The sequence below is a fragment of the Cupriavidus sp. 05N39 genome, from assembly GCF_056397325.1.
In genome coordinates, this window is sequence record NZ_JBFTNE010000072.1 from 1 (window position 1) to 51209 (window position 51209).

General features: G+C 65.7%; 47 protein-coding genes, 1 tRNA gene and 3 pseudogenes. 22 read left to right on the forward strand and 29 right to left on the reverse strand.

What is annotated here, in order from left to right; translation table 11 throughout:
• Window positions 1-725, forward strand: a 725-nt coding sequence (locus tag AC1DN0_RS28300) for a porin (protein WP_477146176.1), incomplete at its 5' end; no start/stop codon positions are given.
• A gap of 92 nt (window positions 726-817) precedes the next feature.
• Window positions 818-1462: an FMN-dependent NADH-azoreductase gene (locus AC1DN0_RS28305; RefSeq protein WP_441630348.1), complete on the forward strand. Its 645-nt coding sequence runs from the start codon at window positions 818-820 to the stop codon at window positions 1460-1462.
• Between the two features lie 394 nt (window positions 1463-1856).
• Here the strand turns inward: AC1DN0_RS28305 and AC1DN0_RS28310 are convergent, their stop codons facing one another.
• Window positions 1857-3143: a hypothetical protein gene (locus AC1DN0_RS28310; protein ID WP_441630350.1), complete on the reverse strand. Its 1287-nt coding sequence runs from the start codon at window positions 3141-3143 to the stop codon at window positions 1857-1859.
• A 547-nt stretch (window positions 3144-3690) separates the two neighbouring features.
• Here AC1DN0_RS28310 and AC1DN0_RS28315 point away from each other — a divergent pair.
• Entirely contained in the window at window positions 3691-4452 is a 762-nt protein-coding gene (locus tag AC1DN0_RS28315) for an SDR family NAD(P)-dependent oxidoreductase (protein WP_441630352.1), read from the forward strand.
• Window positions 4453-4473: 21 nt separating this feature from the next.
• A complete protein-coding gene (locus AC1DN0_RS28320) occupies window positions 4474-5547 on the forward strand; it encodes a phosphotransferase family protein (RefSeq protein WP_477111642.1) in 1074 nt (357 codons plus the stop codon).
• Window positions 5548-5567: 20 nt separating this feature from the next.
• Here AC1DN0_RS28320 and AC1DN0_RS28325 read toward each other — a convergent pair whose 3' ends face one another.
• Entirely contained in the window at window positions 5568-6041 is a 474-nt protein-coding gene (locus tag AC1DN0_RS28325) for a nuclear transport factor 2 family protein (protein ID WP_441630354.1), read from the reverse strand.
• On the opposite strand from AC1DN0_RS28325, the gene AC1DN0_RS28330 reads away from it, so the two are divergent.
• Window positions 6040-6234 carry a hypothetical protein gene (locus AC1DN0_RS28330; RefSeq protein ID WP_441630356.1) on the forward strand — a complete coding sequence of 65 codons (195 nt, stop codon included), beginning with the start codon at window positions 6040-6042 and terminating at the stop codon, window positions 6232-6234. The genes AC1DN0_RS28325 and AC1DN0_RS28330 overlap by 2 nt on opposite strands.
• A gap of 630 nt (window positions 6235-6864) precedes the next feature.
• On the opposite strand, the gene AC1DN0_RS28335 is transcribed toward AC1DN0_RS28330, so the two are convergent.
• The 6 genes from AC1DN0_RS28335 to AC1DN0_RS28360 all read right to left on the reverse strand — a co-directional run bounded on the left by AC1DN0_RS28335 (window position 6865) and on the right by AC1DN0_RS28360 (window position 12979).
• Window positions 6865-7635, reverse strand: a complete 771-nt coding sequence (locus AC1DN0_RS28335) for a ferredoxin--NADP reductase (RefSeq protein WP_035870249.1) — start codon at window positions 7633-7635, stop codon at window positions 6865-6867.
• A gap of 259 nt (window positions 7636-7894) precedes the next feature.
• On the reverse strand, window positions 7895-9772 hold the full coding sequence (locus AC1DN0_RS28340) for a family 2A encapsulin nanocompartment cargo protein cysteine desulfurase (protein ID WP_441630358.1): 1878 nt from the start codon (window positions 9770-9772) through the stop codon (window positions 7895-7897).
• Window positions 9747-10679 (reverse strand): family 2A encapsulin nanocompartment shell protein, encoded by a 933-nt coding sequence (locus tag AC1DN0_RS28345; RefSeq protein WP_035870245.1) that lies wholly within the window; start codon window positions 10677-10679, stop codon window positions 9747-9749. Before AC1DN0_RS28345 ends, AC1DN0_RS28340 begins: the two co-directional genes overlap by 26 nt.
• A 180-nt stretch (window positions 10680-10859) precedes the next feature.
• Window positions 10860-11120 (reverse strand): helix-turn-helix domain-containing protein, encoded by a 261-nt coding sequence (locus AC1DN0_RS28350; protein WP_441630361.1) that lies wholly within the window; start codon window positions 11118-11120, stop codon window positions 10860-10862.
• Window positions 11117-12070 carry a serine O-acetyltransferase EpsC gene (epsC, locus tag AC1DN0_RS28355; RefSeq protein ID WP_441630363.1) on the reverse strand — a complete coding sequence of 318 codons (954 nt, stop codon included), beginning with the start codon at window positions 12068-12070 and terminating at the stop codon, window positions 11117-11119. The genes AC1DN0_RS28350 and epsC overlap by 4 nt, the downstream gene beginning before the upstream one ends.
• A gap of 441 nt (window positions 12071-12511) precedes the next feature.
• On the reverse strand, window positions 12512-12979 hold the full coding sequence (locus AC1DN0_RS28360; protein WP_441630364.1) for a rhodanese-like domain-containing protein: 468 nt from the start codon (window positions 12977-12979) through the stop codon (window positions 12512-12514).
• Between the two features lie 392 nt (window positions 12980-13371).
• On the opposite strand from AC1DN0_RS28360, the gene AC1DN0_RS28365 reads away from it, so the two are divergent.
• The gene (locus tag AC1DN0_RS28365) at window positions 13372-14634 is read left to right on the forward strand and encodes a serine hydrolase domain-containing protein (RefSeq protein ID WP_477103930.1); all 1263 of its coding nucleotides are present in this window, start codon (window positions 13372-13374) and stop codon (window positions 14632-14634) included.
• 20 nt (window positions 14635-14654) lie between these two features.
• On the opposite strand, the gene AC1DN0_RS28370 is transcribed toward AC1DN0_RS28365, so the two are convergent.
• A complete protein-coding gene (locus AC1DN0_RS28370) occupies window positions 14655-15641 on the reverse strand; it encodes a LysR substrate-binding domain-containing protein (RefSeq protein ID WP_441630366.1) in 987 nt (328 codons plus the stop codon).
• A 157-nt stretch (window positions 15642-15798) separates the two neighbouring features.
• Between AC1DN0_RS28370 and AC1DN0_RS28375 the strand changes: the two genes are divergently transcribed.
• From AC1DN0_RS28375 to AC1DN0_RS28400, 6 genes are all read left to right on the forward strand, one after another.
• Entirely contained in the window at window positions 15799-16812 is a 1014-nt protein-coding gene (locus tag AC1DN0_RS28375; protein ID WP_441630368.1) for a tripartite tricarboxylate transporter substrate binding protein, read from the forward strand.
• A 7-nt stretch (window positions 16813-16819) separates the two neighbouring features.
• A complete protein-coding gene (locus tag AC1DN0_RS28380; protein WP_477146177.1) occupies window positions 16820-18343 on the forward strand; it encodes a UxaA family hydrolase in 1524 nt (507 codons plus the stop codon).
• A 485-nt stretch (window positions 18344-18828) separates the two neighbouring features.
• The gene (locus AC1DN0_RS28385) at window positions 18829-20301 is read left to right on the forward strand and encodes an NAD-dependent succinate-semialdehyde dehydrogenase (protein WP_477111644.1); all 1473 of its coding nucleotides are present in this window, start codon (window positions 18829-18831) and stop codon (window positions 20299-20301) included.
• Between the two features lie 38 nt (window positions 20302-20339).
• Window positions 20340-21143: a 4-hydroxy-2-oxoheptanedioate aldolase gene (gene hpaI, locus AC1DN0_RS28390; protein WP_276288809.1), complete on the forward strand. Its 804-nt coding sequence runs from the start codon at window positions 20340-20342 to the stop codon at window positions 21141-21143.
• 82 nt (window positions 21144-21225) lie between these two features.
• Entirely contained in the window at window positions 21226-22626 is a 1401-nt protein-coding gene (locus AC1DN0_RS28395; protein WP_441634579.1) for an FAD-binding oxidoreductase, read from the forward strand.
• A gap of 482 nt (window positions 22627-23108) precedes the next feature.
• Entirely contained in the window at window positions 23109-25355 is a 2247-nt protein-coding gene (locus AC1DN0_RS28400; protein WP_477146178.1) for a phosphocholine-specific phospholipase C, read from the forward strand.
• Window positions 25356-25412: 57 nt separating this feature from the next.
• Here the strand turns inward: AC1DN0_RS28400 and AC1DN0_RS28405 are convergent, their stop codons facing one another.
• Window positions 25413-25643, reverse strand: a complete 231-nt coding sequence (locus tag AC1DN0_RS28405) for a zinc-binding dehydrogenase (RefSeq protein ID WP_441634534.1) — start codon at window positions 25641-25643, stop codon at window positions 25413-25415.
• Window positions 25644-25959: 316 nt separating this feature from the next.
• Window positions 25960-26814, reverse strand: a complete 855-nt coding sequence (locus AC1DN0_RS28410; RefSeq protein ID WP_441634536.1) for an alpha/beta fold hydrolase — start codon at window positions 26812-26814, stop codon at window positions 25960-25962.
• A 369-nt stretch (window positions 26815-27183) separates the two neighbouring features.
• Between AC1DN0_RS28410 and AC1DN0_RS28415 the strand changes: the two genes are divergently transcribed.
• Window positions 27184-27819 (forward strand): CGNR zinc finger domain-containing protein, encoded by a 636-nt coding sequence (locus AC1DN0_RS28415; protein ID WP_441634538.1) that lies wholly within the window; start codon window positions 27184-27186, stop codon window positions 27817-27819.
• 200 nt (window positions 27820-28019) lie between these two features.
• Window positions 28020-28127, forward strand: a pseudogene (locus tag AC1DN0_RS28420) (hypothetical protein); the annotation flags it as partial.
• Window positions 28128-28258: 131 nt separating this feature from the next.
• On the opposite strand, the gene AC1DN0_RS28425 reads toward AC1DN0_RS28420, so the two are convergent.
• A complete protein-coding gene (locus AC1DN0_RS28425) occupies window positions 28259-28696 on the reverse strand; it encodes a helix-turn-helix domain-containing protein (protein ID WP_441634540.1) in 438 nt (145 codons plus the stop codon).
• Between the two features lie 76 nt (window positions 28697-28772).
• Here AC1DN0_RS28425 and AC1DN0_RS28430 point away from each other — a divergent pair, with 76 nt between their 5' ends.
• Both AC1DN0_RS28430 and AC1DN0_RS28435 read left to right on the forward strand, forming a co-directional pair.
• Window positions 28773-29654: a class I SAM-dependent methyltransferase gene (locus AC1DN0_RS28430; RefSeq protein WP_441634542.1), complete on the forward strand. Its 882-nt coding sequence runs from the start codon at window positions 28773-28775 to the stop codon at window positions 29652-29654.
• Window positions 29647-30153 (forward strand): DUF2938 domain-containing protein, encoded by a 507-nt coding sequence (locus AC1DN0_RS28435; RefSeq protein ID WP_441634544.1) that lies wholly within the window; start codon window positions 29647-29649, stop codon window positions 30151-30153. Before AC1DN0_RS28430 ends, AC1DN0_RS28435 begins: the two co-directional genes overlap by 8 nt.
• A gap of 82 nt (window positions 30154-30235) precedes the next feature.
• Here AC1DN0_RS28435 and AC1DN0_RS28440 read toward each other — a convergent pair whose 3' ends face one another.
• Both AC1DN0_RS28440 and AC1DN0_RS28445 read right to left on the reverse strand, forming a co-directional pair.
• Window positions 30236-30553 (reverse strand): hypothetical protein, encoded by a 318-nt coding sequence (locus tag AC1DN0_RS28440; RefSeq protein WP_441634546.1) that lies wholly within the window; start codon window positions 30551-30553, stop codon window positions 30236-30238.
• Between the two features lie 54 nt (window positions 30554-30607).
• Window positions 30608-31510, reverse strand: coding sequence for a LysR family transcriptional regulator (locus AC1DN0_RS28445; protein ID WP_477111645.1), 903 nt, complete (start codon window positions 31508-31510; stop codon window positions 30608-30610).
• A gap of 149 nt (window positions 31511-31659) precedes the next feature.
• Between AC1DN0_RS28445 and AC1DN0_RS28450 the strand changes: the two genes are divergently transcribed.
• Together AC1DN0_RS28450 and AC1DN0_RS28455 are read left to right on the forward strand one after the other, a co-directional pair.
• A complete protein-coding gene (locus AC1DN0_RS28450) occupies window positions 31660-32856 on the forward strand; it encodes a serine hydrolase domain-containing protein (protein ID WP_441634548.1) in 1197 nt (398 codons plus the stop codon).
• Window positions 32853-34073, forward strand: a complete 1221-nt coding sequence (locus AC1DN0_RS28455; RefSeq protein WP_441634550.1) for an MFS transporter — start codon at window positions 32853-32855, stop codon at window positions 34071-34073. Before AC1DN0_RS28450 ends, AC1DN0_RS28455 begins: the two co-directional genes overlap by 4 nt.
• Here AC1DN0_RS28455 and gltS read toward each other — a convergent pair.
• Together gltS and AC1DN0_RS28465 are read right to left on the reverse strand one after the other, a co-directional pair.
• The gene (gltS, locus tag AC1DN0_RS28460) at window positions 34039-35238 is read right to left on the reverse strand and encodes a sodium/glutamate symporter (RefSeq protein WP_441634552.1); all 1200 of its coding nucleotides are present in this window, start codon (window positions 35236-35238) and stop codon (window positions 34039-34041) included. The two genes, AC1DN0_RS28455 and gltS, sit on opposite strands and share 35 nt — an antisense overlap.
• A 110-nt stretch (window positions 35239-35348) precedes the next feature.
• Window positions 35349-36164 carry a 5'-3' exonuclease gene (locus AC1DN0_RS28465; RefSeq protein ID WP_035872037.1) on the reverse strand — a complete coding sequence of 272 codons (816 nt, stop codon included), beginning with the start codon at window positions 36162-36164 and terminating at the stop codon, window positions 35349-35351.
• A 147-nt stretch (window positions 36165-36311) separates the two neighbouring features.
• Between AC1DN0_RS28465 and AC1DN0_RS28470 the strand changes: the two genes are divergently transcribed.
• Both AC1DN0_RS28470 and AC1DN0_RS28475 read left to right on the forward strand, forming a co-directional pair.
• Window positions 36312-36551, forward strand: a complete 240-nt coding sequence (locus AC1DN0_RS28470; RefSeq protein ID WP_035872040.1) for a helix-turn-helix domain-containing protein — start codon at window positions 36312-36314, stop codon at window positions 36549-36551.
• Between the two features lie 272 nt (window positions 36552-36823).
• A tRNA-Met gene (locus tag AC1DN0_RS28475) sits at window positions 36824-36899 on the forward strand.
• A 193-nt stretch (window positions 36900-37092) separates the two neighbouring features.
• Here the strand turns inward: AC1DN0_RS28475 and AC1DN0_RS28480 are convergent.
• The 6 genes and pseudogenes from AC1DN0_RS28480 to AC1DN0_RS28505 form a co-directional block, all read right to left on the reverse strand.
• Window positions 37093-37203 (reverse strand): annotated as a pseudogene (locus AC1DN0_RS28480) (cyclase family protein); the annotation flags it as partial.
• A pseudogene (locus AC1DN0_RS28485) lies at window positions 37200-37911 on the reverse strand (SMP-30/gluconolactonase/LRE family protein). The pseudogenes AC1DN0_RS28480 and AC1DN0_RS28485, both read right to left, overlap by 4 nt.
• A 3-nt stretch (window positions 37912-37914) precedes the next feature.
• On the reverse strand, window positions 37915-38898 hold the full coding sequence (locus tag AC1DN0_RS28490; RefSeq protein ID WP_477146179.1) for a Bug family tripartite tricarboxylate transporter substrate binding protein: 984 nt from the start codon (window positions 38896-38898) through the stop codon (window positions 37915-37917).
• A 53-nt stretch (window positions 38899-38951) separates the two neighbouring features.
• Window positions 38952-39899 carry an NAD(P)-dependent oxidoreductase gene (locus AC1DN0_RS28495; protein WP_441634559.1) on the reverse strand — a complete coding sequence of 316 codons (948 nt, stop codon included), beginning with the start codon at window positions 39897-39899 and terminating at the stop codon, window positions 38952-38954.
• Window positions 39896-40579, reverse strand: a complete 684-nt coding sequence (locus tag AC1DN0_RS28500; protein WP_441634561.1) for an RraA family protein — start codon at window positions 40577-40579, stop codon at window positions 39896-39898. The genes AC1DN0_RS28495 and AC1DN0_RS28500 overlap by 4 nt, the downstream gene beginning before the upstream one ends.
• Window positions 40580-40649: 70 nt before the next feature.
• Window positions 40650-41624, reverse strand: a complete 975-nt coding sequence (locus AC1DN0_RS28505) for a Bug family tripartite tricarboxylate transporter substrate binding protein (RefSeq protein WP_441634563.1) — start codon at window positions 41622-41624, stop codon at window positions 40650-40652.
• 95 nt (window positions 41625-41719) lie between these two features.
• Here AC1DN0_RS28505 and AC1DN0_RS28510 point away from each other — a divergent pair, with 95 nt between their 5' ends.
• Both AC1DN0_RS28510 and AC1DN0_RS28515 read left to right on the forward strand, forming a co-directional pair.
• Window positions 41720-42496, forward strand: coding sequence for an IclR family transcriptional regulator (locus tag AC1DN0_RS28510; protein WP_477104489.1), 777 nt, complete (start codon window positions 41720-41722; stop codon window positions 42494-42496).
• 143 nt (window positions 42497-42639) lie between these two features.
• Complete coding sequence (locus AC1DN0_RS28515) at window positions 42640-43266, forward strand: LysE family translocator (RefSeq protein ID WP_477146180.1); 627 nt, start codon at window positions 42640-42642, stop codon at window positions 43264-43266.
• A 43-nt stretch (window positions 43267-43309) separates the two neighbouring features.
• On the opposite strand, the gene AC1DN0_RS28520 is transcribed toward AC1DN0_RS28515, so the two are convergent.
• From AC1DN0_RS28520 to AC1DN0_RS28550, 7 genes are all read right to left on the reverse strand, one after another.
• Window positions 43310-44473, reverse strand: coding sequence for a xanthine dehydrogenase family Fe-S subunit (locus AC1DN0_RS28520; protein WP_441634569.1), 1164 nt, complete (start codon window positions 44471-44473; stop codon window positions 43310-43312).
• Between the two features lie 8 nt (window positions 44474-44481).
• Entirely contained in the window at window positions 44482-45309 is an 828-nt protein-coding gene (locus AC1DN0_RS28525) for an FAD binding domain-containing protein (protein WP_441634571.1), read from the reverse strand.
• Window positions 45310-45315: 6 nt separating this feature from the next.
• Window positions 45316-47727, reverse strand: coding sequence for a xanthine dehydrogenase family protein molybdopterin-binding subunit (locus tag AC1DN0_RS28530; RefSeq protein WP_477146181.1), 2412 nt, complete (start codon window positions 47725-47727; stop codon window positions 45316-45318).
• A 179-nt stretch (window positions 47728-47906) separates the two neighbouring features.
• The gene (locus tag AC1DN0_RS28535; RefSeq protein ID WP_441634575.1) at window positions 47907-48536 is read right to left on the reverse strand and encodes an N-carbamoylsarcosine amidohydrolase; all 630 of its coding nucleotides are present in this window, start codon (window positions 48534-48536) and stop codon (window positions 47907-47909) included.
• Complete coding sequence (locus AC1DN0_RS28540) at window positions 48533-49579, reverse strand: 2,5-dihydroxypyridine 5,6-dioxygenase NicX family protein (RefSeq protein ID WP_045242965.1); 1047 nt, start codon at window positions 49577-49579, stop codon at window positions 48533-48535. The genes AC1DN0_RS28535 and AC1DN0_RS28540 overlap by 4 nt, the downstream gene beginning before the upstream one ends.
• Before the next feature lie 23 nt (window positions 49580-49602).
• The gene (locus tag AC1DN0_RS28545) at window positions 49603-50454 is read right to left on the reverse strand and encodes an alpha/beta fold hydrolase (protein WP_441634577.1); all 852 of its coding nucleotides are present in this window, start codon (window positions 50452-50454) and stop codon (window positions 49603-49605) included.
• Between the two features lie 24 nt (window positions 50455-50478).
• Window positions 50479-51209, reverse strand: a 731-nt coding sequence (locus tag AC1DN0_RS28550) for a maleate cis-trans isomerase family protein (RefSeq protein ID WP_477146182.1), incomplete at its 5' end; no start/stop codon positions are given.

Below are 51209 nucleotides of genomic sequence, written 5' to 3' on the forward strand. Positions count from 1 at the left end.
GCAGCCTATCGGCAGCCTATCGCGAAGACAACATGGTCAAATATACCGGAGATTTTGGCAACACCCATGTGTTGGCGCACTACTCCTTCGGAACGGGATTTGCGTTTCAGGGCGGCCAGATGTCGACCATCCCCAATGGCGAAGTGCCAGGCAATTCTCGTGCTCAGGCTGCCTTCGGTGCGGGGGTCTACTACCTCGGTGAATCGTTTGGCATCGCCACGGGCTATGACCAGATTAACAATGCGCTAACCGCGACGTCTCCGATCGGGGAGGACCGCAAGGCATTCATTGCCGCCAGCTATGAAACCGGCCCCATCCGGTTCATGGGCGGATATCGCTGGCGGGACTCCAGGTACGGCAATGGTGTCACGGCGATTCGCGACAACGTCTATTGGGCCGGCATGAGCTACAGTATGACGCCCGCCATGAAACTGATCGCGGGCTACTACTACGATCAAGTCCTGGRCGCGTCCCTCTCCCCGAACACGAAGGCTGCCAGCCTGCCGAATTTCAGCCAGTTCAGCCTGATGGGGGCCTACTCGCTTTCAAAGCGCACCACCGTCTACCTGGTCGGCGCCTACGCGCACAACGGCCCAGTGGACTATGACACCCTGCTGCAAACCGGTGCGTCATACGGCTACGGCAACCCCACCACCTTGAACGGCCTTGCCAACGGTCAGAAGAGCCAGGTCGCCGTGGCTGCGGGCCTACGCGTTATCTTTTGATCGGGCGCCGGCGATCGGCGCCAGACAGAACGCCTCTCGATCGGGGGCATGCTATCCGTTTCTGCACCCCGGATCGGAGGCGTATTCGAAGTATGTTCGCCCTCACCCATCACACTGAAAGCCAGATGCCAAAATTTCTATTCATCCAAAGCAGCATTCGTGGCGCAGCCTCGGCCTCGGGTCAACTGGCTGCTCGCCTCAAGGAACAGCTAGGTGTCATCCCGGGGAATGAAATCCTGGAGCGCGACCTGGGCGGGAATCCGCTGCCAGTCCTCGATGGTGCCTTGCTTGATGCGTTGTTCGCCCCCGCTGACGCGCTAGACTCAGTGCAGAAGGCACAGACAGCCCTGGTGACAACCCTGATCGACGAACTCAAAGCGGCAGACACCGTTGTCCTGTCCGCTGGAATGTATAACTTCGGTGTGCCGGTGCAATTGAAAACGTGGTTTGATTATGTGCTGCAAGCGGGCCGCACCTTCCGCTACACGGCTTCGGGCCCGGAGGGTCTGGTGAAGGGTAAGCGCGCCATCCTGCTGGTTGCCACGGGCAGTGTCTACAGCAAAGGACCCACCGCAACGGCGGACTTCATGGTTCCGCATTTGAAACAATTGCTTGCCTTCATCGGCATCGCCGATGTAACCGTGGTCCGCGCTGAAGGTTTGGCGTTTGGGCCCGATGCCGCCAAAGCAGGCCTGGAAAAGGCGGCTGCGGAAATCAGGACACTGAAAACAGCTTAAGCCGCCTGCGGCAGACAGTAAGGCCGCTATTGGGGCTTGTATGAATCGCGGCAACCGGCACGAGGCTGCCGCGCCATCCGATCAAGGCGTTGATCGGGAGTCGCTTGCGCGCAGCTGCTAAACGACGTGAGCATTGAGCGCGAATGCTCGTTGCAGGATGCCATGCCGGTAGGGATGTACGCCCCCGCAAATGTCGCCTGCGGCCCAAGCCCCAACAGTGATTTTCCCATTTCGATTCTCTTCCCCTCCGGTTCTTGTTAGTGCGCGTTGGAACCCGCCCGACTGAAAAGGCACGCGTCACCCCGACGCCCCTACCCGAAGGGGTGCGCAGCAGTGATCCCTTCCGCGGCCTGATCTTTTCGTTTTTATTGTGTCGGGCGGATTGCAGAGCGCGCTACAGTGGCATCCTCGACTCGACCCATGGCACGACCTTCGCGGTCTGGGCCAAGGCGCCTGCATTCTCTGGCTCGCCCTCATCCGGCTCGAAGTAGTGCAACTGATCCGCGAAGTCCTCGAACGTTTTGTCCTGGCTTCCGAACGCGGCGAAGATTGCCCTGGAGTGCGTCTGCATGTAGCAGTCCAGATCGCGTCCCGCATGGATGACCATCACCGGTTCCTTGATCGTCGGTGCGGTCTTCAGGAAGTTGGCATTGCTTGACAAGCCGGACCACGTCGAAAGCCAGGCGTCCGGTGTTACGACGCGTGCGAAGCCGAGCAACTGGAGATTCATCAGATCCGGACGATCGCTGAGCAGGCTGCCGTAGCCGCGATTTCCGGGATCGAGCGAGTTATCCGTGTAATTCGGATTCGCCATCGTTCGGTAGATCGTCATCACCGGTTGAAACACACTGCGCTGCAAAATCGCTCGCTGCCGCGGCGGCGTCAAAGCCGAGAACTCCGGCCCGGCAGCCAGGCACTCCGCATCGCTCTGCTCTGCGATCAAGGCTCGCGCTATCGCGTCGATGCGCGCAACCCTGTCGAGCTGCGCCCTACGGTAGCGCTGGATAAACGCCGAACTGTATCGCGACCACTGCGGCGCAGGCTTGAACCCGTTGATCGGGTCATACATGTCGAGGCTCGGATCGGTCAGCCGCGGATTGTGCTCGTCCACGACGGAGGGGTCGATCGTCTCGTTGACGACCAGACCTTGCCCTGTATGCGCTGCCGAGACGATCATCGCATCGAAGGCCGGCATCACTGCGGTACGCAGCGCGGTCGGCCGACCCGCAGGCGTCAATTCAAGACGCCTCGATGGCTCCAGCCGGGCTTGCGATTGGTAGAATCCGCCAAGTGACCCCCCACCTGAGTTACCGAGCCAGATGACCTTCTCCACCCCGCGGTGCTCCTTCAACCACCGGACTTGGGCCGCAATGTCCAGGATGATCTGTTCGTGGACGCAGGTCATGTCATTGTTCAGCGTGCGAACATTAGCGCCAAGGCAGGCATATCCCGCGCGCAGTAAGCCGGGAAATGCGTAGTGTTGGCTAAAATCCACCCTCGGATGGGCCGCTACAATGGCGACGCGAGGACGCGGATTTTTCTTTGGTGTCCAATATAGGCCTCGGCTTTGTGCGCCATCGTTGGCGTAGGCCGTAACCTGTTCGCAAGTCGCAAATGCATCGACTGGCTCGCGAAACTTCACCCAAGTTCCATTCCAGTACGTTTTCGAAAGTAGCCGCATTCATACATCTCCGAAGATATTATTTGGTGAATTCAGTTCTTGACGCACCCGGAGGCTTTGTCCGCTGACGTGGACAGTTTCCGTCAGGCACGGTCGCGACCGGAAGCAGCGATTCCCAGGCGTATCTCTTGCCGTTGAATGGCTCCGGTATCGTCTCGCTTCCCATTTCTCCCCAGCTATCGCACGTCACGGCCAAGGTCATCGTCGCTGGCATTGGTGTTACTGAAGTCATGTCGTCGCGACGCCTCTCGTTCCGAATTCAGGGTCCGCTCGATCTATTATGCTTAGCCCACTAACAATTATTGAATGGGTACTTACCCGAGAAATTCACCAGCGCTAGCGGGTTGTTGAGGTCAGAAGCAAGTATGGTGAGCACTAGTTCCAGCCGCCTCGTTCGATGGGATGAATTCGCGAGTGCCACCTGGCCCGCTGTCTGCGGCCCATTTCCGCGTGGGCAGCAAATCATCCCTTCGAATGATGCGGGTTCCTGTGCCGACGCAGATAATCCCTCGTGCCGATTCGGCAATCACGATGACGGGAGAACAGCATGTTCGAGGATCTGCGCGGCAAGCGAGCCCTGGTGACGGGTGCTTTCGGCGGACTGGGCAGTCATTTCGCAACGGTGCTGGCCGGTGCCGGTGTTCAGGTGGCGCTGGCTGGCCGTCGTGTCGAGGCGGGCCGGCAGGTCGCGGCCCGGATCGAGCGGGATCGTGGCACGGCCTGCGTAGTGCCCATGGATGTGACGGACGCCGCTTCGGTCGCTGACGCCTTTGACGCCGCGGAATCGCGGCTCGGCGGGCCTGTGCAAATCGTCGTCAACAACGCCGGCATTGCCGTAACGCGCCCTGCTGTGGAGTGCGATGCGCATGACTGGCAGAGCGTCATCGACGTGAACCTGAACGGCGCATGGCGCGTCGCGCAAACTGCCGGCCAGCGCATGATCGCGCAGCGCGAGGGATCGATCATCAATATCGCCTCGATCCTCGGTCTGCGGGTGGCGCAGCAAGTGCCGGCCTATGCCGCCGCCAAGGCCGGATTGATCCATCTGACGCAGGCGCTGGCGCTCGAATGGGCCCGGCATGGCGTCCGGGTCAACGCGCTCGCACCGGGCTATATCGAAACCGACCTCAACCGCGACTTCTTTGCCAGCGAGGCCGGACAGGCACTGATCCGCCGCGTGCCGCAGCGCCGGGTCGGGCAGCCTGAATATCTCAACGGAGCGCTCCTGCTGCTGGCCTCCGATGCCGCGACGTTCATGACGGGTGCGGTGCTTGCCATCGACGGCGGCCATCTTGTTTCCTCCCTCTGACCTTCCGGTAGACGCCCAACCATGCCCTCTTCGCCTTTGGTTTCCAACCTGACATCGCCCCCAGGGGGCTCCGTTGGCTGCGCCGACCTTGATCTTGAACGCCTGGCCGACTGGATGCGCCAGGCAGGATTGGACCCACGCGGCTTGAATGCGTGCGTACTGTCGGGCGGACAGTCGAACCCGACCTTCCTGCTCCAGGCGGCGAGCGACGCATTTGTCCTGCGTAAGCAGCCGCCAGGGGCGCTGCTGCCGTCCGCGCACGCCATTGACCGGGAATACCGGGTGATGCAGGCCCTGAACGGCAGCGGCGTTCCGGTGCCTCGCATGGTGGCCTATTGCGATGATGCCTCGCTGATTGGCACACCGTTCTTTCTGATGGAGTACGTGCGCGGCAGGAACTTTGTCGATCCCACCCTGCCCGGGCTCGCCGTGGCCGAGCGGAAGGCGATATACGCGGACATCAACCGCGTTTTGGTCGCGCTGCACGGCGTGGACCATGGCCCGGCCGGCCTGGACACTTTCGGCCGGCCGGGCAATTACTTCGCGCGGCAGATCGACCGCTGGAGCCGCCAGTACCGCAGTTCGGGAGGTGCGCCGATCGAGGCAATGGAAGCATTGATGGAATGGTTGCCAGCCCACATTCCCGATGGCGATGAGACCTGCGTCGTACATGGTGATATGCGCATGGACAACCTGATCATCCATCCAACCGAGCCGCGCGTGGTCGCCGTGCTCGACTGGGAACTCTCCACGCTAGGGCATCCGCTGGCGGACCTCTCGTACTTCTGCATGTCGTGGTGCGTTCCGCCTGACCTGTGGCGCGGCGTGGCGGGGGTCGACCTGGCTGCGCTCGGCATTCCGCAGGAGCACGCGTTCGTCGAGGACTACTGCCGCGCGCGCGGCATCGACGCCATTCGCAATTGGGACTTCTATCTCGCCTATAACCTGTTTCGCATGGCCGCCATCCTGCGCGGCGTTGCGGCGCGCGCGGCGGGAGGCAATGCGTCAGCGGCCGATGCCGCGAGCATGGAAGCGAAGGTACGGCCGTTGGCCGATCTGAGCTGGCGATGCGCGCGCCGGAGCGGCACGCAGTAGAAACGACACGCAGGTCCGGATCAACCCAGCCTGGGTGCTTGCGCCAAGGGAGAGATCACCTCCCGGGAATAGCTGAATGCGCGCCCGACATCCAGCTGCCGTATGCGCCAGGCATTGTCGGGCTCCAGTGCGAACTGGCATGTCACATCCGCGAGCAGAAATGGTGTGGAACCCGGTACCGGGAGGGTGGCGGGCGCGCCGTTGTCATACAGATGCAGGGCCAGACAATAGGCCGCCGTGGCACGCTCCGGATCCTGCACGAGCATCGCAAAGTTGCTGACGATATGCCGCGCGACTTGCGTTGCCGATCTCTTCCTCACTGACGCTTCAATCTGTTGTCGACCGCGCAGCATGACACCACCGCGTTCCCACAGGCAATCGGGTGCGACTTGCTTCATTGCGAGGGGATAATCCGCCCTGTCCAGGCCATAGTAGAAGAGCAGAACGCTCTGATGGCAGGCAGTCACCTGTGCGTGGCTTTCGAAAGGGCTCATGACGGCATTCTCAAGGAAGTTATGCGTGGAATTCCGGATGGACTGTGTTGGCCAGGATCCACCGGCCGGAGAATTATGTGGCGCGATGCTGGCGCATTGCCTCATTCGAAAGGATGAATTGTCGGGCGGCGGGCCGGTGCCCGGAGCGCATGACCCGGAATTCATCACCTCGGATGAGGCGGATCTGCCCTGACTGCGGATAATCCATCGAAAACCTGCCCCGCGCAGAGGCCGCTCAATGAGATGGAGATTGCATGAGCACGAGACGTCGAATCTTTGAAGCGGAACACGATCTGTTCCGCGAATCCGTTATCCGCTTCATCCGCAACGGGGTGGCACCGCAGGTTGATGACCGGCGCAAAGCCGGATGATGCGCTCGTGCCCTATTCGACGCTGCGGGAGCGCAGCGGCAAAGCAGCACGAACGTGACGATCAGCGGATCTGTGTGCGCCGCGGCGCGAATCAATGGTGGGAAGGCCTTGCGCAGGCGCTGCGCTTCGGCACGCCGGCCGGCCTCGTACAGTCCTTGCCCGCGATCTCCTGACCGTCTATGCGCGGCTCCTGGCTGCCGGTGTCCGGCTTGTGCGCGCACGGTGGCGGGCGAGTGCCTGCAGCAATCGTCTCTGTGTCAGGTCTATCAGGCCGTCAAAGCAATGTGCGACCCGCATGTTCGCCCCGCATGTTCGCCCCGCCTCCGATTGGCCCGTGCACCAGTTGGCGGGGATCGTCCTGACCACCCTGGGTCTTCACTTCCGGGTGATGTTCCGCCTGCAGGCTTAGGCGATGCCGGGGAGCCCCGGTTATCGCCAAGATGGACCGATGATCAGCCCACAAATGCCTTTTCAAGCACAAAATGGCCCGGCGCGCTCATATTGCCTTCTGTGAAGTGCTGCTCGGTCAGCATCGCGCGGATGTCCTTGAGCATATCGGGGCTGCCGCACAGCATGATGCGGTCGTTCTCCAGCGAGAACGGCTCCACGCCCAGGCGCTCGAACAGCTCGCCGTTGGCGATCAGGTCGGTGATCCGGCCCTGGTTGTCGAACTCTTCGCGGGTCACGGTGGGGAAATACACCAGCTTTTCGCGGATCAGCTCGCCCAGGTGCTCATGCTGCGGCAAGTGCTCCGAGATCAACTCGCGGTAGGCCAGTTCCTCGACGAAGCGGCAGGTATGGGTCAGCACGACCTTGTCATAGCGCTCATACACTTCCGGGTCGCGGATGATCGACAGGAACGGGGCCAGGCCGGTGCCGGTGGCCAGCAGCCACAGGGTCTTGCCCGGCAGCAGGTTGTCGACCAGCAGCGTGCCGGTGGGCTTCTTGCCGACGAAGATCTGGTCGCCTTCCTTCAGGTGCTGCAGGCGGGACGTCAGGGGGCCGTCGGGCACCTTGATGCTGAAGAATTCCAGCGTTTCCTCATAGTTGGCGCTGGCGATGCTGTAGGCACGCAGCAGCGGACGACCGTTCACTTCCAGGCCGACCATGGCGAACTGGCCGTTTTCGAAACGGAAACCGGGGTCGCGGGTGCACGTGAAGCTGAAAAGCGTGTCGGTCCAGTGGTGGACGGAGAGGATGGCTTGCTGGTTGAGATTGCTCATGAATAAAGCGCGGTAAGCGCTGGATAGCGCCGGCGTCGGTGGGCCTGATGCCAGTGGCTGGGCGGTAGCTTGCCGGGTGCGTTCAACAAGGCGGGCTCCGGTCCGAAGGCAGGAAGACACGCCGATCAAGGTGAGAAGATAGCGGATTTTAGAAGAAAACGCAGGGCGCGTCCCGATTCATGCATGTTCAGGGGGGTTTTAAGCCCCACGCCCCGCGTTTTCCGCCCCTGCACCGCGCCAATACAGCCCCAATGCCGCCCTAACGGCGCCCGGAAAGCCGCCTGACCACTGAAATCAGCCGGTCCACCTCGTCCGTGGTGTTATAGAAGGCCAGCGAGGGCCGCACCGTGGCCTCCACGCCAAAACGCCGCAGGATGGGCTGGGCGCAGTGATGCCCGGAGCGCACGGCGATGCCTTCCTCGTTGAGCGCTTTGCCCACTTCCTCGGTCTCGTAGCCCTTGAGCACGAAGGACAGCACGCTGGCCTTGTCGCGCGCCGTGCCCACCAGCCGCACGCCCGGGATGGGCTGCAGCAGGTGGGTGGCGTACTCCAGCAGGTCGTGCTCGTAGCGGGCGATGTTCTCCATGCCCACCCGCTCCACGTAGTCCAGCGCGGCGCCCAGCCCTACCGCGTCGGCGATATTGCCTGTGCCGGCCTCGAAGCGGTTGGGCGGCGGCTGGAACACGGTGCGCTCGAAGGTCACGTCGGCAATCATGTTGCCGCCGCCCTGCCAGGGCGGCATGTCCTCCAGCACCTCGCGCTTGCCGTAGACCACGCCGATCCCGGTAGGCCCGAACACCTTGTGGCCGGAGAACACGAAGAAGTCGGCATCGATCGCCCGCACGTCCACCCGCATATGCGAGACCGACTGCGCGCCATCGACCAGCGCGCGGGCGCCGGCGCGGTGGGCCAGGTCGACGATCTCCCTGACCGGCACGACGGTGCCGAGCGCGTTCGAGACCTGGGTCACGGACACGATCTTCGTGCGGTCGTTGAGCAGCCGGCGGTATTCATCCAGCAGCACCTGGCCCGAATCGTCCACCGGGATCACCCGCAGCTTCGCCCCGGTCTGCGCGGCAAGCTGCTGCCACGGCACGATATTGGCGTGATGCTCCAGGTGCGAGACGATGATCTCGTCGCCCTCACCCACGTTCTGCGCGCCCCAGGTCTTGGCGATCAGGTTGATGGCCTCGGTGGTGCCGCGCACGAAGATGATCTCGTCGGGCGAGGATGCGCCGATAAAGCGCTGCACCTTGCCGCGCGCGGACTCGTAGGCATCCGTGGCACGCCCTGCCAGCGCATGGGCGGCGCGGTGGATGTTGGAGTTCTCGTGAGCGTAGAAGTAAGAGATCCGGTCGATCACCGACTGCGGCTTGTGGGTGGTGGCGGCATTGTCGAACCAGACCAGCTGCCTGCCGTTGACGCGCTCTTGCAGGATCGGGAAATCGCGGCGAATCGCGTTGACGTCGAACGGCACGCGCGCCGAAGACGATGCCCACGGCAGCGCCTCCTCCTGCTCGCGCCCGTAGCCGTAGGCGCCCGGCCCTTGCTGCGGCAGATGCAGCGAGAGCGGATCGCCGGACGTGGCGATGTCGCGCAGCCCTGCCGGGCCGCCATGCAGGTCGCGGCCGGCGCCCTCCAGGAAGTAGTAGGCAGGGGCAGCCGAGGACTGCGGCGACGGCGCGGCAGCGTGCGGCACGCCCAGCGCCTGGCCGCCTAAGCGGCTTTCCAGCGCGGGCGCCACCGTGGCTACCGTATCGGGCAGGCCGTTCTGCGCCACCGCGGCCGGCCGCAGCGCGGGTGCCCGGCTGGGCAGCGACAGCACATGCGTGGGCGCCGGCGGAAGCAGGTTGGCGCCAGGCACATGGCCTTGCGGAATCGACGCACCCGGCACGCCGGTGCCCGTGCCGCCAGGACCCGCCACGGGCGAACCCGGCGGGGCCGGGTTGTTCACCACCGGCAGCGACTGCGCGGCAGCCGGCGACGTGCCCGGCAGCGCCGAGAAGAATGCCCCTGCCAGGCGCGCCAGCACCGCCGGATCGGGCAGGCCGGGCGGCACCGCGGGCGCACCCGGCAGCGCTGCCGGCGAACTGGCGGACGGATGCACCGGATTACTTGTAGGTGTCAGGATAGTCATGGTACTTGCCGATCTCCACGTCATCGAGAACCGCCAGCGCATCCGGCGCGTGCACGGCCAGCGAGCAGTACAGCGAGATCAGGTACGAAGCGATAGCCTGGTCGTTGATACCCATGAAGCGCACCGACAGGCCCGGGCCCTGCTCGCCCGCCACACCCGGCTGGAACAGGCCGACCACGCCCTGGCGCTTGTCGCCCACGCGCAGCAGCAGGATCTTGCTCTTGCCGTCGGCCACCGGCACCTTGTCCGACGGGATCAGCGGAATACCGCGCCAGGTGATGAACTGGGAACCGAACAGGCTCACCGTGGGCGGCGGCACGCCACGGCGCGTGCATTCGCGGCCGAAGGCGGCAATCGCCAGCGGGTGGGTCAGGAAGAAAGCCGGTTCCTTCCACACCTTGCTCAGCAGTTCGTCCATGTCGTCCGGGGTGGGCGCGCCGGTCAGCGGGAAGATGCGCTGCTCTTCGGCCACGTTGGCCAGCAGGCCGTAGTCAGGGTTGTTGATCAGCTCGCCTTCCTGGTGCTCCTTGATGGTCTCGATGGTGAGGCGGAGCTGTTCCTTGATCTGGTCGTGCGGGCTGCTGTACAGGTCCGACACGCGGGTGTGCACGTCGAGCACGGTGCTCACCGCGTTCAGGAAATACTCGCGCGGCTGCTCTTCGTAGTTGACGAAGGTGCGGGGCAGCTTGCCCTCATCGTCGCGCTGGGTGCAGGCCACCTTGACCGATTCCGGGTCCTGCACCTTGTTCAGGCGATAGATGCCGGCTTCCACCGGTACCCATTGCAGGAAATGCGTCAGCCAGCGCGGCGTGATGGTCGCGAGCTGGGGAATGGTCTTGGTGGCATTGGCTAGTTGCCGTGCTGCGTTATCGCCGAGCGCCGTCTGGACGCTCCCGTTTACCGACATGTGCTACTCCGTTGGGCTGTTAGCGGATTGCCAGCGTATTGCTGGTGGATTGCTGGCGGATTGCCATATGAGAAAAACAAGAATCGTTATTACCGCAGCGATTATCGGGAGGCGGCCCGCCCCGTTCAACATGCTATAGACGGCAATGCGCGGGGATTTGCGCGCATCACCCGGAACTGGCTACGTCCGCGTGCCGGCAATCTCCGCGTCGCGTGGCGCTGCGTGCGTGCCGCCCGTTTTCAGCAGCCATGAGATCGGCACGCCCAGCGCGGCGGCAAGCTTCTCCACCGTGACGATCGAGGCGATCGCGCTGCCGCGCTCGATCTCGCCGATATACGAGCGGTTCAGCCCCGCATGCTCGGCAAGCTCTTCCTGCGACCACGCGTGCGCCTCGCGCAACTGGCGCACCGTGGCGCCCAGGGTCCTTACGAGGTCGTTCATGGCAGGCTCGCCTCGATGGCGCGCTGCGCGCCGCTTGCGGATGGCGCCCTGGCGGTTTCGTTGCGCGACACGGCCTGTGTGACATGGGCGCCCGGGGCTACGTCCTGCGTCACCCAGACGTTGCCGCCGATCACCGCGCCGCGGCCCAGCGTGACGCGGCCGAGGATGGTGGCGCCGGCGTAGATCACCACATCGTCCTCGACGATAGGATGGCGCAGCAGGCCCTTCTCCAGCTTGCCGGTGGCGTCGCGCGGGAATCGCTTGGCGCCCAGCGTGACGGCCTGGTACAAGCGGACTCGCTCCCCGATGATGGTGGTCTCGCCAATCACCACGCCGGTGCCGTGATCGATAAAGAAGCCGCCGCCGATCCGGGCGCCGGGATGGATGTCGATGCCGGTCTCGGCATGCGCCAGTTCGGCGACGATGCGCGCGAGCAGCGGCAGGCCAAGGCCGTAGAGGGCATGGGCGATGCGGTGGTGGATCATCGCGAGGATGCCGGGGTAGCAGAGCAGGACTTCGTCGACGCTGCCGGCGGCGGGGTCGCCGTGGAAGGCGGCCAGGACGTCGCTGTCGAGGAGGCTGCGGATGCGGGGGAGTTCTCCGGCGAATTCACGTATTGCAGTCAGCGCTTGCGCGCGCAGCGCGGCTTCGTCGCGGTCGCCATGGCGCGCCGCGTAATGCAGTTCCAGGCGTGTCTGGGCCAGCAGGCCGTGCAGGGCCGCGTCCAGGGAGTGGGCTATGTAGAGATTTTCGCTTTCCTGGCGGAGGTCGGGGGGGCCCAGGCGCATGGGGAACAGGACGCCTTTTAGCGTGGCGATGATTTGTGACAGGGCGTCGCGGGAGGGCAGGTCCCGGCCGCCTGGTTCCAGCAGGCGTTGTTGGCCTTCGCGCCATTGTTGGCGTACTTGCTGCAGGGCGAGTACGATCACGCCGATTTCGAAGTCAGCCATTTTGGTACTCCCCGTTTTTTTGTGTTTGTTGGCGTGGTAGGTTGTGCTGTTTTTTTTGTGTGTGAGCCGGAAGTCAAAGGCCTGAAAGCCTAAAGTCAAAGGCGGTTTCACCCCCCTGCGGGGGGCGACCTACTTTCTTGTCTTGCCAAGAAAGTAGGCAAAGAAGGCGCGCCGGATCCCGAGGCGCCCCATACGGCCTGGTACACCTTCACGGCTCGCTTCGCATCGCGTTGGGGGTGTGGACCGCCCTTGGGGGCGCTCCACACGGCTACACCCTGCGAGGTTTGAATCGACTCTCGGTTTGCTCCCCTCTCCCGCTTGCGGGAGAGGGCGGGCGTTTGCCATGTCGCCGTGCCGCAAAGAATGCACTGGCTCCGTTTCCAGTGGTTCCTGACAGCCGTAGTCATTCCAACCGGCATTGGCCCATCCTGCCCGCCACCCTTAATCCTGGACCCACGGCAATTCATGAAAGCGCCAGCCGCCGCTCTTGCCGCGCCGTTGCCGTTCGTCGATTTCGCCTTCGAAGCCTTCGAGCACGTTGAACACGTGGGCCTTTCCGGCTTTGGTGGCGGCTTCCGCGGCGAGCGCGGAGCGGTTGCCGCTGCGGCACAGCAGCAGCACGACGGTGTCTTTGCCGGTCTTGGCTTCCAGTTCGCGCACGAAGCGTGGGTTGCGGGTGAGGCTGGTGCCGGTGGCCCAGGGCACGTGCAGGGTGTCGGGCACGTAGCCGACGAACTTGCGTTCCTCGGCGGTGCGGACATCGACCAGCACGGCGTCGCCGGCGCTGAACAGCGCCCACGCTTGCTGCGGCGTCACGCGGCCGGCGTACGGCAGGCCGGAGGAACGTGCCACGCCGCGTGCGGCTTCCAGCACGGGATGCTTGATCTTGTCTTCCAATGCAACTGTCATGAAACGCTCTCCTTGCAGCCTGTTATCCGCGCCGGGATCGATGCGGCCGGGCCTTCCCCGATGCACGGTTTGTGGTTGACGGCAACCGCCTATAGCCATCACGCCACAACTATGAAATGGCGCGGGAAGATTGAGAACGAATAAAAACGCATTTCCAAAGACAGTTCATCCAGCACGGCAGGCAGCGCAGGCGGAAACGGCGGCCCCGCGCCAAGCCGCGCAGCGTTTGTCGGCAGACGGCAATGCTCCGTGTGCCGCCATTCGAATGGTTTATATTGCGCGGGCGCCCTTCCACATGAATTCGAGATTCGGAAATGACCTTGACGATGCGTAACGGCATTCGCCGCCGCGGCCTGGCCGCGCTGGCCCTTTGCGGTGCCGGGCTGCTATCCATGGCGCGGGCCGCCGACGCGCCCGCGCCGGATGCCGCGGCAAGCGATCCCGCCGGCCTTGGCTGGATGGCGGGATCGCCGCCGCCACCCGACCGCACCGTGCGCTTCGACGATGGCAGCTACTGGCGCTTTCCCGCCCTGCGCTGGAGCGTGTCGCATTTCCGGGAGCTGATGCCCACCGTCAATGTCTCGCGCGGACTGGGCGCGCCGGTGCCGCTGCCGCGCGCATTGCGCACCGATATCGACGCGCTGCGGTTCATGCCGATCGGCGCCACCCAGCCCATGACCTGGGAAGCCTCGCTCGCGGCCAACTACACCGATGGCATCGTGGTGCTGCATCGCGGGCGCATCGTGTACGAGCGCTATTTCGGCGCGCTGAAGGACGACGGCCAGCACGCCGCGATGTCGGTCACCAAGTCGGTCATCGGCACGCTCGGCGCCATGCTGGTCGCCGAAGGCCGCCTCGATGCGGACAAACGCATGGTGGACTATGTGCCCGAACTCGCCTCGTCCGCCTTTGGCAATGCCACCGTGCGCCAGGTGCTGGACATGACCACGGGCCTCAAGTACAGCGAGGATTATGCCGACCCGGACGCCGAGGTCTGGCTGCACGCGCAGGCGGGCAGCCCGCTGCCCAAGCCCAGGGACTACACCGGCCCGCGTAACTACTACGAGTCCATCCAGGCGATCCAGCCGCAGGGCGAGCATGGCGCGGCCTTCGGCTACAAGACCGTCAACACCGACGCACTGGGCTGGGTGATCGCGCGCGTGACCGGGCGCTCGGTGGCCGGGTTGCTATCGGAACGCATCTGGCGCCGGCTGGGCGCGGAGCAGGACGGGTATTTCACGGTGGATTCGATCGGCACGCCCTTTGCCGGCGGCGGCCTGAACACCGGCCTGCGCGACCTGGCGCGCTTTGGCGAGATGCTGCGCAACGACGGCAGGTTCAACGGGCAGCAGATCCTGCCCAGGGCCGTGGTCGACGACATCCGCCGCGGCGGCGACAAGGCCGCCTTTGCCAGGGCGGACTATCCCCTGCTCAAGGGCGGCAGCTATCGCGACATGTGGTGGGTCACCCATAACGAGCACGGCGCCTACATGGCGCGGGGCGTCCACGGCCAGCGCATCTATATCGACCCGAAGGCCGAGATGGTGATCGTGCGCTACGCCTCGAACCCCGTGGCCGGCAATGCCGCCAACGACCCGACCACGATTCCGGCCTTTCACGCACTGGCGAAACACCTGCTGGCCAGCCCTCGCTGACTTGTCCCGACGCGGACGGCCTAGCCCGCCCGCCGTGGCGCGCGCGCCCTCTTGGCCGCCGGCTTCTGCTGTCCGGCCAGTTGCCCGGCAGCCGCGCGCAGGCACTCCACCAGTTGCAGGCTGCTGGGCGTGAGCCGCCCTTCGCGCAGCGTGATCAGGCCAACGGGCGGCAGTTCCAGCGGCACGTCCATGGGCAGGATGTGGAAACGCCCCTCCCGCTCGAACTGCTGCCCTACCGACCGGGCCAGGAAGCCCACCGCGTCGCGCTGGGTGACGAAGGTCGAGATCGCCAGATAGGAGGAGGATTCGATCAGGTCCGTGGGCGGCTGCAGCCCGTGGCGGTAGAACTCTTGTTCCAGCTTGACCCGCAGCGACGCCCACGGCGGCGGCATCACGCAAGGCATGCCGGCCAGGTCTGCCCAGGCTGGCGCGCGCTTGTGCGCCAGCGGGTGGCCGCTGCGCACCACCGCCACCATCGGCTCGTTGTACAGCGGCTCGGTGACCAGGTCCGGCGCGGCATAGCCAGGCTCCAGCCGACCGATGATCAGGTCCAGCTCGCTGATCCGCAGCTTGGGCAGCAGGTGCGGCAAATCCCCCTCCTCGACCAGCACGGTAGCTTGCGCGGAACGCTGCTTGAGCAGGCTGACAGCCTGCGCCAGCAACACCGGCAAGGCCGCGCCCATCGACCCCACCCGCGTGCGCCCCGCCGCGCCGCTGGCCTCCGCGGCGATYTCATCGCGGGTGCGCTCGTATTGCGCCAGCACCGAGCGGGCAAAGCGCACCAGCGAGGCGCCCGCCGGCGTCGGCTCCGTGCCGCGCGTGGAGCGTGTGAAGAGCGTCAGGCCGAGCGTCTTCTCCACCTCGGTGAGCATCTTGGAGACGGCCGGCTGGCTCACGGAGAGGAAGTCGGCGGTATGGCCGAGATGGCGGAACTCGTCCAGCGCCACCACCAGTTGCAGGTGGCGTAGCTTGATATTGGAGCGCAGCGCGCGGTCGATCTGGGGCATGGCGGGATTCTACCCAACTTCTACTTAACTTTAAGGTTATGAAGCCATTCCGATCATTGATTGGATTGTTATGAAGCGCTTTGCCACAATCCAGCCTGACCGGTGAACACCGCCACCGGCCCATGACTCCAATAATGACATCCTGCGAGGACGACACATGACCGCACCCCACGGCATCAATCCCGGGCGACGCCGCCTGCTCATCGGCGGGGCCGCGGCCGCCGCGACCGGTACCGCAGGCCTGCTGCTGCCGGGCTTCGCACGGGCTGGCGAGTATCCGGAACGTCCCATCACCTTTATCTGCCCGTGGCCTGTCGGCGGCACCGCCGACCAGTCGATGCGCGCGCTGTGCCAGGTGGCGTCGGGCGTACTCAAGCAATCGATCGTGGTGGAAAACCGCGCCGGCGCCTCGGGCATGATCGGCACCAAGGCGCTGGCCCGCGCCAAGCCGGACGGCTACACCATCGGCCAGATCCCGATCTCGGTGACGCGCTTCTCGCAACTCGGCATGCTGCAACTCGATCCGCGCACCGAACTCACCTACCTCGCCCGCACTTCCGGCCAGACCTTCGGCATCGCGGTGCCGGCGAACTCGCGCTTCAAGTCGCTCAAGGAAGTGGTGGCGGAAGCCAAGGCGCACCCCGGCAAGCTTACCTACGCGCATGCCGGCATCGGCGGCGCCACCCACGTGGGCATGGAGGAATTCGCGCAGGCCGCCGGCATCCGCTTCAATGCCATCGCCTACAAGGGCGGCGCGCAGGCGCTGCAGGACGTGCTGGCCGGACAGGTCGACCTGCTGGCCGATTCCAGCTCGTGGGCGCCCCACGTGGAAGCCGGCAAGCTGCGCCTGCTGGCGACCTGGGGCGACCAGCGCACGCCGCGCTTCAAGGACACGCCCACGCTCAAGGAACTCGGCTACAAGGTGGTGGTGGAAGCCCCCAACGGCATCGGCGCGCCGGTCGGCCTGGACCCCGCCGTGGAAAAGAAGCTGCGCGACGCCTTCCGGCTAGCCGTGGCCAGCAAGGAGTTCCAGCAGGTCGCGGCCCGCATCGACGCGCCTGTCATGTACCTGGACGGTCCGGAATACAAGCGCTACATCAGCACCGTGTACGACCAGGAAACCCAACTGATCCAGCGCCTCAAGCTCAAAGAGCTGCTGCAACAAGGTTGACCGCCCCGTGAACGCCGCCGCCCTCATCCGCCTGCACGCCAACGACAACGTCCTGATCGCACGGGACGCCCTCAGCCTCGGCCAGAACCTCCCCGAACTGGGCCTGCGCGTGCGCGCGCAAGTGCCCGCCGGGCACAAGATCGCCGCCTGCGCCATTGCCAGGGGCACGCAGGTACGCAAGTTCGACACCGTGATCGGCGTGGCCGAGCGCGATATCGAGGCCGGCGACCACGTCCACTCGCACAATCTCGCGCTGGTGGATTTCTACCGCGACCCCGGCTTTTGCGAGRACGTACGGCCGGTGGACTATGTGCCCGAGGCCGAGCGCGCCACCTTCATGGGCTTCGTGCGGCCCGATGGCCGTGTCGGCACGCGCAACTTCATCGGCATCCTCTCGTCGGTGAACTGCTCGGCCACGGTGATCCGGCATATCGCCGACCACTTCACGCCCGAGCGCATGGCGGCCTATCCCAATGTGGATGGCGTGGCCGCCTTCGCCCAGACCAGCGGCTGCGGCATGTCCTCGCCCAGCGAGCACTTCGACGTGTTGCGCCGCACGCTGGCCGGCTACGCCCGCCATCCCAACCTGGCCGGCGTACTGATCGTCGGCCTGGGCTGCGAGCGCAACCAGGTAGCGGGGCTGGTGGAATCGCAAGGCCTGGTGCCCGGCAGCCACGTACGCACCATGGTCATGCAGGACACCGGTGGCACGGCGGCCACCATCCAGGCCGGCATCCGCGCCATCGAAGACATGCTGCCGGGCGCCAACGCCGCGGTACGCCAGCCGGTAAGCGCCAGCCACCTGAAGATCGGCCTGGAATGCGGCGGCTCGGACGGCTTCTCCGACATCAGCGCCAACCCGGCGCTGGGCGCGGCGATGGATATCCTGGTACGCCACGGCGGCACCGCCATCCTGTCGGAAACCCCGGAGATCCACGGCGTCGAATACATGCTCACGCGCCGCGCCGTGACACCCGAAGTCGGCCAGAAACTGCTGGACCGCCTGGCCTGGTGGGAACGCTACACCGCCGGCCAGAACGCCCAGTTCAACGGCGTGGTCGGCCACGGCAACCAGCAAGGTGGCCTGGCCAATATCTTCGAGAAATCGCTGGGCTCCGCCATGAAAGGCGGCACCACGCCGCTGCAGGCCGTCTACGAATACGCCGAGCCGATCGAGCAGGCAGGCTTCGTCTTCATGGACTCCCCCGGCTACGATCCGGTAGCCGCCACCGGCCAGATTGCCAGCGGCGCCAACCTGATCTGCTTCACCACCGGCCGCGGCTCCATGTTCGGCTCCAAGCCCGCGCCCACCATCAAGCTGGCAAGCAATACGCCGATGTACACCCGGCTGGAAAGCGATATGGACATCAACTGCGGGCTGGTGCTGGACGGCGAACTCAGCGTGGAGCAAATGGGGCAGCGGATCTTCGAACACATCCTGGAGGCCGCTTCGGGCCATCCGACCAAGAGCGAAGCACTGGGGCTGGGAGACAACGAGTTCGTGCCCTGGCACCTGGGAATCGTCAGCTAGGAAGTGAAGCCAATTGGCTTTGGACCGCACCGTGGCCTGGCGAGCGCCCGCCCTCTGCCTCGCCGCCCAAAAAAGGCGATATCGCCAGACCAAATTTCGGTGTAGCCGTGTGGAGCGCCCCCAAGGGCGGGCCACACCCCAACGCGATGCGAAGCGAGCCGTCAAGGTGTACCAGGCCGTATGGGGCGCCTCGGGATCCGGCGAAAAGAGCGGAAAAGAGGGACCCATGTTTGAGTATCGCCATAAGGCGATGCGAGTTTGGGTCCCGGCCGCTCTTTTCGCCGGATCCCGAGGGGGTGTCGCCCCATCCGGCGCGCCTTCTTTGCCTACTTTCTTGGCAAGACAAGAAAGTAGGTCGCCTCCCCGCAGGGGAGGTGAAACTGCCTTTGACCTTTAAGCCTTTAAGCCTTTGACTTTAAGCCATTGACGTTGCCTTTGAAGTCAACCGCCACCAATCAAGCCCAACAGACGCCAAAGACGCCGCCATGCTCACCCTCAACCACCCCGCCCTCCTCCGCACCCAAAACCTGATCGCCCAGGAATGGACCGCCAGCCAAACCGGCCAGCACCTGGAAGTCACCAACCCCGCCACCGGCGCCACCTTCGCCTCCGTCCCCGACAGCACCGCCAAGGACGCAGCCCACGCCGCCGACGCAGCCGCAGCCGCCTTCCCAACCTGGAGCCGCCGCACAGCCCGCGAACGGGCGCAACTGATCAAACGCTGGCACGCCCTGATCCTCGAACACCAGGAAGACCTCGCCCGGATCATCTCCACCGAACAAGGCAAGCCCATCAAGGAGAGCCGCGGAGAAGTCCAGTACGGCGCCTCCTATGTGGAATGGTTCGCCGAGGAAGCCACCCGCATCAGCGGCGAAATCGTGGCCGAATCCGTCCCTGGCCGCAAGATGCTGGTACTCAGGGAACCGGTAGGCGTAGTGGCAGCCATCACGCCATGGAACTTCCCGCTCGCCATGATCGCCCGCAAGATCGCCCCGGCGCTGGCTGCCGGCTGCACGGTCGTCGCCAAGCCGGCCGAAGACACGCCGCTGACCGCGCTCGCCCTGGTCTACCTTGCCGAAAAAGCGGGCCTGCCCCCGGGCGTCCTGAACATCGTCACCGCCTCGCGCGCCAACACCCCGGCCGTGGTCGACACCTGGCTGGCAGACAGCCGCGTACGCAAGATCACCTTTACCGGCTCCACGCCGGTAGGCAAGCACCTGGCCCGCGAATCCGCCGGCACGCTGAAAAAGCTATCCCTCGAACTGGGCGGGAACGCACCCTTCATCGTGTTCGACGACGCCGACCTCGATGCCGCCGTCGACGGCCTGATGGCCTCCAAGTTCCGCAACGGCGGCCAGACCTGCGTCTGCCCCAACCGCGTCTATGTGCAGGCCGGCGTGCACGATGATTTCGTGGCGCGGCTGGCCCGGCGCGTGGCCGCGCTGCACGTCGGCCCCGCCACCGAGGAAGCCTCGCAGATCGGCCCCATGATCAACGCCCGCGCCGTGGACAAGATCGCCCGCCACGTGGAAGACGCGGTCGCCAAGGGCGCGCGCGTGATCACCGGCGGCGAACGGGTGCGCCTCGCCGACGGCCCGCATTACTACGCTCCCACCGTGCTGACCCATGCCACCCCGGAAATGGCGCTTTCCTGCGAGGAAACCTTCGGCCCGGTAGCGGCCATCTTCCGCTTCGCCAGCGAAGACGAAGTGATCCGCGACGCCAACGACACACCGTTCGGCCTGGCCGCCTATTTCTACTCCAACGACGTGCGCCGCATCTGGCGCGTGGCGCAGGCGCTGGAAACCGGCATCGTCGGCATCAACGAAGGCGCCATCGCATCCGAGGCCGCGCCGTTCGGCGGCGTCAAGGAATCCGGCTACGGACGCGAGGGATCGCGCCACGGGCTGGACGACTACATGCACACCAAATATCTCTGCCAGGGCCAGCTCGGCTGAGCGCTGCGGCACCCGGCCCACGACATACAGGAACCAACATGCCCGCACACAACGCATTCAAGGCCGCGCTGGCGGCCAGCCAGCCCCAGGTCGGCCTGTGGCTCTCGATGGCATCGCCCTACCTGGCCGAAGTCTCGGCCACGGCCGGCTTCGACTGGCTGCTGATCGACGGCGAGCACGCCCCCAACGACCTCCACGCCACGCTGCACGCCCTGCAGGCCATCGCGCCCTACCGCTCGCAGCCCGTGGTGCGCTGCGTGGCGGGCGAAGTGGCGCTGATCAAGCAGTTGCTGGATATCGGCGCGAAGAACCTGCTGGTGCCGATGGTGGATACCGCCGTGCAGGCCGCCGCGCTGGTCAGCGCCACGCGCTATCCGCCGCTGGGCATTCGCGGCGTGGGCAGCGCCGTGGGCCGGGCTTCGCAATGGAGCGCGCGCACCGACTATCTCGCCGTGGCCGACGATGAAATCTGCCTGCTGGTGCAGGCCGAAACCGTGACGGCCCTGGGCAACCTGGAAGCCATCTGCGCCGTGGACGGCGTCGACGGCGTCTTTATCGGCCCGGCCGACCTCGCCGCCTCGATGGGCCATCGCGGCAACCCCGGCCACCCCGAGGTGCAGGCCGCCATCGAGGGCGCCATGCGCACCATCGTCGCCAGCGGCAAGGCCGCCGGCACGCTGACCTCCGACCCCAAGCTGGCACGGCGCTACCTGGAGCTGGGCTGCACCTTCGTGGCGACCGGCGTGGACGTACTGGTATATGCTGGCGCCGCGCGCCGGCTGGCGGCGGACTTCATCGGCACCTGCGCCACGCCCGCGGCCGGCCCGTCCGCCGCCTACTGAATCCCGCGCCGCCCCTTCAACAACCAAGCACGCCCACATGCCGACCGACTCCCACACCTCCCCCGACACCACGCTGGCGGCCATGCAAGCCATCGTCGGCGCCGGCGCCTGCCTCAGCGGCGATGCCGATACCGAGTCCTATGTCACGGACTACCGCCGCATCTATCGCGGCAAGGCCCGGGTGGTGGTCATGCCATCGACCACCGGGCAGGTCAGCCAGGTCATGGCCTGGTGCCATGCCCATGGCGTGCCGGTGGTGCCGCAAGGCGGCAACACCTCCCTGATGGGCGGCTCGGTGCCCGACGATAGCGGCACCGCTGTGCTGCTGAGCCTGGGCCGCATGAACCGCGTGCTGGCGGTGGACACCATCAACGACACCCTGACCGTGCAGGCCGGCGTCACGCTCAACGCGGCCCGCACCGCGGCCGAACAGGAGCAGCGGCTGTTCCCCCTGCGCATCGGCTCAGAAGGCACCTGCCAGATCGGCGGCAACCTCGCCACCAACGCGGGAGGCACCGCCGTGCTGCGTTACGGCAATATGCGCGACCTGGTGCTGGGCATCGAGGCGGTGCTGCCGGATGGCCGGATCTATTCGTCCCTGCGCGGCCTGCGCAAGGACAATACCGGCTACGACCTGAAGCAGTTGTTCGTCGGCTCCGAAGGCACGCTCGGCATCATCACCGCCGCCGTGCTCAAGCTGATGCCGCAGCCGCGCGCCAGCGCCGTCGCCTTCGTGGCCGTGCAAAGCCCGGAAGCGGCCGTGCGCCTGCTGGGCGTGGCCAAGCAGATCGGCGGCCAGGCCGTCACGGCGTTCGAGCTGATCTCCGCGCCCGCGCTGGAACTGGTGCTCGAATACCTTGGCGACGTGGCTTCGCCCCTGCCCGCCCGGCACGACTGGATGGTGCTGATCGAACTCACCTCCGGCGGCAGCAACGAAAGCCTCAACGCCACGCTGATGGAAATCCTTGAGGCCGGACTGGAGCAGGAGCTGGTGCTGGACGCAGCGGTGGCCGCCAGCATGGCCGACGCCCAGCGCTTCTGGCGAATCCGCGAGGAAATCTCGGACGCGCAGACCCGCACCGGCGGCAGCATCAAGTGYGATGTCTCGGTGCCGCTGTCGCGCATCGCCGCGTTTATCGGCGACGCATCGGCCAAGGTGCTGGCGCTGGAGCCCGCCGCGCGCATGGTGATCTACGGCCATATGGGCGACGGCAACGTGCACTTCAACCCGCTGCGTCCCAAGGACCGGAGCGCGGCGGAGTTCCTCGGGCAGTGGTACGCGCCGATCTCCGAGGCCGTGGATACGCTGGCCCACGCGGAAAACGGCTCGATCTCCGCCGAGCACGGCATCGGCGTGGCCAAGCGCGACGACCTGAAGCGCTACAAGTCGCCGGTGGAACTGGAACTGATGTGGCAGGTCAAGCGGGCGCTGGATCCCAAGAACCTGCTTAATCCCGCCAAGATGCTGCCGAAGCTGGATTGACCCTGGTTTCCAGGCGGTCTCGGCGCCATGCCGACCGCCGGCGCGCCACGGTAAGCCTTCCGCACCGCCCTGCTCCCACGAAGCCCGCCTAGCCGCGGGCTTTTTTTCGTCTGCGCGTCGCGAGCCGCTTCGCGAAGTTCTCCGGCAGGATTCAGGCAGATCCGCAGGCCTATCCGTTCACGCCCCTGTCACATCCCCTTCCTACACTCGCGACTTCCCGATTGTCCCGGCTGGCAAACAAGCCGACTTATTTCTTTCACATTCATCAAGCTCCCCCATGTTTCCCAAAAGCCTTGCAAGACCGCTTGCCGCCATCTTGATCGCGGCCGCGACGCTCACTGCATGCGGCGATGATGGCACCGACACGTCCGCCGCAAAACCCTCGACGCCGGGCACCACAGAGCCCGAGAAGCCCGCCGCCCGGGATATGCGTTGCGCGCCTTGAACCACGACCAAGAATCCAACGAGCACAAGAACAGAAGATGAACTCACGCCGTAATTTTCTAAAGACAGTCACCGGCGCCGGATTTGGCGCGGCAGCACTGGCGGCCTTTCCTCCCAGCATCCGCAAGGCGCTGGCGATCCCGGCCAATAACGCCACCGGCACCATCAAGGACGTCGAGCATGTGGTCATCCTGATGCAGGAGAACCGCTCGTTCGACCACTACTTCGGCACGCTCAAGGGCGTTCGCGGCTTCGGCGACAGGTTCACCATCCCGCTGCCCAACGGCCGCAAGGTATGGCAGCAGCAGCGTACCAACGGCGCCGTACTCACCCCCTATCACCTGGACGGCAGCGCCAACAACGCGCAGCGCGCCGCTGGAACGCCGCACGCTTGGGTGGACAGCCAGAAAGCCTGGGACAACGGGCGCATGGCAAGCTGGCCTACCCATAAGACAGACACCTCGATGGGGTACTTCAAGGAAAAGGAGATCCCGTTCCAGTTCGCGCTGGCCAACGCGTTCACGCTGTGCGATGCGTACCACTGCTCGATGCATACCGGCACGGATGCCAACCGCTCCTTCCACCTGACCGGCACAAACGGCGCCGCCGCCGGCGTTGCCTTTGTCAATAACGAGTGGGACTGGATCGACGGCCTGCCTGCCACGGCCAACAGGGGCTACACCTGGAAAACCTATGCGGAACGCCTGGAAGAAGCAGGCATCAACTGGATCTCGTACCAGAACATGCCGGACGAATGGGGCGACAACATGCTGGGCGCGTTCCGGCCGTTCCGCCTCGCCAACATTGCGTCCGGCTTCCCCGTATCCAGCGGCGGCGCACCCGGCGTACCCTATGCCAATACCGGCCAGGCCCTGCCGTACCACGCCTACGACGCTGCCACGGACAATGCCGCCAACCCGCTTTACAAGGGCATCGCCAATACGCTGCCGGGGATCGGCCCCGAGAGCTACCTGGATGCGTTCAAGCGGGACATCCGCGAGGGCAAGCTGCCCCAGGTGAGCTGGATGAACGCGCCTTCGCTCTATTGCGAGCACCCCGGGCCGTCCAGCCCGGTGCAGGGGGCGTGGTTCCTGCAGGAAGTCCTGGATGCGCTCACTGCCGTGCCCGAGGTATGGAGCAAGACCGTGCTGCTGGTCAACTTCGATGAGAACGACGGCTACTTCGACCATATGCCCTCGCCGTCGGCGCCGTCACGCAACGCCGACCTGTCGCTGGCCGGGAAGTCAACGCTCGGCGATGCCGACATGAGCGCCGAGTACTTCAGCCATCCCGCGCCGGCAGGCAGCAGCAGCCAGCCGGCAGCGGATGGCCGCRTCTACGGTCCGGGTCCGCGCGTGCCGCTGTTCGCGATTTCGCCGTGGAGCCGCGGTGGCTGGGTCAACTCGCAAGTGTTCGATCACACGTCGGTGCTGCGTTTCCTGGAGGCGCGCTTTGGCGTCGCGGAGCCCAACATTAGCCCGTTCCGCCGCGCCGTCTGCGGCGACCTGACCAGCGCGTTCAATTTCAAGACACCGAACGACGAAGCCCTGCCCACGCTTGACGGCCGCAGCACGCGCGCCGCGGCGGACCAGTTGCGCAACGCGCAGCAAGCGCTGCCCGCCGTGCCGTTGCCGCTGGACATGCAATTGCCGATCCAGGCCAGCGGCACGCGTCCCTCGCGCGCGCTGCCTTACGAGCTGCACACCAGCGCCCGCTGCAACGCCGCGGGCGTGGTGGAACTGGTGTTCTCCAACACGGGCTCGCAGGCCGCGGTGTTCCACGTCTACGACCGCTACAAGCTCGATCGGCTGCCGCGGCGCTACGTCGTGGAAGCCGGGAAATTGTTGAGCGACACCTGGAACGCGCGCCGGGACAACCTCGGAATGTACGACCTCTGGGTCGTCGGCCCGAATGGCTACCACCGGCACTTCAAGGGCGATACCGGCCGGATCGCCGACACCGGCGCCGCGCCGGAGATCCGCGTGTGCTATGACATCGCCAATGGCGACGTCTATGCAGAGCTGATGAACGCCGGCGACAAGGCCTGCAATTTCACCATCACGCCGCAGGCTTACCGCAAGGACGGTCCGTGGCCGGTCAAGGTCGCCGGCAAGGGCGCCGACTCCAGGCACTGGTCCCTGGCGGACAGCGGCCAGTGGTACGACTTCTCGGTGACCTGCGACAGCGACCCCGCGTTCTACCGGCGTTTTGCCGGACGGGTGGAAACGGGCAAGCACACGGTGAGCGACCCGGCCATGGGGGTGAGCGCGGACCCGCTCGGCTGAACGGGAGGCGCGCCGCCTGACCGGGGCGGCGCCCTCTGCCCGCAAAGGCCGAAGGCCCTACGACGGCATCCACCACCGATGCAGCCAGCGCGCCAGCGCATCGAGAATGGCGCTGTTGCCGACGAGGTCGAGTACCGCGTCAACTTGCTTTGCCTCGGCAATTCGCTTCGAAAGGTCCGATCCCTCAAGCTCGACACGTGTCACGCCCAGACCCTCCGGCATCTCGAAACGCTCGCGAGTGCGTGTTGTTGCGATGACCCGCGCACCGGCATTGGCCGCCAGTTTCACCGCCGCCCGTCCAAACGATGATGTCGCACCCCGGATGACCAACGTCTGTCCCTCCGAGATGTCGAGATTGCGAAACAGGCAGGTCCATGCCGTTGCATAGGCTTCGGGGATGGCCGCCAGTTCGGACCAAGCAGGCTGGATGCAATCAATGCCACGCTGGACACCGGTGCGCGCGTGTATTCCGCATAGCTCCCGTTGGTGGTTCGACCGAGACCTCCCATCAATGCAGCGACCTTCGCCCCAACAGGGAACTCGCCGCCGGTGTCAATTTGATTGGTGTGTTTTGGCCGTTCCATATCGACCAAACAGCCACACTTCAACTAACAAGAAAGTCACGTATCGCCGCAGCGATTTCTGGCGTATGTGTCTCAAGGGCGAAGTGGCCCGTATCGAAGAAGCGCACCACCGCGCCAGGGATGTCACGTTTGAATGCCCTGGCTCCAGCTGGCAGGAAGAACGGATCGTTCTGACCCCAAACAGCCAGAAACGGCGGCTTGTGCGTTCTGAAATACTGCTGAAACGCGGGATACAACGCGACATTGCTTTTGTAGTCGCCAAACAGGTCAAGTTGAACCTCGTGCGCACCGGGACGGCCCAGGTAAAAAGTATCGAGCGAGTAGCCGTCCGGCGATACGGAGGCCGTGTCAGATACCCCGTGCGTGTACTGCCAGACTGTCGTTTCCGGAGTCAACAGGGCGCGAAGTGCCTCACGGTTGCCCTGCGAAGGATCTCGCCAATAGGCCCGGATAGGGTTCCAGCCTTCGCTCAGTCCTTCCTCGTAAGCATTGCCGTTCTGGGAAATGATCGCGGTGATCCGCTCAGGATGTTTCAGCGCAAGCCGAAAACCCGTCGGCGCACCGTAGTCGAATACGTAGACGGCAAAGCGATCAAACCCGATCACTTCGGTAAACCTGCCAATCACGTTGGCAATGTTGTCGAACGTGTAGGCAAACGTGTCATGGGCCGGCATATCCGACCGGCCGAACCCGGGTAGATCCGGCGCAACAATATGGAAGCGCTCCGACAGTTGCGGGATCAAGTCCCGAAACATGTGGCTCGCGCTTGGGAAGCCGTGGAGAAGCAGCACTTTCCGGGCATCAGCACGACCGGCTTCTCGATAGAACACCTTGAAGCCGTCGACGTCGGCGTGGCGATAGGACATAGGGGGCATGACGCTCTCTCTCGTGAGTTGTAACGTTTCCAATAGCTAAAACAAGTTGGAAGCGGCTGCCACCATCCAAAGCGGCCTCCGCTTTCCAGCATACGCATCACCGACAAGCAGAACTGGCTGTCCGATTCGTTCCAGCGCTCCATCCAGTGCGGCAAAGTCTTCAGCGCGCGACGCCAGCGACAACCGTGCAGAGATTGCATTGACGCTCCATTAAATCGTCCAGTTGCTTGGAAGGCACACGCGACACAACCGAACCATGTAACCTCTCTAACATTGATAACAAGGTTATTTTATTGGGCTGTAACTTGTCAAGACACTTTTGAGCGGTTACCATGAACACCATCAACACTGCGCACCAGGTCACTTGAGATGGACTTCCAACGTGTTCCCGCAATATTCGTGGCCGATGCGCCGGGCCTTGATTTTCTGAACTCGGTTGCCACACCGACGGGTGAGCAAGTCGACTGGATCGGTGATGGGGAAGGTCTTCTGGCCTGGCTGGAACAGGCAGGCCTGGTGCCGCGCAGCACCCTCGAGGTGCTAAGGTCGGAGGCGATGCCAGGTGAACTCGATGGCGTCGCTGCACAGGCGCGAAGTCTGCGGGAATGGTTCAGGGGATTTGTCCAGCGTACGAAGGGACGACCGCTGGTCGGCGAGGACTTGCGTGAACTCGAACCGCTAAACCGCCTGCTGGAGCGGGACGAAGGGTATGGCGAGATCGTTGCCAACGCGCCAGGGGCGTCAATGGCCTTCGGACTACGTGCGACTCGACGTTGGCGCTCGCCGGAGTTGTTGCTGATGCCGATAGCCGAGGCAATCGCGAAACTCGTTTGTGAAGAAGACTTTTCGCATGTGAAAGCGTGCGAGGGTCCTCAGTGCACGCTGATGTTTACCGATCACACGCGGGGCCACGGCCGCAGATGGTGCAGCATGGCGATCTGCGGTAACCGCTCCAAGGTTGCGGCTCACCGTAAACGGCTAAAGGAGCTGGCGCGGCTGGGGTAATGGACGACTTCGGCTGGGAACACCTACTCCCGCCTCGATACCCGCGAATTGATCGAGCATGGCAAGGCGGCCATCGAAACCCAGATGATCCGATCTGGAACGCCAGAAGCAGGTGCTTGAACGCTACTGCGCCCGGCAGGGCTGGACGGTCGAGGTCATCGCCGATCTTGGCTCGGGCATGAATTGCCGCGCTGGCGAGGCTGCACGCCCGCATCGCGGCGATTCGCTCAGACGCGCCGCACCAGCTTACGACTGGCCTGACGCGTCGTTTCCATACCATCGGCATTGAAGACCTGAACGTGCGCGGCATGCTGAAGAATCGCCGCCTGTCCCGCTCCGTTGCGGACATGGGCTTCGTCGAATTCGGGCGGCAACTGGAATACAAGGCGGCGATGCGCGGCGGCTTGGTGGGATGTCGTCGCTAGCCGCCACCCTGGAGCTAGTTCCGCGGCGGCGGCGGAGCCTTCTTCCCTGGCGATCCCACAGCGCCAGATGCGGCGGCCCGCAGGATGCGGCGGAACTTGGGGCATTCCATGTGGCTCGGTGCGGGGCAGGCAGCGGCATGCCGCAGGCCATCGCGCATCGCGCTCAGTCTGCGGATCGTCTTGTCCAGCTCCTCCGCCTTGGCGGCGAGCATCCGCCGGTCGATGCGCGGCCGCCCCTCCGGCGCGAACATCAGCGCAATTTCATCGAGCGAGAAACCGGCGGCACGCCCCAGCGCGATCAGCGCCAGCCGTTCCAGCACGCCGGCATCGAACAGGCGGCGCAGCCCTCGCCTGCCGGTGGACGCGATCAGCCCCTTTTCCTCATAGAACCGCAGCGTCGATGCGGGAACGCCGGATTGCTGCGCCACCTCGGCTATGTCTAGTTGTCTCACCCCTCTTGACCTCAAGTCGACTTGAACTAGCATAGTTTAGCTTCCGCTCCTTGAGGGCAAGCAAAGGAAGACGATCATGGATATCACGCACCAGACCGGAAACGAGCAGACGGCGCTCTGGAACGGCCGCGCCGGACGCGCCTGGGTCGAGTCGCAAGTGTTGCTCGACCAGATGCTCAAGCCGTTCGAAGACCTGCTGGCCGAAGTGGCGCGCGCCGGATCCTGGCGCCGGGTGCTTGACGTCGGCTGCGGCACGGGCGGCACGACGCTCGCCGTTGCGCGGCAGCTCGGCGCCGAGGGCTATTGCACCGGCATCGACATTTCCGAGCCGATGATCGCCGCCGCCCGGGCACGCGCCAGACAGGAAGACACGACGGCAAACTTCATCCGCGCCGACGCGCAGACCCACGCCTTCGCGCCCGCCAGCTTCGACATGATCATTTCGCGCCTCGGCGTCATGTTCTTCGACAATCCGGTCCTGGCCTTCGCGAACTTGCGGCGCGCCGCGAGCGACGACGCCGGACTCCGGTGCCTCGCCTGGCGCAGTGCAGCGGAAAACCCGTTCATGACGACGGCCGAGCGCGCCGCGGCGCCGCTGCTGCCGGACCTACCCGCCCGCCAGCCTGGCGCGCCGGGACAGTTCGCCTTCGCAGACCGGCATCGGGTCGCTTCCATCCTGGAAGAGAGCGGCTGGGCCGCGATCGACATCCAGCCGATCGATGTCGAGTGCACCCTGCCGGAGAAGGCGCTGACCGGCTACCTCACCCGGCTCGGCCCCGTGGGCCTGATCCTGGAAGATGCGGACGAGCGCACGCGCGCGCAAGTCATCGACACCGTCCGCGCCGCCTTTGATCCCTATGTGCGCGGCGACGAAGTTCGCTACACCGCTGCCTGCTGGATGGTCAGCGCCAGAGCGCCGTCCGCGTCAGGCGCACCTAAGGAGGCAGCCAATGTCTGAGGCCACGGATTATCTGGTGGGTGCTGTTCTGATCGGGGCCGGCGCGACGGCGGTGATGGACATCTGGGCAGTCGCCCGCAAACGGATGCTCGGCATTCCTCCGCTGGACTACGGCCTGGTGGGCCGCTGGCTTGCCCACCTGACACGCGGGCGCTTTCGCCACGATCCCATCGCCGCTTCGCCGCCCGTCCGGGGCGAGCGCCTGATCGGCTGGATCGCCCATTATCTGACCGGCATCGCGTTCGCGGCCACGCTGCTCGCGCTCTGGGGCCTCGACTGGGCCCGTCATCCGACGCTGGGCCCCGCGCTGATCGTCGGCATCGGCAGCGTGGCGGCGCCCTTCCTTGTGATGCAGCCGGGCATGGGCGCCGGCATCGCCGCCAGCCGCACGCCGCGTCCCGCCGCCGCGCGCCTTCATAGCCTCGTCACGCACGGGATGTTCGGCCTTGGGCTCTACGGCGCTGGCTGGGCTATGCGTCTGTTTGGTACGTTTCAATGACCGCGCCGTGGTTGGCGGCTCCAACCATCCCGGGCCCTCATTGCCAGCGCGGCCCGCCTCGGCCTTAAGCGGGGAGTCGCCGTCATGGCGCCCCGTAGCCTACCGATTTGCCGGGCAGCCCTTTGCGAATCCACTCCTCATATTCGACCAGGACATAGGTGTCGATTGCCCAGACGACCATCAGCACGTTGAGGGTTGCCAGCCATGCGATGAACCAGAGCCCCTTCCGGTTTGCGCCAAAAAGAAGCGCTAGTAGCACTGATGCCATCGACATTAGGTCCAGATAGTGGGGCGTAATGCCCACATGATTCACTCGAACGTAGAAAACTCGATACAGAACATACAGTATCGACATCAGTGCCGGCATCGCGGCAATCAAGATTAGGATCTTCGCTTTCATCTTGAAGGAGTAAACACTAAATCTGGATACGCGGAATCGTCGCCAAACCACCCATCAGCATCCAGTACCGCCACCCGGAAATACCCGCTCGCCCAGGAAGTCGATCAACACCCGCAGCTTGGGCGACAGGTGCCGGCTGGCCGGCCACAGCACGCGAAAGGTGCCGCTGCGCTCCACGTAGTCGCCGAGTACGGGGAGCAGCCTTCCATCGGCCAGCGCGTCGCGGATCGCGAAGTCCGGCAGGCAAGCGATCCCCAGGCCTTGCAGGGCAAAGCTCATGCGCGTCTCGATGTTGTTGCAGATCATGGAGGTGGGCAGGTGCGGCTCCGGGTCCGACTCGTCGCGGCGCAGCGGCCAGGTTTCCAGCTTGCCGCTGTTGGGAAAGCGGTAATGCAGGCAGGCATGCCCGGCCAGGTCGGCGGGATGCCGGGGCAAGCCGCGCTGTGCGAGGTAGGCCGGGGCGGCTACCAGCAGGATCCGGAAATCGCCGAGGCGCCGCGCCGACAACCGTGAGTCGGCCGGCTCGCCAGTGCGCACGACCGCATCGAAGCCTTCCTCGATCACGTCCACCATCCGGTCGGTAAAGTCCAGGTCCAGTTCGATCTCCGGGTACCGCCGCATAAAGTCGCCCAGCACCGGCAGCACCAGCGAACTGACCAGCGGCAGGCTGACGCGCAGGCGCCCGCGCGGCGCCTCGGCCGCGCGGGACAGCTCTTGTTCGGCCGCCTCGATTTCCGCGAGGATGCGCCGGCTGCGCTCCAGGAACAGCGCGCCCTCGGCCGTCAGGGTGATGCTGCGCGTGCTGCGGTGAAACAGCCGCGCGCCAAGCTTTTCCTCCAGCCGCGCCACGCTCTTGCCCACGGCCGATGCCGATACGCCCATCAGGCGGCCGGCCGCCACGAAGCTGCGCGTCTCGGCCACCTGCACAAACACTGTGAAGCCACTCAGGCTGTCCATGGATTTTTCCCGGCATGCTTATTACGGACAACGTTGTCCGGATAACCAGGAACTCTAGCCTACTTTTTCCTGAGTCGAATGTTTCTTATCGTTYGCTTGTACTTGCAATCCMTTGCAATCCTTGCAATCCGCAACGAAGGAAAACGCGCATGACCTCCCGCACCTCCACCCTGTCCGACGGCGTACCGCCTGCCCACCTGCGCACGCGCGTCGACGCGGCGATCGACCAGGCCCTGGCCGAGCACCGGCTGGTCGGCGCCGTGGTGCTAGTCGCCCGTGACGGCGAACTGATCCACAGCCGCGCCGCCGGCCTGGCCGACCGCGAGGCGGCCCTGCCGATGCGCGCCGATGCGTTGTTCCGCCTGGCTTCGGTGTCCAAGCCCATCATCTCGGCCGCCGCCATGGTGCTGGTGGCGCAAGGCCCGCTCGGGCTCGACGACGCAGTGGCCCGCTGGCTGCCGGCGTTCACGCCGCGCCTTGCCGACGGCAGCCCCGCATCCATCACGGTACGGCAGTTGATGAGCCACACCGCCGGGCTGGGCTACCGCTTTTTCGAGGCCGACGGCAACGGGCCCTATGCCCGCGCCGGCGTATCGGATGGCATGGACCAGCCGGGTATCTCGCTGGCGGAGAACCTGCGCCGCATTGCCAGCGTGCCGTTGCTCTACAAGCCCGGCACCGCCTGGGGCTATTCGCTGGCAACGGACGTGCTCGGCGCCGTGATCGAGCGTGTTTGCGAAGCGCCGCTGGGCGACGCTGTGCGGGCGTTGGTCACGGGGCCGCTGGGTATGCGCGACACCGCCTTTGCTGCCGTCGATGCGGACCGCCTGGCCACCGCCTACGTCAACCACACGCCGGTGCCGCGCCGAATGCGCGAGCGGGATGTGGTCCCCGTCCTTGAAGGCACGGCAGGCATCCGCTTCGCGCCCGCGCGCGCCCTGGACGCCGGCGCGTTTCCCTCCGGCGGCGCCGGCATGGTGGGCAGCGCGGGCGACCTGCTCCTGTTACTGGAAGCGCTGCGCCAGGGCGGCGGCCCCCTGTTCCCCGCCGCGTGGGTGGAGGAAATGGGGCGCAACCAGACCGGCGAATGGGGTCCGCCCGATGCGCCTGGCACCGGCTTCGGCCTGGGATTTTCGGTGCTGCGCGATCCGGCTCTGGCGGGTTCGCCAGAATCCGCGGGAACCTGGCGTTGGGGCGGTGCCTACGGCCATTCCTGGTTCGTTGACCGCGTCAGGGCCTTGAGCGTGGTTGCGTTCACCAACACCTTGTACGAAGGCATGTCCGGCCGCTTCGTGACCGACCTGCGCAATGCCGTCTATGCGGCCGGGATGGAAATACAGCCATGAACGCCGGCCGCTCCCTGTTCTTTATCGCGCTAGGCCTGTTCGGCCTCTACGCCATCGAGTTTGGCGTGGTTGGCATCCTGCCGGCGGTTGTCGAACGCTATGGCATCACGGTGGCCCGGGCAGGCTGGCTGGTCGGCTTGTTCGCGCTGGTGGTGGCCGTGTGCGGGCCGTTCATGGTGCTGTGGCTGTCGCGCCATGCGCGGCGCAGGGTGCTGGCGGGCGCGCTGTTCGTGTTCGCCGCGTGCAGCGTGCTGTCGGCCTGGGCACCGGACTTCGCCACGCTGATGGCGCTGCGCATTGTCCCCGCGCTGCTGCATCCGGTGTTTTTTTCGCTGGCGTTCGCGGCAGCCGTGTCACTGTACCCGCGGGAGCGGGCTACGCATGCCACGGCCATGGCCTTCGTCGGCACCAGCATGGGCCTGGTGCTGGGCGTGCCCATCACGGCGTGGATCGCGGCGCGTTTTTCCTACGAGGCGTCCTTCCTGTTTTGCGCCGCCGTGAATGCCGCGGCAGGCATCGGCCTGCTGGCCGTGCTGCCGGATGAGCCAAAGCGGCCAGCCCCGGCGCAGGGTGTGCCCGCCATCCGGCCGTCGGCGATCCTGCGCAAGCTGCCCGTCTGGCTCAACCTGCTGGCCACCGTGCTCATCTTCGCCACCATGTTCTCGGTCTACAGCTACGCGGCCGAGTATCTCGCGCGCGAGGCCGGCATGGGCGGCGAAACAATCAGCGTGCTGCTGGTGGTCTTCGGCATCGGCGGCGTAGCGGGCAATCTGCTCGCCGGCAGGCTGCTGGGCAAGAGCCTGGCGGGGACCGCACTGCTGCACCCGGTGGCGCTTGGCGGCGCCTACCTCGTGCTCTACGCCTGTGGCAGCGCCAGCTTCTTGCCGATGATCGCGGTCTGCCTTCTGTGGGGCGCGGCGCATACCAGTGGCCTGATCGTCAGCCAGATGTGGCTCGCCTCCGCGGCGCCGGAAGCGCCAGAGTTCGCCACCAGCCTCTATATTTCGGCCGCCAACCTGGGCGTGGTGTCCGGCGCGGCGGTGGCGGGCGGGTTCATTACCGCCGTGGGCATGACGGGCGCGGTGTGGAGCGGCTGGCTGTTTGCCGTGCTGGCTACGCTATGCACGGCGCTGAAGGTGTTGCTGTTCGACTGCAAACCCGATGGCACCGGACCGGCAGACCCTAGGACACTGGGAGCAGCAGCAAGTAGGCCTTGATCACGATCGCGTTGGCAAGGTCGATGAAAAAAGCGCCAACCATCGGCACGACCAGGAAGGCCAGGTGCGACGGCCCGAAGCGATCGGTGATCGCCTGCATATTGGCAATGGCGGTAGGCGTCGCCCCCAGGCCAAAGCCGCAATGCCCGGCGGCCAGCACCACGGCGTCGTAGTTGCGCCCCATCACGCGGAAGGTGACGAACATCGCGTAGGCAGCCATGGCGGCCGCCTGCGCAGCGAGAATCGCCAGCAGCGGCAGCGCCAGCGCGGACAACTCCCACAGCCGCAGGCTCATCAGCGCCATCGCCAGGAACATCGACAGGCTGACGTTGCCCAGCACGGAGACCGCACGGTCGAACACGCTGTACCAGCCCAGCGCCGCCAGGCCATTGCGCAGGATCACGCCGATGAACAGCACCCAGACGAAGGTAGGCAGGGAGAACCAGCTCTGCGCAAGGACGCTTGCCAGCGCCTGCCCGGCGGTCAGGCAGACCAGTATCAGGGCAAGCGTCTCGATCAGCGCCGACGCGGTGATCAGCCGCACCGCGGCCGGCTCTTCGAAATTGAGCGGATCGGGCTCGGGCGCGGCGCTGCCCGGTGTCTGGATCTTGCGCAGCAGTACGCGCGCGACAGGCCCGCCCAGCAAGCCGCCCAGGACCAGCCCGAACGTGGCGCAGGCAATGGCCAGCTCCGTGGCGGCAGTCAGGCCGTACTGGCTGGCGAACGTGTGGCCCCAGGCCACGCCGGTGCCATGGCCGCCCGACAAGGTGATCGACCCCGCCAGCAGCCCGACGACCGGCTTCAGCCCCAGGACGGACGCCATGCCGATACCGATGGCATTCTGCAGCACGAGCAGGCCGACGACCACAAACAGGAAGATGGCAATGCTCTTGCCGCCCCGGCGAAGACTGGCGAGATCGGCGCTGAGCCCGAGCGTGGCAAAGAACGCCAGCATCAGCGGCGTCTGCATGGTGAGATCGAAGCCGACTTCGGCCCCGGCGAACGCGCGTGCGGCATAGAGCGCGAGCGCCACCACCAGGCCGCCCACCACCGGCTCGGGGATGCTGTAGGTTTTCAGGACGGGTGTGACGGCGATCAGCTTGCGGCCGGCAAGCAGGACCAGCGACGCGGCCACCAGGGTTTCATACGTGTTGAGTTGCAGCAAAGCTTGGTCTCCCGCGGAATGCGCTAGTCTGCACCACGGGAGCGCCGGCTGGATATTAAAAGTTTTCCATCAGCCACTTTACAAAGTCACGCGCCGGCGACAACCGGGCATCAGGGTGGGTCCCCAGCCGCGTCGCCGATGCGAAGCATGTTCCATGTCAGCCCAAGCTGGACATCGGTCTTGAGGGACAGCAACTGGCGGGAAAGCCGTGCCAGATGCGCCTGTTCCGCCAGGTTCTTGCCGATCACGCCTTTCTCCCCGGACGCGTTGGCCAGCACGGTCTCCAGGTCGCCATAGCGCTGCAGGAGCTTCACGGCGGTCTTCGCCCCGATCTTTTCGACGCCGGGAATGCCGTCCGTGCTATCTCCCAGCATGGCGAGGTAATCCGCCAGTTGGTGGCTGCCGACGCCGAACTTGTCCATGACGTAGCTTTCGTCGAACCAGGACGGCTCGCCGTTCTTCGCTGTCGCGAAATGGTTGCGTACGATCGCGCCGTCTGCAATCAGCTGGAGCACGTCCTTGTCCGTGCTCACCGGAATCGCCTGCCCCTCCTTGCTCGCGGTCCAGCGGTAGAAGACGGTGGCGATGATGTCGTCCGCCTCGTAACCGTCGGCCGAGGCAGTCTGGAGCCCGAGCACCTCCGTCAGCGTCAGGCGGAAATCGGGAATGACGTCGGCCAGCTCCGGGTCCATGGGCTTGCGGTGCTGGCGATATTGCGGATACAGCGCGTGCCGCCACGTCTTGCCGCCGGCATCGAATGCCGCCAGCGCGTGCGTGGGCCGGCATTCGGCCAAGGCGCGGCGGAACGAGGCCAGGGCCGAGAGCACAGCCCCTTCGACCTTGGCCGGAATGTCTTCCGATGGGTTGGCTTCGTAAACCCGGCGCAGGATGTTCAGGCCATCAATCAGAAGTAGTGTCTGCTTCATTATTCTTGCGATGCTTGCCGTCAGACCCTCTATTCTGACGCGCGATGGCGATGGCGCAACTTTTTGGACTGATCTATCCGCGAGAATGCGGGGTTGCGCAGGCCGGCCACCTCGTCTAGTCTGAGCAGACTCAACCTACGCCCGGAAATGAACAACAACCACGACACTCGCCAGGCAGTAATCGACGCCCTGAAGAAAACGGGCACCCCGATGGATGCATATCAGGTCGCAAAGGCCACGGGCGTCAGCCCGATCCAGGCCGTGCGGACACTGACCAAGCTCACCACCAAGGGGCTTGTGCGGACCGATGGCCCGCTGGGTGACGAGAACGACCTGTCCGCGCAGTTCAGTCTCGTGCCGGAGCCGAAGGAAGGCAGCGTGGGCTGAAAGCAGGCGTTTCGGGCTCTGGCGGTACTGGCTGCCACGTGGCCGGCTTCGGCGATCGTGGCATGAAGCTGGCGGCTGCCCCTGCCACTCAAATTCGATAACAGTGCCGCATAAATCACATACAAGCTCGCGCAATCTCGCGCCGGCTGCCCCGTTCGCGCGCCGTCAATGCGCACCTGGCCCGCTCCGCATTAACGTGATCGATAGGCGATGCTGGCAAATAATTCCAATCAGGACTATCCATTGCCCGCCAACCCGCGTATATTTCGGCCCGCGGGGTGGAGCAGTTGGCAGCTCGTCGGGCTCATAACCCGAAGGTCGCAGGTTCAAGTCCTGCCCCCGCAACCAGATTCCAAAGCCCGTACGGTTCTCGCCGCACGGGCTTTTTGCATTTGCACGGCGCAGGTGGCGCCGGGGCCTGCCGAGGGTAAGGCAAATGGGTCCGGGAGACTGTCGGGCCGCGCCCTACACTTTCCGGCGCCAATTCAGGCTTGATGCGATGGCGAAACAGTGAAATTGGCGCGGGTCATCAAGGACGGGAGCCTTGCAGTACCTTGGACCTGTCCACCAGGTTCATCCGGCCGCGCTGGTCGTCGTCTCCGAACTCGCCCTAGTGGCTGCCCTGCGGGCTGTGCTTCCAGCGTTGCGTCATGCCGGATCTCCCGTTGAATGCTTGCGTGGGACGATCGGCAGCCCGGCCACATCCATTTCGATGCACAGGATGCCTCCCGCCGTGGAGTCCGTCACGAACAGCGTCTTGCCGGCCGTGCCGCCAAAGGCGAGATTGGTCAGGGAATGCCCGGCGGGGCCACGCAGCACCTGCACCGGCTCGGCGCGGTGGTTCAGCACCCAGACGTAGCCCAGCCCCGGGTTCGCCACCAGCAACCGGCCGGAGGCATCCATGGCCAGCCCGTCCGGGCCGCTCGGGCCATATGACGTAAAGAACTGGCCGGTCTTGGATACGCTGCCATCGGCAAGGATTGAAGCTCTCGGTATTGCGGCGGCCAAGGTAAGGCGCCACGGTTCCGCTGCGCGTGTCGAGCAGCATCAGGCCATTGCGGTAGTCCGTCACCAGCAGTTCGGCCGCGCTTAGAAACTTCATGCCGTTGGGCTCGCCGTCCCACTCGGCCACCAGCTCCCACCCGCCCTTTGGATCGATGCGAAAGACGCGGCCGTAGGGGATATCGGTGACATAGAGATTGCCGGCGCTGTCGAACACCGGGCCTTCCAGGAAGGCATCGATCTCTCGCCCGCCCTGGTTGGCATCGGCCCAGATCGTGCGCCTGGGCTGGCGGTATTTCGCCGGCATACGGGTAAAAAGGTCCAGCTCACGGACTTCCGGGGCATTCAGCAGGAACATGGATTATTGCCTTTCAAATGCGGTATTGGCCGCCACCTTGCCCCAGAACGCCGCGCGCTCGGCAAGCTGCCTGGAAAATGTCGACGCATCCCRGTAGCCCGGATTCGCGCCAATGCCTTCGGCAAAGGTCTTCATGTCCTGGGAGGCCATGGCCGCAGCCACTTCTTTCTGAAGGCGCTCCAGCACCTTCGGCGGCGTGCCCCTGGGCGCCCACAGGCCGGTAAAGTTGACTACACCATAGCCCTTGAGCCCTGCCTCGGCAAACGTCGGCACATTGGGCAGCGCAGCAAGGCGTTTGTCGCCGCTCACTGCCAGCAGGCGCAGGCTGCCGCCCTTGACTTGCCCGATGACGCCGGGCGTGGATGCGATCTGGTAGTCCACCGTGCCGCCGAGCAGCGCCAGCGTGGCCTCGCCCGCGCCCTTGAACGGCACGTGCATGAAGTGCGCGCTGGTGGCCACGCCCAGGGCTTCGCTAGCGAAATGCGGCGTGGTGCCGGCGCCGCCTGAGCCGTAGCTCACTTTGGCGTCGCCCGCGCGGGCCGCAGCGATCAGGTCGTTCATGGTCTTGAACCTGCTGTCGGCCTTGACCGCCACGGCCATCGGCGCGAACACGAAAGCGGCTACCGGCTGCAGGTCATTCGCGTAATTGAACGGCAGTTTCTTGAAAATGTGCGGCAGCAGGGAATACGTGGTGTCGTTGGCGAGCAGCGTGTAGCCGTCGGCCGGGGCGCGCGCCACTTGCACAGTGCCGATGGTGCCGGTGGCGCCTGCCTTGTTTTCGACGACGAAGCTCTGGCCGGTTTGTTCGGTGAGGCGTTGGGCCATTTTTCGGGTGACTGCGTCGACAGCACCGCCTGGGGGGTATGGGACCACGATCCTGACGGGCTTGTCGGGCCAGGTTTGTGCGTGGGCTGATAGGGCGATGAAGGCGATCGCGCCCAGCGCGCAACGGCGCAGTGCCGATACGCGGTTCGGTTTGGTTTTCATTGTGTCTCCTGCCTTGTATTTTTCCTGGCCCGGGCGGGGGCCGGCTTCGGCCTTCAGGCCTTGGCCAGAACCGGGGCTTGCGCGCGAGACAGCACGCCTAGCGTGTTCTGCGCGGCCGCCACGCCCATGTTCACATAGGCGGTGCTGGTCACGCCGCCGATGTGGGGGCTGAGCAGAAAACCAGGCTGGCCGTGGAAGATATGCGGCACCGTCATCGGCTCGACCGCGAAGCTGTCCAGCCCGGCAATGGCTACCTGTCCGGACTGCACCGCGGCCAGCAGTGCGGGTTCGTCGATCAGCCCGCCGCGCGCGGTGTTGACCAGCATCACGCCGGGCTTGCAGCGTGCCAGCGTTTGCGCGTTGATCATCGCCTTGTTGTCGGCGGTCAGCGGGCAGTGCAGCGAGATAGCGTCCGACTCCTTCCAGATCGTTTCCAGGTCCACGGGCTCGATATAGTCCGGCAGGTCACGGGCATATGGATCGAAGCCGATCACGCGCATGCCCATGGCATCGCACATCCTGGCGAAGCGCCGGCCGATGGCACCCAGGCCGATCAGGCCAATGGTGCGGCCCGCCAGCTCGAAGCTCTTGTGCGTGGCCTTGTCCCAGTGGCCGGCATGCATGCGTTCGTTGAGCGTCACGACGGATTTGGCGCAGCCCAGCAGCAACGCCAGGGCCTGCTCCGCAACGGCTGCGGCATTGGCGCCAACCGCTGCCGTTACCTCGATGCCGCGCGCTGCGGCGGCGGGCTTGTCGATGGTGTCGGTGCCGCTGCCGTGCTTGGAGATGACCTTCAGCGCGGGGGCGGCATCCATGATTTCCGGCGTCACGGCGCCGTAGCGCACGATGATGCCGACCGGGTTGTGGCGCTGCGCCAGCGCCACCAGATCGGCGGGCTGGGGGGTCTTGCCGGCATAGACGATTTCGTAATCGCCGAGCAATGCCTCGGCTTGTGGCGCCAGGTCAGCCGCGGTGACGAGGATAGCGGGCTTGGTGCTCACAGCGTCTCTCCCTCTTTCAGCACGCCAGCGGTGATCAACGAGGCAACCAGCCACGGCGCGTTGGTCTTGCCTTCCTTGATCTGGGCGATGCGGCGCGCTTCGGCGGCTTCCTTGTGCTCGGCGAGCGGCAGCAGCGAGGCGATCTTTTCACGCTCCACCACGACCAGGCCATCGGCATCGCCGCAGATGAAGTCCCCGGGGTGGACCGTGACGCCGCCGACCGAGACCGGGTGGCCGATGCGCCCGCCCACTTCCTTGGTCGGGCCGTTGGGGTTGGTGCCCACCGAGAACACCGGGTAATCCATGTCGTCGATATCCAGGCTGTCGCGCACCGCGCCGTCGATCACCACGCCGGCAATGCCGCGCTGGCGGCATGCATTCATCATGATGGTACCCATCAGCGCGCTGCTCTGGTCGCCCTTGCCGTCGATCACCAGCACATCACCCGGCTGCGCCAGCGCCAGCGCGGCGTGGATCATCAGGTTGTCGCCGGGGCGCACTTCCACCGTGAAGGCGGTGCCGGCCAGCTTCATATGCGGGCGCAACGCCCGGATGCGGCCGTGCAGCGCGCCGCGGCGGCCGGCCACGTCGGCCAGGATCGCGGGCTGGAATTTCGCGGCCCGGGCGACGATGTCGGCGGGTACGCGGTCGAAGGATTTGATGATGTTGGGCAGGCTCATGGCATGGCTCCTTGGATTCGGTGATTCGGGGATTCGGGGATGGCGACGGGGTAGCTGTGAATGCCGGAGATCAGTCAACCTGCGCGCCGGATGCCTTGACGGCGGCTGACCAGCGAACGGTGTCCTTCTTCAGCAGCGCGCCGAACTCCTCCGGGGTGCCGCCCAGAACATCAGCGCCCTGGTCGCTCAGCTTCTTCCTCAGGTCGGGCACCTGCAGCGCCTTGTTGAACTCGGCATTCAGGCGCGCCACGATGCCCCTGGGCGTGGCGGCGGGCGCCACGAAACCGAACCACGTCACGGCCTCGAACCCGCTGTAGCCGGACTCGGCAATGGTGGGCACGTTGGGCAGGTCGTCCATGCGCTTGCCCGAGGTGACGGCCAGCGCGCGCATCTTGCCGTTGCGGATATGGCCGATCAGCGTCGGCACCGACGACAGGTACAGCTGCACCTGCCCGCCAATCAGGTCATTGACGGCCTGGGCCGCGCCCTTGTACGGCACGTGTGTGAGCTTGATGCCGGCCGTCTTCTGGAACAGCTCGCTGGTCAGGTGCGCCACGGTGCCGTTACCCGGCGAGGCCATGTTGATAGTGCCCGGATGCGCCTTGCTGGCAGCAATCACTTCGGCCAGCGTCTTGTAGGGCGAATCCACGTTGGTCACCAGCACCAGCGGTGCGCTGGCGACCAGGCCCACCGGCGTAAGGTCCTTCGCCACGTCGTACGGCAGCTTGCGGTAGAGCGCGGGGTTGATGGCAAGGTTGCTGGTCTGGCCCAGCACGATGGTATAGCCGTCGCCACTGGCCTTGGCCGCGGCGTCCACGCCGAGGTTGCCGCCCGAGCCCGGCTTGTTGTCCACCACGAAGCGCCAGCCCATGGCCATCGCCACCTTGTTGGTGACCTCGCGGGCAATGATGTCCGTGCCGCCGCCGGCTGGAAACGGCACGATCACGCGGATGGGCTTGGCAGGATAGGTTTGGGTCTGTGCCAGGGCCGGGATGGCCAGGGCACAAAAGAGAGCGGTGGTCAGGCCGCGGCGCAGCAGGTGCATTGCTTGTCTCCATCTCGTTATTTGTTGGAACGGATTCTGGATGGTCGTTGCACGCAGTACAATACCGTTTCACTGTACGCACCCCATTCCACACCATGGTCCCCTCCAATTCCCCCATTGCCATTGAGGCGGCCGACGACGCAGGCGGCGGCGTGATCGCAGTACGGCGGGCGCTGCGCGTCCTGGAAGCTTTCGGCGTAAGTGATGCACAGCTCACACTAGCGGAACTCAGCCGGCGCACGGGCTTCCACAAGACCACGGTGCTGCGCCTGGCGCGCACGCTGGCATCCGACAACTACCTGGTGCAGAAGGAAGACGGCAGTTGGCGGCTCGGGCGTGCTGCAGGCTGGCTGGGCGCGTGCTACCAGGCCACCTTCAATGTGTATGAAGTGGTGGAACCGGTGCTGCGGGAGCTGACGATCAAGACTGGGGAAAGCGCGTCGTTCTACGTGCGCGAGGGCCAGCAGCGCATGTGCCTGGTGCGCGTGGAGGGCCCGCAGGCCATCCGGCACCATGTACGCATCGGCTCGGCGCTGCCGCTGGACAGCGGCGCGCCCGGGCGGGTCATCCTGGCGTTCTCAGGGCAGCCGGGCGAGCCCTATGAATCGATCCGGCGGCGGGGATATCACCTGTCGATGGGCGAGCGCGAGCCGGAAGTCTCCAGCGTTTCAGCGCCTGTGTTCGGGCTGCATTGGCGGCTGCTCGGGTCCGCGTGCATCTCGGGGCCGACTTCGCGGCTCAGTGAAGAGCGCTTGATTGCCCTGGCACAGACGGTGGTGGACGCGGCCAACCAGCTTTCGTATGCGATGGCGGGAAGCCACCGGCCTGCGCCCGAGGCAGCGTCGGGCAGTCCGGCAACATGGCATCCTTGACGTGCCAATGCGTCACGCTGGCACAAACGTTGTCTGGCTGGCAGTATTCGGATGGCGTTCCTGATGGTCCGGCGACGGGTTTTTGCCCAATGCCGGATCTCACCCGACAACGCACTATCCGCAGCAGCAAAGGAGTGAAGCGCATGCCCCCGCTCGAGACACTATTGCCATTCTTCGGCATTGCCGTGGTACTTGGCCTGACACCCGGCCCGGACAATATCTTTGTGTTGCTGCAATCCGCCATGCGGGGGCCTCGCGCCGGCATGGTCGTGGTGCTCGGCCTTTGCACGGGCCTGCTGGTGCATACGGCCGCGGTGGCCTTCGGCCTGGCCGCGCTGTTTGCCACATCCCAGGTTGCATTTGCGGCGCTCAAGATCGCCGGCGCGCTGTACCTGGCCTACCTTGCGTGGCAGGCGTTCCGCGCACCGATGGGCAAGATGGCCGAAGGCGGCGGCGGCAACGTTGGCACCGGGCACATGTACCGGCGCGGCGTGGTGATGAACCTGACCAACCCCAAGGTCGTGATCTTCTTTCTCGCGTTCCTGCCCCAGTTCGTCGCTGCCGACCGTGGGCATATCGCGCTGCAGATCATGGTGCTGGGCGTGGTCTTTATCATCGCCACCCTGCTTGTTTTTTCTGTGATCGCCTACTTCTCGGCCATGTTCGGCACCCTGCTGCTGCGCTCGGCTCGCGCGCAACGTGCGCTGAACCGGTTTGCGGGGGTGGTGTTCCTGGGACTCGCCGCGCGCCTGGCGACGTCGCGGCTGTAAGCCTGCGGATGCAGCCGCCACCCTCCATCCCTGCCTCGGGGCCTTAATCCCGCCCACCCCCAAACAGCCGCTTCACCCTCTCCCAGAGCACTCCCAGCATCATCGACACCGGATTCATCTGCGTGACCTTGCTGCGTTCACTATCCGACAGCGACGGGTCCATCTTGCGAGTCACGTTCTTGCCGAAATCGGCCATCATGCGACGGACAAAATCGCGCACCAGCCCCGAGCGGGAGAACTGCGCCAGCGGGCCTTGCAGCGAATACTGCAAGTCGATCAGCACTTCGGTCTCGCCCGCCGATACCGCCTGAAGCACGTAGGTGATATCGCCCGCGGCCTTGGAGTTGCTCAGCGAGTCCTGGCCCGCGCCCTTTAACACGCCGCGCCGGTTCTGGTCGTCCCGTTCCAGCCGCGCCGCGCCGTTGAAGCGCGCCGCCATCGGCCCGAACTTGATCGCGACGTGGCCCTTGACGCGGTCGCCGTCCTGCTCGGTCAGCGCGGCACCCGGCAGGCAACTGGCCACCGCGGGCAGGTCGGCCATGAAGCGCCAGACGTCATCGACCGGGAACGGCACCTTGAAGCCGCCATCGATGCGCGACCAGCCTTTCTTGTCGGCGCTGCGCTCGGTCTCCTCCGTGGCCGCGGCAACGGCTTGCGCCTCGCCGGCGCTATCGGCGGCGGGCGTGAAGCAGACGAACGCACGCGGCGCCGGCGTGCTGGCCTGCGCGATGCCGCCGCCTTGCGGCCGCCGTTGCTCCAGCACCGAGCGGATCGCGGCCACGATGCCCATATAGCCGGTGCAGCGGCAGAGGTTGCCGGAAAGCTCGTGGCGGATGGTGGCTTCGTCGGCATCCGGCAGCCGCAGCACGATGTCGCGCGCGGTGGCGAGCATGCCGGGCGTGCAATAGCCGCATTGCAGCGCGTGGTGCTTGTTGAACGCGGCGCGCAACTCGCGCATCACGGCATCGTCGTCATAGCCTTCGATGGTCACCACCTTGCTGCCGGCGCAGGCGCTGGCGAACGTGATGCAGGAGCGTACGGGCTTGTCGTCGACCAGCACGGTGCAGGCGCCGCAAACCCCGTGTTCGCAACCCAGGTGGGTGCCGGTCAGGCCCTGCCCGTCGCGCAGGAAGTCTCCCAGGTGCGTGCGGTGCGCGCAGGCACCGGCAGCGGCGCGGCCATTGATCGTCAGTGCGATGGTTTCCACTGCGGCCCTCAGTTAAAAAGTTGTTCGATGCAGCGCGTCGCAGCGGTGCAATAAAGCTTGCGGTCGATCGCATCCTTGCCGGGCGTGGCTTGCGTCACGGCTGCCAGGACGGCCTGCGGGGTGAGCGCGGCGGGGCCGCGCGCCGCAATGCCGTTGGCCAGGCCGTGCAGCACCGCCGGCGCGCCGTCGAGCGCGCCCAGCACGATGCGGGCGAAGCGCGCGGACGGATCGAAGTAGGCGGCGCAGCTTGCCTCGGCGAATTCTCCGGTCTTGCGGCAGAGCTTGTGGTAGCCCCAGCGCACGTCGTCGTTGTGACGCGGCACATGGACGGCCGCGATCACTTCGCCCTCCGTCAGCGCAGTGGTGTACGCGCCCAGCATGAATTGCGTCATGGGTACCCGGCGCGTGCCGGCCTTCGACGCAAGTTCAAGCTCGGCGCCCATGGCGGTCAGCGCCACCACCCAGTCCGCCGCGGGATCGGCATGCGCCAGGCTGCCGCCGATGGTGCCGCGGTTGCGGATGGCGCGGTAGGCGATGCCGTGTGCCACGGACTGCAGCATGGTGCCGCGCAACGCCGGGAATTCGCCATCCTCGATCTGCGCGTGGGTGACGGCGGCGCCGATGCGCACGCGGTCCTGCTCCACGCTGACCGTGCGCAGCTCGGCCAGCTTCGACAAATCGTAGACGGTATCGGGCCGCGTCAGGCGCAGGTTGAGCATGGGGCCCAGCGACTGGCCGCCGCCCATGACCTTGGCGTTGTCGGTGCGGTCCGCCAGCGCGGCGCAGGTCGCGGCCAGCGTGGGCGCCGCGCGATAGATGAATGCAGCTGCTTTCATGATGGTTCAGGCCGCCTCTCTGGTTTGCGTGGTCTGCGGCTCGTCTCGCGCTTGTTCGGCGCGGGCCAGTGCTTCGAGCACCTTGCGCGGCGTGAGGGGAGTCTCCAGCAACTCCACGCCGAACTGCCCCAGCGCATCGTTGACGGCGTTGAAGATGGCGGCCGGGGGCGCGATGGCACCACCCTCGCCCATGCCCTTGGCGCCGAACTCGGTGTGCGGGGACGGCGTCTCGAAATGGTGGATGCGGATCGCGGGAATCTCGGTGGGCCCGGGCAGCATGTAGTCGGCCAGCGTGGAGGCCAGCGGCTGGCCGTTGCCGTCGTAGCGCATTTCTTCGAACATGGCGGTGCCGATGCCCTGCGCAACGCCGCCGTAGGTCTGCCCCTCCACCACCATGGGATTGACCATGGTGCCGCAGTCTTCCACCACCACGTAATCGAGGATCTCTACGTGGCCGGAATCGGTGTCCACTTCCACCAGCGCCGCGTGGGTGGAGTACGTGAAGCTGCCGGTATCCACATTGGGCTTGTAGCCCATCGTGGTTTCCAGCCCGGCGGGATCCACATCGGCGGGCAGCTTCTGTGGATTGATATACCAGGCGTTGGCGATGTCGGCGATGGGCACGGCGGCGTCGCCCGCCTTCACCGCGCCGCCATCCAGCGCGGCCTCGCCCTCCGGGCGCAGCAGCATATGCGCGCCGATCTTCAGCAGGCGCGGCACCAGCGCCTTGCAGGCGCGCGACACCGCGCCGCCGGACATCACCAGCGAGCGCGAGGCGTAGGTGCCGGTGGAGAACGGCGTCACGCCGGTGTCGCCATGCACCACCTTGACCCGCGCCACGTCGATGCCGAGGATCTCGTGCGCGATTTGCGCAAAGGTGGTTTCCATGCCCTGGCCATGCGAGTGCACACCCACGCGCACCTCAAGCCCGCCGTCCGGCGTGATGCGCACGGTGGCGGAATCGAAGCCGGGAATCACCGGCGTGCCCCAGGCGGCGAACACCGAAGTGCCATGCGCCGATTGCTCCGTGTAAGTGCCGAAGCCCACGCCAAGGTAGCGCGATCCCGCCGAGGCATCGCTGTGCCGTTCACGCTGGCGCGCGCGGATGCGCGCCAGCCCGATCATCTCCGCTGCCTTGCGCACGCTGGCGGGATAATCGCCGCCGTCGAAATGCTTGTTGGTGACGTTGACGTAGGGCATGGCCTCCGGCTGCACCAGGTTCTCGCAGCGGATCTCCCACGGCTCGCGCCTGACAGCGCGCGCCAGCGCGTCGATCAGCAGTTCCATCGCGAAGCACACGCCGGTGCGCGCCACGCCACGGTACGGCACGAAGCCGGGCTTGTTGGTGGCGACGCATTCCGTGATGCAGCGGTAGCCGTCGAAGGCATACGGCCCGGGCAGGTTGCCGATAGCCTGGCCCGGCTCGAGGCCGATGGTGAAGGGCCACACGGAATAGGCACCGCCATCGATGGCGATCTTTGCGTCGAGCGCCAGCAGCCGGCCGCGCGCGTCGGCATAGGCCGTGACCTCGTAATGGTGCTCGCGCGAGTTGGCACCCGCGGTCAGGTGCTCGCGGCGGTCCTCGATAAAGCGGAACGGCTTGCGATACGTCATGGCCAGCCACGCGATGCACAGCTCCTCCTGCTGCAGCACGCACTTGTAGCCAAAGGCACCGCCCACGTCGGGCGAGATCACGCGGACCTTCTCCTGCTCCAGGCCCAGGCAGTGGCTCAGCACCGTGCGGATCATGTGCGGCACCTGGGTGGCGCTGTAGACGATCAGCTGGTCGAACTGGTGATCCCAGTAGGCCAGCACGGCCTTGCCCTCCATCGGCACCATGCACTGGCGAGCCAGGTCGATCTTGCGGGTGACCACCACCGCGGCGGTCTTGCTGAGCGTGTCGAAATTCTTGTCGGCGGTAAGCGTGAGGAAGTGGTTATCCTTCCAGTGCTCATGGACACGCGTGGTGCYGCTGGCCTGCCTGGCGCCGTCCACGTCGGTGAGCGCGGGCAGTTCGTCCAGGTCCGCGACGACGCGCTCGGCAATGTCCTCGGCTTCCGCGCGGGTCGGTGCGAAGGCCATGGCAATCGGCTCGCCGACAAAGCGGACCTTGCCGCTGGCCAGCGGCGGCTGCGCCGAGGGCTGGTAAGAGGGAAAGGCCGAGTCCGCCACGATGTCGAGCGCGCCGGGCATGTCGCCGCGCCCGATCACCGCGTGCTCCAGCCCTTCAGGTTTGTGCAGCGCCAGCAGCCGCGCATGCGCCATGGGGCTGCGCAGGAAGGCAACTTCCTGCAGGCCCGGCATGGCGATGTCGGCCACGAAGCGGCCCTTGCCATGCAGGTGGCGCGCGTCTTCCTTGCGCGCCACGCGGGCGCCTACACCCTGCCCGCCTTCCTTCTCTATGTGGTCTTTGTCCATACATTTCTCCAGCCCGGGTTAGCCGCCATCCGAGACTGCTTTGGGGGTTCGTGGATCGCGCGCACTTGCGCACCGCACATACTCAGTGCACTGATCTTATCGCCAGATTGGCGAAACGGACGGCAACGGTCAATTGGGGCTTTAGCCAATACAGTGCGTGGTGCGGCACGCAAGCGCGCTCAGAGGCGCCTCAATGCCGCGAGTGCCTGCTCGCGGGGCATCACGGCGGCGTATTTCTGCTCCATGTCGAACAGGTTGGCCTCGTGCGGCTGGATTGCGCGGTCGCCCACGCAGTCCGACACCACCAGCGGGCGGAAGCCGTGCGACATGGCATCGACCACGCTGGCGCGCACGCAGCCGCTGGTGACCGCGCCGGCCACCACCAGCGTGCGCACGCCGCGCTGCGTCAGCCAGGCCGCCAGCGACGTACCGAAAAAGGCGGACGGCACGGTCTTGCGCACCACCAGCTCGCCCTCGCGCGGCGCGAGCTGCGGCACGATCGCGCTGGCCGGCCCCTGCTCCTTCAGCGTCAGCATGCCGGGCACCTTCAGCGTGAAAATGTTGTGGTCGCCGTCGTCGTCGGCAAACACGATGCGGCTGTGCGCCACGGCCCAGCCTTGCTCGCGGGCTGCTGCCAGCAGCGGCACGGTGTTGGCAATGGCCTGTGCGATATTGCCGCCGCCGAACATCGCCGGATCGGCGAAACCGTTGACGAAGTCGACGATCAGCAGGCCCACGGGGGCTTGCAGCGGCAGCGGCGTGCCGAAGCCCTGGCGCTCGTAGGTGGGGAGTTCGCTATGTCTCGTCATTTGCTGTTCCAGCCGTCCAGTACCTTGCCTTGCCTGACCACGTCCTCGCCATCCAGGCGCACCGTGCAGTTACGCAGCGGGATATCGATATGGCAGGCGGTGGTGCGGCTGCCACCCGCTTCGTTGTTGGGGCCGAGCGAGAACAGGAAATTGCCCTCGTAGGCGCGCGCGTCCATGCCGATGGAGGCTTCGCGGTCGTACAGGCCCAGCGTCGACCAGCGCGCGCGCGGCTGCAAGCCCCAGCCGATATGCGAGATGGCATAGGCTTCCGGGTCGTTGAAGGAGGCCATGTAGTCGTTCAGCAGCTCGGCATCCAGCCCGCCTTCGATGCGCGTGGCATAGCCGCCTTCCACCGTCAGCTCGACGCGGTCCGCCACGTAGCCCTTCTGCGGCAGCAGGATATCGCCGCGGTCCAGCACGATGCGCCCGCTGGCGCCGCCTTCGTCCGGCCACGTCAGGACGAAGCCGCTGGGCCAGTGATCCCAGCGTCCCGGCTCGTCGACGAAACCGTACTCGCTGATGGCGGGAAACTCGCCGAGCGGGCAACGCAGGTCGGTGCCCGCATCGGATGTCACATGCATTTCCTTGGCGCGCGACAGCCGCGCGTTGGCGCTTGTCACGCGCTCGCGGTCGGCCTCGGTCGGCACCATGCGCACCAGTACTTCCGGCGGTTCCACCGCCAGCAGGATCCTGGTGCCGGTTTTCAGGATGTCGTGCTGTTCGGGCGAGAACAGCAAGGTCATCAGGTCCAGCACCAGGTCGCTCTCCTTGAGCGCGGCGATGGCGGCGCGGTTGCCGGTGAGCGCCGTGGTGCCGAGGTAAGCCAGCGGGTCGCGGCTCAGCGCCTTGTCGCCATTGACGGGCGGCAGGTCCAGGCGGTTGACGATGGCTCCCATCGCCTGCGTGGCGACCAGCGCGCACGACAGGGTCTGCGGATGGGTGGCGGCGCTGGTGAGGATGGTGACGGTCTGCCCGGGCGCGAGGCGGGACAGCGTAAGGACCTGTTTCCAGGCCTGGATCAGGGCGTGATCGCTGACTGGCATGTTCTCTCCTGGTGATCGGCGGCTCAGGCCGCGGCCTGTTGTCGTGGACGTGGGACAACTTCAGCGCCGAGGAAGCCGCCCAGCGCGCGATAGAAGCCCGCCTCGTCATCCCAGGGGATCATGTGGCCTGCGTCCGGCACGTGGCTGACTTCGGTCTGCGGCAACAGACCACGGATCTCGTCGATATCCTCGGGACGCACCACATCCCCGCGGCCAGCCACCATCAGCAGGGCCGGTACCGCGACATGCGGCAGGTCGGCATGCACGTCGTCGGTATGGAAGCCCTGGAAGCTGGCCAGCACGGCGCGTTCGTCGCAGGTATGCAGCCATTCGGCGCGCAGGGCCAGTTGCTCGTCGGTCCAGGTGGGACAGAAGCGCCGCATGGTCTCGATATCCACGCCGTGCCGCGCCACCGCCATGGAATCCACATACCAGGCGAGTTGCGCGGGATAGGCGCGGCGGCCGGGGCCGGAGACCGGCGGATCGACCATGACCAGCCGCGCCAGCCCCGGCGGCTGGCTGCGCGCGGCACGGATGCCGATGCGCGCGCCCATCGAATGGCCGACCACGCTGTAGCGTTGCAGGCCCAGGGCCTGCGCGAAGGCCAGCACGTCGGCGGCCTGCGCATCCAGGCTGTAGTCCAGCGTATCCGACACGCAGGACAGGCCGCGCCCGCGCACGTCCAGCACATAGGTGTCGAACTGCTCGCCCAGGCGCTCGCCGACGAAGCCCCAGGTGATGGCGGGGCTGGTGATGCCCGGCACCAGGATCACCGGATCGCGCGTGGCACGCGCACCGGCGTTGCCGCCATAGCGCAGGTAGTGCTGCCGGATGCCGTTGGCGTGGACGTTGCCGCCGCAAACAAAGGTACTCATGTCATCGCTCCTTGGCCGGGGCACTCAGTAAGCGCCGGACAGCAAAGCGCCGGCGCCGGGCACGACCGGCTCCAGGTCGAGCTGCTTGAGGATGGCGTAGGTGGTGGCGATGGCCGCGGTGATCACGGGCTTGCCGGTCATCGCTTCCACCTTGGCCACGGCCGGCAACGAAGGCATCTGCACGCAGGCCGACAGYACGATGGCGTCGACGTCTTTGGTGTTCATCTGCGCGACGATGCCGGGCAGCCTGGCGGGATCATGACGGCCCACCTCGAGGTTGTCGGGAATTTCCAGCGCGCGCCAGTCCACCACTTCGTAGCCTTCGTTGCGGATGTAGTCCACCACCAGTTCCGTCAGCGGCTTCATATAGGGCGCGACCACGGCAATGCGCCTGGCGCCGATCACCTTCAGCGCGTCGATCAGYGCACCGGCGCTGGTGATTACCGGTGCATCGGCGCCATTCGCGGCGGTATGGGCCTGCAGGCGTTTCTCCGAGACGCGGTGGTAGCCGTGGCCCATCGCCATGATCGCCACCAGGCAGGCGTAGCCCAGCACGTCGACGCGGGCGTCGCTGAGTTCCAGCGCGCAGCGGTCGGATTCGGCGTCCATGGCCGCCAGTTCCTCCTTGACCACCTTCTTCATGCGCATGCGGCTGGAGTGGAAGGTGAACCGCTCGGGCCGCACCTGCTGGCGCGCCAGCAGCATCGCGGGGATTTCGGTTTCCATGGTGGTGTTCGAGCTCGGCACGATCTGGC

What these genes read in the sequence shown, in the direction of transcription:
- AC1DN0_RS28305 (WP_441630348.1), top strand. Translation starts at nt 818, where the DNA reads ATGTTCGCCCTCACCCATCACACTGAAAGCCAGATGCCAAAATTTCTA.
- AC1DN0_RS28310 (WP_441630350.1), bottom strand. Translation starts at nt 3,143, where the DNA reads ATGCGGCTACTTTCGAAAACGTACTGGAATGGAACTTGGGTGAAGTTT.
- AC1DN0_RS28315 (WP_441630352.1), top strand. Translation starts at nt 3,691, where the DNA reads ATGTTCGAGGATCTGCGCGGCAAGCGAGCCCTGGTGACGGGTGCTTTC.
- AC1DN0_RS28320 (WP_477111642.1), top strand. Translation starts at nt 4,474, where the DNA reads ATGCCCTCTTCGCCTTTGGTTTCCAACCTGACATCGCCCCCAGGGGGC.
- AC1DN0_RS28330 (WP_441630356.1), top strand. Translation starts at nt 6,040, where the DNA reads ATGACGGCATTCTCAAGGAAGTTATGCGTGGAATTCCGGATGGACTGT.
- AC1DN0_RS28325 (WP_441630354.1), bottom strand. Translation starts at nt 6,041, where the DNA reads ATGAGCCCTTTCGAAAGCCACGCACAGGTGACTGCCTGCCATCAGAGC.
- AC1DN0_RS28335 (WP_035870249.1), bottom strand. Translation starts at nt 7,635, where the DNA reads ATGAGCAATCTCAACCAGCAAGCCATCCTCTCCGTCCACCACTGGACC.
- AC1DN0_RS28340 (WP_441630358.1), bottom strand. Translation starts at nt 9,772, where the DNA reads ATGACTATCCTGACACCTACAAGTAATCCGGTGCATCCGTCCGCCAGT.
- AC1DN0_RS28345 (WP_035870245.1), bottom strand. Translation starts at nt 10,679, where the DNA reads ATGTCGGTAAACGGGAGCGTCCAGACGGCGCTCGGCGATAACGCAGCA.
- AC1DN0_RS28350 (WP_441630361.1), bottom strand. Translation starts at nt 11,120, where the DNA reads ATGAACGACCTCGTAAGGACCCTGGGCGCCACGGTGCGCCAGTTGCGC.
- epsC (WP_441630363.1), bottom strand. Translation starts at nt 12,070, where the DNA reads ATGGCTGACTTCGAAATCGGCGTGATCGTACTCGCCCTGCAGCAAGTA.
- AC1DN0_RS28360 (WP_441630364.1), bottom strand. Translation starts at nt 12,979, where the DNA reads ATGACAGTTGCATTGGAAGACAAGATCAAGCATCCCGTGCTGGAAGCC.
- AC1DN0_RS28365 (WP_477103930.1), top strand. Translation starts at nt 13,372, where the DNA reads ATGGCGCGGGCCGCCGACGCGCCCGCGCCGGATGCCGCGGCAAGCGAT.
- AC1DN0_RS28375 (WP_441630368.1), top strand. Translation starts at nt 15,799, where the DNA reads ATGACCGCACCCCACGGCATCAATCCCGGGCGACGCCGCCTGCTCATC.
- AC1DN0_RS28385 (WP_477111644.1), top strand. Translation starts at nt 18,829, where the DNA reads ATGCTCACCCTCAACCACCCCGCCCTCCTCCGCACCCAAAACCTGATC.
- hpaI (WP_276288809.1), top strand. Translation starts at nt 20,340, where the DNA reads ATGCCCGCACACAACGCATTCAAGGCCGCGCTGGCGGCCAGCCAGCCC.
- AC1DN0_RS28410 (WP_441634536.1), bottom strand. Translation starts at nt 26,814, where the DNA reads ATGCCCCCTATGTCCTATCGCCACGCCGACGTCGACGGCTTCAAGGTG.
- AC1DN0_RS28415 (WP_441634538.1), top strand. Translation starts at nt 27,184, where the DNA reads ATGGACTTCCAACGTGTTCCCGCAATATTCGTGGCCGATGCGCCGGGC.
- AC1DN0_RS28430 (WP_441634542.1), top strand. Translation starts at nt 28,773, where the DNA reads ATGGATATCACGCACCAGACCGGAAACGAGCAGACGGCGCTCTGGAAC.
- AC1DN0_RS28435 (WP_441634544.1), top strand. Translation starts at nt 29,647, where the DNA reads ATGTCTGAGGCCACGGATTATCTGGTGGGTGCTGTTCTGATCGGGGCC.
- AC1DN0_RS28440 (WP_441634546.1), bottom strand. Translation starts at nt 30,553, where the DNA reads ATGAAAGCGAAGATCCTAATCTTGATTGCCGCGATGCCGGCACTGATG.
- AC1DN0_RS28445 (WP_477111645.1), bottom strand. Translation starts at nt 31,510, where the DNA reads ATGGACAGCCTGAGTGGCTTCACAGTGTTTGTGCAGGTGGCCGAGACG.
- AC1DN0_RS28450 (WP_441634548.1), top strand. Translation starts at nt 31,660, where the DNA reads ATGACCTCCCGCACCTCCACCCTGTCCGACGGCGTACCGCCTGCCCAC.
- AC1DN0_RS28455 (WP_441634550.1), top strand. Translation starts at nt 32,853, where the DNA reads ATGAACGCCGGCCGCTCCCTGTTCTTTATCGCGCTAGGCCTGTTCGGC.
- AC1DN0_RS28465 (WP_035872037.1), bottom strand. Translation starts at nt 36,164, where the DNA reads ATGAAGCAGACACTACTTCTGATTGATGGCCTGAACATCCTGCGCCGG.
- AC1DN0_RS28470 (WP_035872040.1), top strand. Translation starts at nt 36,312, where the DNA reads ATGAACAACAACCACGACACTCGCCAGGCAGTAATCGACGCCCTGAAG.
- AC1DN0_RS28500 (WP_441634561.1), bottom strand. Translation starts at nt 40,579, where the DNA reads ATGAGCCTGCCCAACATCATCAAATCCTTCGACCGCGTACCCGCCGAC.
- AC1DN0_RS28505 (WP_441634563.1), bottom strand. Translation starts at nt 41,624, where the DNA reads ATGCACCTGCTGCGCCGCGGCCTGACCACCGCTCTCTTTTGTGCCCTG.
- AC1DN0_RS28510 (WP_477104489.1), top strand. Translation starts at nt 41,720, where the DNA reads ATGGTCCCCTCCAATTCCCCCATTGCCATTGAGGCGGCCGACGACGCA.
- AC1DN0_RS28515 (WP_477146180.1), top strand. Translation starts at nt 42,640, where the DNA reads ATGCCCCCGCTCGAGACACTATTGCCATTCTTCGGCATTGCCGTGGTA.
- AC1DN0_RS28525 (WP_441634571.1), bottom strand. Translation starts at nt 45,309, where the DNA reads ATGAAAGCAGCTGCATTCATCTATCGCGCGGCGCCCACGCTGGCCGCG.
- AC1DN0_RS28535 (WP_441634575.1), bottom strand. Translation starts at nt 48,536, where the DNA reads ATGACGAGACATAGCGAACTCCCCACCTACGAGCGCCAGGGCTTCGGC.
- AC1DN0_RS28540 (WP_045242965.1), bottom strand. Translation starts at nt 49,579, where the DNA reads ATGCCAGTCAGCGATCACGCCCTGATCCAGGCCTGGAAACAGGTCCTT.
- AC1DN0_RS28545 (WP_441634577.1), bottom strand. Translation starts at nt 50,454, where the DNA reads ATGAGTACCTTTGTTTGCGGCGGCAACGTCCACGCCAACGGCATCCGG.